Annotated in this window: 48 protein-coding genes (1 of these 48 running past the window's edge); 24 read left to right on the top strand and 24 right to left on the bottom strand. The window is 41.6% G+C overall.

Features of this window, described 5'->3' with window-relative positions:
* The 4 genes from V7L12_RS04875 to V7L12_RS04890 all read right to left on the bottom strand — a co-directional run.
* The coding region (locus V7L12_RS04875) for a hypothetical protein (RefSeq protein WP_335082614.1) at nt 1-674 on the bottom strand (674 nt) is incomplete at its 3' end.
* Between the two features lie 256 nt (nt 675-930).
* Nucleotides 931-1,452, bottom strand: a complete 522-nt coding sequence (locus V7L12_RS04880) for a hypothetical protein (protein WP_335082616.1) — start codon at nt 1,450-1,452, stop codon at nt 931-933.
* A gap of 68 nt (nt 1,453-1,520) precedes the next feature.
* Nucleotides 1,521-1,955 (bottom strand): hypothetical protein, encoded by a 435-nt coding sequence (locus tag V7L12_RS04885; RefSeq protein ID WP_335082618.1) that lies wholly within the window; start codon nt 1,953-1,955, stop codon nt 1,521-1,523.
* Between the two features lie 127 nt (nt 1,956-2,082).
* The gene (locus V7L12_RS04890; RefSeq protein WP_335082619.1) at nt 2,083-2,946 is read right to left on the bottom strand and encodes a DUF2382 domain-containing protein; all 864 of its coding nucleotides are present in this window, start codon (nt 2,944-2,946) and stop codon (nt 2,083-2,085) included.
* A gap of 678 nt (nt 2,947-3,624) precedes the next feature.
* On the opposite strand from V7L12_RS04890, the gene V7L12_RS04895 reads away from it, so the two are divergent.
* From V7L12_RS04895 to V7L12_RS04915, 5 genes are all read left to right on the top strand, one after another.
* The gene (locus V7L12_RS04895; RefSeq protein ID WP_335082620.1) at nt 3,625-4,080 is read left to right on the top strand and encodes a CAAD domain-containing protein; all 456 of its coding nucleotides are present in this window, start codon (nt 3,625-3,627) and stop codon (nt 4,078-4,080) included.
* A gap of 129 nt (nt 4,081-4,209) precedes the next feature.
* Nucleotides 4,210-4,692: a hypothetical protein gene (locus tag V7L12_RS04900; RefSeq protein WP_335082622.1), complete on the top strand. Its 483-nt coding sequence runs from the start codon at nt 4,210-4,212 to the stop codon at nt 4,690-4,692.
* 103 nt (nt 4,693-4,795) lie between these two features.
* Nucleotides 4,796-5,185: a hypothetical protein gene (locus V7L12_RS04905; RefSeq protein WP_335082624.1), complete on the top strand. Its 390-nt coding sequence runs from the start codon at nt 4,796-4,798 to the stop codon at nt 5,183-5,185.
* Between the two features lie 272 nt (nt 5,186-5,457).
* Nucleotides 5,458-6,942 (top strand): helix-turn-helix domain-containing protein, encoded by a 1,485-nt coding sequence (locus V7L12_RS04910; protein ID WP_335082626.1) that lies wholly within the window; start codon nt 5,458-5,460, stop codon nt 6,940-6,942.
* Nucleotides 6,943-7,155: 213 nt separating this feature from the next.
* Nucleotides 7,156-8,775, top strand: a complete 1,620-nt coding sequence (locus tag V7L12_RS04915; protein WP_335082627.1) for an NAD(P)/FAD-dependent oxidoreductase — start codon at nt 7,156-7,158, stop codon at nt 8,773-8,775.
* A gap of 460 nt (nt 8,776-9,235) precedes the next feature.
* On the opposite strand, the gene V7L12_RS04920 is transcribed toward V7L12_RS04915, so the two are convergent.
* Nucleotides 9,236-9,502 (bottom strand): hypothetical protein, encoded by a 267-nt coding sequence (locus V7L12_RS04920; RefSeq protein WP_335082628.1) that lies wholly within the window; start codon nt 9,500-9,502, stop codon nt 9,236-9,238.
* Nucleotides 9,503-9,922: 420 nt separating this feature from the next.
* Between V7L12_RS04920 and V7L12_RS04925 the strand changes: the two genes are divergently transcribed.
* Nucleotides 9,923-10,108: a hypothetical protein gene (locus tag V7L12_RS04925; protein WP_335082630.1), complete on the top strand. Its 186-nt coding sequence runs from the start codon at nt 9,923-9,925 to the stop codon at nt 10,106-10,108.
* Here the strand turns inward: V7L12_RS04925 and V7L12_RS04930 are convergent.
* Nucleotides 10,085-11,209 carry a THUMP domain-containing class I SAM-dependent RNA methyltransferase gene (locus V7L12_RS04930; protein WP_335082632.1) on the bottom strand — a complete coding sequence of 375 codons (1,125 nt, stop codon included), beginning with the start codon at nt 11,207-11,209 and terminating at the stop codon, nt 10,085-10,087. The two genes, V7L12_RS04925 and V7L12_RS04930, sit on opposite strands and share 24 nt — an antisense overlap.
* Nucleotides 11,210-11,563: 354 nt before the next feature.
* Between V7L12_RS04930 and V7L12_RS04935 the strand changes: the two genes are divergently transcribed.
* The gene (locus tag V7L12_RS04935) at nt 11,564-12,961 is read left to right on the top strand and encodes a hypothetical protein (RefSeq protein ID WP_335082634.1); all 1,398 of its coding nucleotides are present in this window, start codon (nt 11,564-11,566) and stop codon (nt 12,959-12,961) included.
* Nucleotides 12,962-13,190: 229 nt separating this feature from the next.
* Here V7L12_RS04935 and V7L12_RS04940 read toward each other — a convergent pair whose 3' ends face one another.
* On the bottom strand, nt 13,191-14,078 hold the full coding sequence (locus V7L12_RS04940; RefSeq protein ID WP_335082636.1) for a UTP--glucose-1-phosphate uridylyltransferase: 888 nt from the start codon (nt 14,076-14,078) through the stop codon (nt 13,191-13,193).
* Between the two features lie 10 nt (nt 14,079-14,088).
* On the bottom strand, nt 14,089-15,270 hold the full coding sequence (gene hemW / locus V7L12_RS04945; protein ID WP_335082638.1) for a radical SAM family heme chaperone HemW: 1,182 nt from the start codon (nt 15,268-15,270) through the stop codon (nt 14,089-14,091).
* Between the two features lie 412 nt (nt 15,271-15,682).
* On the opposite strand from hemW, the gene V7L12_RS04950 reads away from it, so the two are divergent.
* Nucleotides 15,683-16,759, top strand: coding sequence for a PIN/TRAM domain-containing protein (locus tag V7L12_RS04950; RefSeq protein ID WP_335082640.1), 1,077 nt, complete (start codon nt 15,683-15,685; stop codon nt 16,757-16,759).
* 67 nt (nt 16,760-16,826) lie between these two features.
* Here V7L12_RS04950 and V7L12_RS04955 read toward each other — a convergent pair whose 3' ends face one another.
* Nucleotides 16,827-17,024 carry a hypothetical protein gene (locus tag V7L12_RS04955; protein ID WP_335082642.1) on the bottom strand — a complete coding sequence of 66 codons (198 nt, stop codon included), beginning with the start codon at nt 17,022-17,024 and terminating at the stop codon, nt 16,827-16,829.
* Between the two features lie 10 nt (nt 17,025-17,034).
* Nucleotides 17,035-17,520: a hypothetical protein gene (locus tag V7L12_RS04960; RefSeq protein WP_335082644.1), complete on the bottom strand. Its 486-nt coding sequence runs from the start codon at nt 17,518-17,520 to the stop codon at nt 17,035-17,037.
* Nucleotides 17,521-18,231: 711 nt separating this feature from the next.
* On the opposite strand from V7L12_RS04960, the gene V7L12_RS04965 reads away from it, so the two are divergent.
* Entirely contained in the window at nt 18,232-20,178 is a 1,947-nt protein-coding gene (locus V7L12_RS04965) for an amino acid transporter (RefSeq protein ID WP_335082646.1), read from the top strand.
* A 269-nt stretch (nt 20,179-20,447) separates the two neighbouring features.
* On the top strand, nt 20,448-23,690 hold the full coding sequence (locus V7L12_RS04970) for a PAS domain-containing protein (RefSeq protein WP_335082648.1): 3,243 nt from the start codon (nt 20,448-20,450) through the stop codon (nt 23,688-23,690).
* A gap of 132 nt (nt 23,691-23,822) precedes the next feature.
* Here V7L12_RS04970 and recR read toward each other — a convergent pair whose 3' ends face one another.
* Both recR and V7L12_RS04980 read right to left on the bottom strand, forming a co-directional pair.
* Nucleotides 23,823-24,380 carry a recombination mediator RecR gene (gene recR, locus V7L12_RS04975; protein WP_238846177.1) on the bottom strand — a complete coding sequence of 186 codons (558 nt, stop codon included), beginning with the start codon at nt 24,378-24,380 and terminating at the stop codon, nt 23,823-23,825.
* 482 nt (nt 24,381-24,862) lie between these two features.
* The gene (locus V7L12_RS04980) at nt 24,863-25,900 is read right to left on the bottom strand and encodes an aldo/keto reductase (RefSeq protein ID WP_335082649.1); all 1,038 of its coding nucleotides are present in this window, start codon (nt 25,898-25,900) and stop codon (nt 24,863-24,865) included.
* A 493-nt stretch (nt 25,901-26,393) separates the two neighbouring features.
* On the opposite strand from V7L12_RS04980, the gene V7L12_RS04985 reads away from it, so the two are divergent.
* The 4 genes from V7L12_RS04985 to V7L12_RS05000 all read left to right on the top strand — a co-directional run bounded on the left by V7L12_RS04985 (nt 26,394) and on the right by V7L12_RS05000 (nt 30,695).
* On the top strand, nt 26,394-28,286 hold the full coding sequence (locus V7L12_RS04985; RefSeq protein ID WP_335082650.1) for a lipoxygenase family protein: 1,893 nt from the start codon (nt 26,394-26,396) through the stop codon (nt 28,284-28,286).
* A gap of 44 nt (nt 28,287-28,330) precedes the next feature.
* On the top strand, nt 28,331-28,879 hold the full coding sequence (locus V7L12_RS04990) for a hypothetical protein (protein ID WP_335082652.1): 549 nt from the start codon (nt 28,331-28,333) through the stop codon (nt 28,877-28,879).
* Complete coding sequence (locus V7L12_RS04995) at nt 28,845-29,681, top strand: cytochrome P450 (RefSeq protein WP_335082654.1); 837 nt, start codon at nt 28,845-28,847, stop codon at nt 29,679-29,681. The genes V7L12_RS04990 and V7L12_RS04995 overlap by 35 nt, the downstream gene beginning before the upstream one ends.
* A gap of 453 nt (nt 29,682-30,134) precedes the next feature.
* Nucleotides 30,135-30,695 (top strand): hypothetical protein, encoded by a 561-nt coding sequence (locus tag V7L12_RS05000; RefSeq protein WP_335082656.1) that lies wholly within the window; start codon nt 30,135-30,137, stop codon nt 30,693-30,695.
* A 50-nt stretch (nt 30,696-30,745) separates the two neighbouring features.
* On the opposite strand, the gene V7L12_RS05005 is transcribed toward V7L12_RS05000, so the two are convergent.
* Entirely contained in the window at nt 30,746-31,486 is a 741-nt protein-coding gene (locus tag V7L12_RS05005; RefSeq protein ID WP_335082658.1) for a chromophore lyase CpcT/CpeT, read from the bottom strand.
* Between the two features lie 206 nt (nt 31,487-31,692).
* Complete coding sequence (locus V7L12_RS05010; RefSeq protein WP_335082660.1) at nt 31,693-32,190, bottom strand: GNAT family N-acetyltransferase; 498 nt, start codon at nt 32,188-32,190, stop codon at nt 31,693-31,695.
* 268 nt (nt 32,191-32,458) lie between these two features.
* Between V7L12_RS05010 and V7L12_RS05015 the strand changes: the two genes are divergently transcribed.
* On the top strand, nt 32,459-33,478 hold the full coding sequence (locus V7L12_RS05015) for a tRNA-dihydrouridine synthase family protein (RefSeq protein ID WP_335082662.1): 1,020 nt from the start codon (nt 32,459-32,461) through the stop codon (nt 33,476-33,478).
* Nucleotides 33,479-33,735: 257 nt separating this feature from the next.
* Here V7L12_RS05015 and V7L12_RS05020 read toward each other — a convergent pair whose 3' ends face one another.
* Complete coding sequence (locus tag V7L12_RS05020; RefSeq protein ID WP_335082664.1) at nt 33,736-34,539, bottom strand: oxidoreductase; 804 nt, start codon at nt 34,537-34,539, stop codon at nt 33,736-33,738.
* A 287-nt stretch (nt 34,540-34,826) separates the two neighbouring features.
* Nucleotides 34,827-38,135 carry a protein DpdE gene (dpdE, locus tag V7L12_RS05025; protein ID WP_335082666.1) on the bottom strand — a complete coding sequence of 1,103 codons (3,309 nt, stop codon included), beginning with the start codon at nt 38,133-38,135 and terminating at the stop codon, nt 34,827-34,829.
* Between the two features lie 332 nt (nt 38,136-38,467).
* Here dpdE and V7L12_RS05030 point away from each other — a divergent pair, with 332 nt between their 5' ends.
* The 8 genes from V7L12_RS05030 (at nt 38,468) to V7L12_RS05065 (ending at nt 44,343) form a co-directional block, all read left to right on the top strand.
* Nucleotides 38,468-38,749: a hypothetical protein gene (locus V7L12_RS05030; protein ID WP_335082668.1), complete on the top strand. Its 282-nt coding sequence runs from the start codon at nt 38,468-38,470 to the stop codon at nt 38,747-38,749.
* Nucleotides 38,750-38,811: 62 nt separating this feature from the next.
* Nucleotides 38,812-39,066, top strand: a complete 255-nt coding sequence (locus tag V7L12_RS05035) for an RNA-binding S4 domain-containing protein (RefSeq protein WP_322638696.1) — start codon at nt 38,812-38,814, stop codon at nt 39,064-39,066.
* A gap of 47 nt (nt 39,067-39,113) precedes the next feature.
* On the top strand, nt 39,114-39,530 hold the full coding sequence (gene arfB / locus V7L12_RS05040; RefSeq protein WP_335082670.1) for an alternative ribosome rescue aminoacyl-tRNA hydrolase ArfB: 417 nt from the start codon (nt 39,114-39,116) through the stop codon (nt 39,528-39,530).
* A gap of 49 nt (nt 39,531-39,579) precedes the next feature.
* Nucleotides 39,580-39,756, top strand: a complete 177-nt coding sequence (locus tag V7L12_RS05045) for a hypothetical protein (protein ID WP_335082672.1) — start codon at nt 39,580-39,582, stop codon at nt 39,754-39,756.
* Nucleotides 39,757-40,475: 719 nt separating this feature from the next.
* On the top strand, nt 40,476-41,360 hold the full coding sequence (locus V7L12_RS05050) for a lipid kinase (RefSeq protein ID WP_335082674.1): 885 nt from the start codon (nt 40,476-40,478) through the stop codon (nt 41,358-41,360).
* Between the two features lie 124 nt (nt 41,361-41,484).
* On the top strand, nt 41,485-42,090 hold the full coding sequence (locus V7L12_RS05055) for an exopolysaccharide biosynthesis protein (protein WP_335082676.1): 606 nt from the start codon (nt 41,485-41,487) through the stop codon (nt 42,088-42,090).
* Between the two features lie 637 nt (nt 42,091-42,727).
* A complete protein-coding gene (locus V7L12_RS05060) occupies nt 42,728-43,285 on the top strand; it encodes a hypothetical protein (RefSeq protein WP_335082677.1) in 558 nt (185 codons plus the stop codon).
* A gap of 281 nt (nt 43,286-43,566) precedes the next feature.
* A complete protein-coding gene (locus V7L12_RS05065; RefSeq protein ID WP_335082679.1) occupies nt 43,567-44,343 on the top strand; it encodes an SDR family NAD(P)-dependent oxidoreductase in 777 nt (258 codons plus the stop codon).
* Between the two features lie 154 nt (nt 44,344-44,497).
* Here the strand turns inward: V7L12_RS05065 and V7L12_RS05070 are convergent, their stop codons facing one another.
* The 7 genes from V7L12_RS05070 to V7L12_RS05100 all read right to left on the bottom strand — a co-directional run bounded on the left by V7L12_RS05070 (nt 44,498) and on the right by V7L12_RS05100 (nt 52,085).
* Nucleotides 44,498-45,277, bottom strand: a complete 780-nt coding sequence (locus V7L12_RS05070; protein WP_335082680.1) for a photosystem II S4 domain protein — start codon at nt 45,275-45,277, stop codon at nt 44,498-44,500.
* A gap of 204 nt (nt 45,278-45,481) precedes the next feature.
* Nucleotides 45,482-45,991 carry a hypothetical protein gene (locus tag V7L12_RS05075; RefSeq protein WP_334825155.1) on the bottom strand — a complete coding sequence of 170 codons (510 nt, stop codon included), beginning with the start codon at nt 45,989-45,991 and terminating at the stop codon, nt 45,482-45,484.
* Nucleotides 45,992-46,286: 295 nt separating this feature from the next.
* Entirely contained in the window at nt 46,287-46,664 is a 378-nt protein-coding gene (locus tag V7L12_RS05080; protein ID WP_099099288.1) for a hypothetical protein, read from the bottom strand.
* A gap of 423 nt (nt 46,665-47,087) precedes the next feature.
* The gene (locus V7L12_RS05085; RefSeq protein ID WP_335082682.1) at nt 47,088-49,337 is read right to left on the bottom strand and encodes a TolC family protein; all 2,250 of its coding nucleotides are present in this window, start codon (nt 49,335-49,337) and stop codon (nt 47,088-47,090) included.
* A 103-nt stretch (nt 49,338-49,440) separates the two neighbouring features.
* Nucleotides 49,441-51,003 (bottom strand): circadian clock protein KaiC, encoded by a 1,563-nt coding sequence (kaiC, locus tag V7L12_RS05090; RefSeq protein WP_335082684.1) that lies wholly within the window; start codon nt 51,001-51,003, stop codon nt 49,441-49,443.
* 76 nt (nt 51,004-51,079) lie between these two features.
* The gene (kaiB, locus tag V7L12_RS05095) at nt 51,080-51,394 is read right to left on the bottom strand and encodes a circadian clock protein KaiB (protein WP_069069132.1); all 315 of its coding nucleotides are present in this window, start codon (nt 51,392-51,394) and stop codon (nt 51,080-51,082) included.
* Nucleotides 51,395-51,503: 109 nt separating this feature from the next.
* Nucleotides 51,504-52,085 (bottom strand): KaiA family protein, encoded by a 582-nt coding sequence (locus tag V7L12_RS05100; RefSeq protein WP_335082686.1) that lies wholly within the window; start codon nt 52,083-52,085, stop codon nt 51,504-51,506.
* Between the two features lie 659 nt (nt 52,086-52,744).
* Between V7L12_RS05100 and V7L12_RS05105 the strand changes: the two genes are divergently transcribed.
* Nucleotides 52,745-55,981, top strand: coding sequence for a hybrid sensor histidine kinase/response regulator (locus tag V7L12_RS05105; protein ID WP_335082775.1), 3,237 nt, complete (start codon nt 52,745-52,747; stop codon nt 55,979-55,981).
* Nucleotides 55,982-56,040: 59 nt separating this feature from the next.
* On the opposite strand, the gene V7L12_RS05110 is transcribed toward V7L12_RS05105, so the two are convergent.
* Nucleotides 56,041-57,671 carry the 3' portion of an ArnT family glycosyltransferase gene (locus V7L12_RS05110; protein WP_335082688.1) on the bottom strand. Its footprint extends 337 nt past the window's final position, so 1,631 of the gene's 1,968 nt are visible here — the last part of the coding sequence; its start codon lies off the right edge, out of view; it ends in the stop codon at nt 56,041-56,043.

The following is a 57,671-nucleotide window of genomic DNA, read 5'->3' on the forward strand; positions in this document are numbered from 1 at the left end:
ACGGCTGGTTTGACCTCTTGGGCTGCACCCTTTACTGCATTCGCTGTATCTTTTGCTGCATCTTTGAAAGCTGGTTTGACTTCCTCAACTGTCTCTTTAACAGAGTCCGCTACATTTTTAACGGCTGGTTTGACCTCTTGGGCTGCACCCTTTACTGCATTCGCTGTATCTTTTGCTGCATCTTTGAAAGCTGGTTTGACTTCCTCAACTGTCTCCTTAACAGCGTCCGCTACATTTTTAACAGCTGGTTTGACCTCTTGGGCTGCACCCTTAATTGCATCAACTACAGATGGCTTGGTTTCCTCAACTGTCTCCTTAACTGCCTCTACTACATCAACAATGGATGGCTTCACTGCTTGTGCTGTATCTTTGGCTACTTCTGTTACATCTTCTACAGAGTGGTTAACAGTCTCAGCTATACTCTTTGCTGCATCTACTATACCTTCAACAGAATCGTGAACAGCTTCAGATGTACCCTTGCCAGCCAAAGCGCCTGCTACCGCGCCCGCGACAGCACCAAATACACCTCCAACTCGACCACCAACTATACCACCAATCGCTGCACCAGCTATACCAGCACCAATGCCTGATCCTGAAGATTGAGCATCGGTTTGCTCTTGATCGGGGTTGGTATTTTCGTCATACTTATCTGCTTGTTGCTTATTCTGAGTCATGATCATCGTCTCCTTTATATTTGCAGCGTCCAGACAAAGGACTATGTGTATCAAGTGGGAGCAACGCGAAAAAGTGAGAAGCAACAAATAATGTCACTTTAATGTCACTTTAAAAACTTTTTCAAGCTGATAGCATCAGTAAAAACACTAAAAAAACGGTAATTTTGCCCAGTTTCCTATCAATAAACCAATTTTATTGATAGGAAAAATCAAATCTCACAAAATCGCGTTGCTCCCGTATCAAGTTTGGGAATGCTTACTTATGACCACCAAACCATTTAGAGGCGATCGCTCCTAAAGCTGCTCCGACCACTGGATTACTGAGAAACTTAAGAATCGCTGGTTGTTCAGCCATCACTTCGTGGAAGATGTCAGGGTGGCTATGATATGTGAAAGATGCCAGCTTGCTGAGGTCATCTGCACTTATGTGCTTAGGGTTGTGGGTAGAAAGTCCCAAATCTCGCTCTAGATGGCGCTCGTCTAGACCTCTTTGCTTTAAGTGTTTGAAAAATGCCCGTGCAACATCATCCCGTTCGTTAGGCTTAATCTGAGCGATCGCTTTTTGGAGTTCTGGCTCCAGCTGGCTTGGTGGAATGCTGTTATGGTTGAAAGATTGACTAAATAATTGCCGACGTTGATCGTGAGATGAGCGCTGGGCAAAATCGTCAAAATTTTGGTATTCCTGAGTTGGGTCAGATGAAACATCATTTAAAGACTCTGTATTACCGTGAGCCAACTCGTTGAGAATTTCGTGTTTATACTTGTCACTGCTGCTCATTTTAAATGTCTCCTTTTTATACTTACAATCAACTGAATTAACTCAGCTTTTCTCAAAAAAATGAGTCGTTATTTATACTCAATTTGCTGAGATTGCACATCATACTGACCCGTTAAAATCAGTTTTTTGTCTGGTGCATACATCAAAACTTTTAAGTCTTGATTCGGGAAATTTTGGTGAAAACCTTGGAGTAAGGATTTTGCTAATGGTCGCACTTCGGTCGGACGAACTTGAGGCGCAATCACGACACCTAACTTATTGTTATCACGTACATAAGCATCCTGGACAATTCCCTTGGCTGTAGCGACAACCCAGTTCCCAAAATCTTGACCCTGTACACTGTTACCGCGTGACAACAAGGCATAGTCAGCACTATGGATTCCAGACGGTAATAGAGTTGGTTGTTTAGCTTGAACAGTACCACTACAGGCGGCAGTCGTTGTTAGTACTAATACCAAGACTAAAGCTGTTAAAACCCGACGAAACTGTTGAATTATTTTCAATTTAACCACCTCATCTAAACTAATGACTCTTCTGCAATATCAATCTACTGAGAGTATTTTGAGTAGAAGTAGTTAAAAAACCCACTCCTACTAACTCAAATGCAATCACCTTTGTAGTTTAAGTAGGTTAACCCCGGTCAGTTTTATTCTCTATTCGAGTTCCATCAGTGTTAACATCTAATTCTTCGCGGCGAATGGTTTCTTGAGCTTCAACGGTTTCTTTGTCTACAACTTTCTGCACTCTGACTTCTTCGCGCAAAAAAGCTTCCTTTTGGATGTCTGCAACTTCTTCATAGAGGTCTATATGTGCTACCTCGCCCTCGCCAAAGTCAGTCGCTTCAGCAGACACAACTTTGCCTGTGTCTTGAGAAGTCACTCGCTCAATCACCACTCGTTCTTTTTCCACCGGAACAGCAACTCTTACAGTTTCGGTTTCAACATGCTTACTAATCGCTACTTCTCCGCTTTTTCGGCGCTGTTTATTAGCAACTAGCCTTTCTTGGTAAAGTTTGAAAGTTTGGTCTTCGTGAGCGTTGACATCATACAGATCCGCGTCATCTGCGTAGGTGTAGTTGTCAGGACTTGGAGTAGTGCGACCAACTGTCGATGCTAGCGCAGCTGAACTTTCTACAGACGGTGTACGATATCCTCCACGCACCTGTTCTTCATAGTCGTAGTCAAGTGTTGTATGCTCTTGATATTCAGGTAAATTTTCCGCTTGCTCTCTTGTTATACCAACGACATATACACGGTTTGCTGTAGAGTCAATACGCGATTTTCCTACTGGTAGTAAGACTTTCTTGCCAAAAATCCAAAAGCCGATGTCAACAATTAAATAGCGGAATTCTCCTTGGTCGTCTACTACAGCATCATTTACTGTGCCAATCTTCTCATCAGTTCCTTGAACATACACACCCATTCCTTTGATGTCATTGCCTTCAATAGTATTATGGTAGTCTGCATCAAATTCACTTATTTTCTGGAGTGGCATTCTTTTATTCCTTAAAATCTTGCTGTGTCTTTTTTATAAATTACACAATTTAGTTTAGGTAAATCTTCTGTCCGAGGAGTGACTTCAATCATCTTGATATTTCATCAATCGAAGTAATTGAATATAGTTTGATACCCCATAAGTATGACACAAAATAAGAATTTTAGTTAATGTATTACTCTCAACAAATTTGATTACAACTAAATCTTTATAACTTTTGTGACTAGTTTCTAGCATTTCTGTGACTACTTCCTAGCAGTAAGTTTCAAGTCTAAAATTAGCTAAATTGATACATACTATTAAACCTAGCTAGTTTAATATGTTTGTTAATACCTTACACTTAAATCAAATATCCTTACATTCTTAAAGATTTATTGCCTTAAGTTGTAATGCTTGCTCTATCACTCTTGTTGAAGACAGAATTTATTCCAAAAGATTGATGAGAAGTAAGTCTAAAAATGCCTAAATATTATTAAAGTCCTAATAAATTCGCAAACAAATATTTACCTGTGCTGCTAAGGAGCAATAAGGAAAAATAATGGACTTAAGTGTACATCAGCGTGCTATAGGCGTATTTACTCATCATCGGGATGCGGAACAAGCGCTGCATAAGTTGATAAATTGTGGCTAAGTGTAAACTTTAAAACTGCTCTAATTGCAGAAAATCAGGAGATAATTATGGATACAGAATTACAGCAACAGCAGTATGTCGATGCTGCCTCCCAAAACCAGATAGAAGCACTTAAAGGTTCAGAGTCTGGAAACCTGGCAATGTTACCACCCGCCTCGCAAAATGAAGAACAATGGCAAAAAAATGGTAGAGAGATTTCTATATTTTTGGCAAAAATACCTGAGTACATAGGTAGATTCTACCAAGAATACAAACTACCGATTATCAGCTTTGCTTTGCTTGTGATAACGGTTACGGCACTAAGAATTTTTCTAGCGGTACTCAACGCAATAAGTGATATTCCACTAGTTTCTCCATTTCTCCAATTAATTGGACTTGGTTACACAATTTGGTTTACTTCCCGCTATTTGCTCAAAGATTCCACTCGGCAAGAATTTACAGCAGAAACTCGCTTGCTTAAAAAACAAATTTTAGGCACAGAAGAATCACAGACTTTAAGCTAACTAAAGTATAGTGGCGAATAGAGTGTATTTGAACTTTCGGTCAAGTAAAACTCGGCTTTTTACTTGACCATTGTATAGAACTGTAGACTCTTATACCACGTCAGCTAAATTAGCAGGAAAAGAAAATGTATGATCAAGACAAATAGATTAGCTTCGCTGACAACAACAGTATTTCTTTCAACATTGCTAACAGTCCCGCTGCTTAATAGCTGCGGCGGAGGTTCCCGAAATGCTGCGCCACCTCCAATTGACGATAGTATTGGTAGAAATTTAAATAATCGCGCCCCCGTAAATCAACCCCAAGCTAGGAGGGGATTGAGTACAGGGCAGAAAGTGGCAATCTTGGCAGGAGCCGCTGGACTTTTCTACCTCTACAATCAGCGAAAGAATGCCCAAGGAACAGGAGCGCAGGGGAAATACTACCTTTCTAAGAATGGGCGTGTTTACTATCGAGATGCTCAACGTCGTGCTGTCTGGGTAACAGCGCCACAAGAGGGCATTCGTGTTCCACAGGAGGAGGCACAACAATACCGGGACTTTCAAGGATATAATAACAGTCCCACTGGGCGAGACTTAAAGGGTTTGGGTGAAGGTACTGTTCCAACAAATTAATTTTTGTACATGTTATAAATAGATGGCGTTTAACCGTCATTCTATTTTTTAATAGAAACTTTTTTCCATATATCAGGAATCTGCACAAGAAGCCTTTAGTCGGATGTCACCACAAGAGCGGATGCAGTTTGGTCGCTCTCTTCAACAGCAGACGCGCTCTTCAAACTTGAATTTTCCGGATCTAAACCAAGATGGTATAAATCATCGCTTTCAAGACCCAAATTATCTTGCTCAAACGACAGACCGGGTTCATCAGCAACAACCAGATATACTCAGTCAAATTATGAGTGGTACTGCGGGGAGCTTTACAGGTGGTCAACGTGGTAACATTATGAGTAATCCATTAGCTAAGGGAGCGATCGCTGGTATCGCCGCCCTAGCTGTCAAAAAATTGATGCAAAGAGGCAACCAAGGAAATTACGGGCAGTATGGTAATGTCCGCCCAGCTAGCGAAGACCCCTATGGAGATCCAGCTGACAAACAGTACCCCTAGTAACCTCAAGCAGCAAAGCTGCAATTCGTAATTACAATCAGTGAAAGCTTGAACTCATCACTGATAATTCTGGTCAAGTAAAAATCAGTTTTTTTACTTGACCACTTTTTATTATATTGGTATCACCTGGTGTCAAATATCTTGCATTGTTGGTGGTTGTTTAAAGCGACTCAAAGCGGCTGAGAGTTTATTCTAGCAAGGTCAAGTAGAAGAAACTCAGGCTTTATTTTATCATTGTAAGTTATCGACGTGAGCAGTGAATTTGTAAAAAAATGAAACAGTTAGCAAAAACATTATATAGTAAACTTCTGCATCTATTTTACCAGGTAAGAAGAATTACCATTTCCCGTAATCAAAATTCAAAGGAAACTAATGTTGCTCTTGATGAAGAATCTCTGGAAGAATCAACTACTCAATTATCAAAGCAAATTCCTCTTCAAGACAGAGTTAATAAAGATGAGCAAAATTTACTATTAAATTACCAGTATTCAGCAAAACCTCGGCAATTCAAAAAAGCTTCTTTATTTCCTGATAGTAAGACTAATGTTGCTGCCTTGTCACTAGTTTTGTATGGAGTTGCTGAAGTTTTATCTCAAAAAATGAATCTGTCATGGAATCAAGTAAATAATACTTTTAGTTACGAAAAAGAAACTGAAACTGGAAAAGGAAAAATCTTTTATTATGTAACAGATAATTCTGAAACTCCACAACCAGAAACTCTGGCAGAAGAGGCAGCTTTAGTTGTTATAGACCAATTTGATCCAAGAGCCTGTGCTATTCACCTGATTTACTGTGCCTTAGTAGCTAGCCTAGATAAACCTTGGTCAGGCAATTTTGTAATTGATGACAAGCAACTATTTGAATACACAGGGCTTGTTAAACGCAGGGACTTATGCAAGCATGAAAAATTGAGTATTTTGTACGACTTGTTACGACAACCTGCTCAGGTACTAGCTTGTATTGCATGGCCTAAACAGGGGAAAGTAGGAGCTTTTACTGTTGCTGATTTAAAGATTTGGGACATCAGCATAATACGAGATTTTGAAACAGATAAAGCTGGCAATAACAAGCTAGTGGGTTTAAAGGTGATAGGTCAAGCTGGAGTATGGACAAAATACTTCCTCAACAAATCTAAATACCACTACTACACTGGAATTATTACCAAGAAAACCGTACAGAAACTATTTAGTATTGGTAAACAAAATGCTGGCGCGGCTAGAATGCTAGTTTGGCTAACCTTCCAAATCCAACCGGAATTCCAGGATTGTGTAATGGGCAAGACTCTGATGGAGATTGCTTACGGTGCAGACAAAGTGTCAACAGCAGAGCAAGACAGACAGCTTAGACGGCAAATGGCTGATGATTTGGAAACTGATTTGAAAGTTGTCAAAGAAACCGGATGGCAAGCAGAATTGGAAACAGGCCCAGCTTGGTTAACAAGCAGCACAAGCGCTAAAAGACCTATAGGTTACTGGAATCAAATACTCAATTCTAGATGGCGTTTTCATTTACCAGCAGAAGTACAGGAACGCTTGACCCTGGACTCGAATCAGCTAAGTGCAAATATCCAGCCTCTATCAGGTAATGTGATCAGAGAAGGGAGAAAAGCAAAAGGCTGGTCTAGAGCATTTTTCGCTACAACGATGGGGAAAAGCGTTTCCTGGGTTGATGCAGTCGAGACGGGTACACGTCAGGTTTCTCAAAAGGACTTGCCCAAGTTGCTCAATACACTGGAACTACACCTTAACAGGTATTGATTTGAACTAAACTTTTCTTTTTTCTCTGAGGTAATTTTTGCTACGTATTATTACTTATTGCAACTGCGTCGGGAAGGGGGTTAGGTTTTTCGTGGGTTTTTCCATGACGTGAAAAGTCATTGTTTATGTAAGGTTTCGACAGAAAACAGTATTCGTCCTGCCTCCTGCCTCTGTTGTTAATATTTTGATAGACAGTATGAATTTCTCCTCGCTATGTTACGACTAACTGAAGTAAAGCTCCCGCTTGATCATCCTGAAGATGAGATCAAGACTGCCATCATCAAAAAGCTGCAAATAACGGACGAAGATTTGATCAGCTATTCCATCTTCAAGCGTAGCTACGATGCCCGTAAAAAAGGAGAGATCAGCCTTGTTTATATTCTGGATGTAGAAACGACTCAGGAAACTCATTTACTCAAGCGCCTGAAAAAAGATCCCCATGTGATGGCTACGCCAGACATGAGTTATCGCCCAGTGGCACAAGCACCCAGCAATTTGGCAATTCGCCCCATCATCATTGGTACAGGGCCTAGCGGCTTGTTTGCAGGGTTGATGCTCGCGCAAATGGGCTTTTGTCCAATCATTTTAGAACGTGGGAAACAAGTCCGCGATCGCACCGTTGATACCTTTAACTTTTGGAAGAAAAAATCAGACTTCAACCCAGAATCCAATGTCCAGTTTGGCGAAGGTGGTGCGGGTACATTCTCCGATGGCAAACTTTACAGTCAGGTCAAAGATCCTCAGCATTATGGGCGCAAGGTGTTGACCGAACTCGTGAATGCGGGAGCCTCACCGGAAATTCTCTATATCAACAAACCGCACATCGGCACTTTCAAACTGGTCGGAATCGTCCAAAGTATGCGTGCCAAAATCGAATCTCTCGGCGGTGAAATTCGCTTTCAAAGCCGGGTGGAAGATATTAACATCGAAAATGGACAGGTGCGGGGAGTCACCCTCGCTAGTGGGGAATATATCGCCAGCGATTATGTAGTTCTCGCAGTAGGTCATAGCGCCCGCGATACTTTCCAAATGCTATTTAATCGTGGAGTTTACATAGAGCCGAAACCATTTTCCATCGGCTTTCGGATCGAACATCCTCAGTATCTCATTGACCAATGTCGTTTCGGCGCTCAAGCGGGTCATAAGATTTTAGGTGCTGCCGATTATAAACTGGTTCACCACTGCGAAAATGGTCGTTCCGTCTATAGTTTCTGTATGTGTCCGGGGGGCTTGGTGGTTGCAGCCGCATCAGAGCCGGGGCGACTTGTCACCAATGGGATGAGCCAATACTCTCGCAATGAGCGCAATGCCAATAGTGCGATCGTTGTGGGTATTACCCCCGCAGATTATCCGGGAAATGCCTTAGCGGGAATTGACTTCCAACGGCGCTTGGAAGAACGGGCTTTTGAGTTGGGCGGTGGCACTTATGAAGCTCCAGGGCAGTTGGTGGGAGACTTTCTCAACCATCGCCCCTCTACAGCATTGGGCATAGTTAAGCCGTCTTATACACCTGGGGTACATTTGGGTGATTTGAGCCAGAGTTTACCAGATTATGCGATCGCCGCTATCCGTGAAGCACTTCCCGCTTTTGACAAACAAATTAAAGGATTTGCAATGGACGATGCCGTGTTGACTGGGGTAGAAACCCGCACATCATCACCGATTCGGATTAAACGCAAAGAAGATTATCAAAGTTTAAATACAGTCGGTCTTTATCCGGCTGGTGAAGGCGCGGGATACGCAGGGGGGATTCTCTCGGCGGGTATCGATGGTATTAAGGTGGCGGAGGCGGTGGCTTTAAGTATTTTGAGGAATTGCGATCGTAAAATCTGAAATAGTGAATGCGATGCTGACGGCGGTAAACTACGCAGTCTCAGCATCCGATTTTTGGTTGAGAGCGATCGCATAGTATAAAAATCACTGTAATCGCGTGAGTTATTAAGTCGGAAAAATGGAACAGAGATAAAATTAGGTATTTAGTCCGTTAGAGGATGTTTTAAAAGGGTCTTTTGCTCTTATCAGGTGAAATTTAAAACCGATCTAGGTTAGAAACAGCTTTGTCTAACAAGTAAGGATGAAACCTGTTACAGCCCGACAAAATAGGGCAAATCACAAAGCAAGCTTTATTCGTTTACTCAAGTAGCTAGATTGTCAATTTCAAAAAGGCGATCGCGAAATAGCCATGTCAATTCTAATATCAAGCCCCATCTAGATACATTTCGAGGTTGGGCTTTTGTTTTTATGACTGGAATCGATATGCAATCATGTATCAAGCGCGATCGCAGTGCAGAATTTATCCGATTGTTAAAGCTGGTTCTTTACAGAAGTTAAATAGGGCTGACTCAGTTTCTGATTCATCTTCAAATACAGCAGAAATGTACCATTCACAGGGCGAACCATTCGTATATTCAGCCCAAGCAATTGTTGCTGTTTCACCTGATGGAATCCCTGACTCACCCAAGTTAAATGAGGCCCACTCTTGATCATCGATAGATACCCACAACTCTGTAATTGCCAATTCAGTTTTATTGGTAACGGTAAAGGTGAATTGGTCTGACATAACTAGTCTTGCCTTTTAACGATAAATAAATTGCAGATTGTCAGTCACTGATTATACTGCCACTTGTTTCAAAAGTTGTCATACTAACTGCCAGAATATAGACTTACACATAGTTTCAAGTTTGTTTGACTTAATTTAAATTTATTAAAGAGTATTAAAAATATCACCGATTCAGATTGAGTCTATCGAGATAGCCAATGCCATGCAACAGCAGATTTAGGTCGCGGTTCTCACAAACTCCGACAATACAGCACATCCCCAGTGTCACAAAATTTTCAGGCAATGTATTTTTTACTGAGCAAAAGTAATTGAGAGTGATCGCCTTAAACATACTACAAACCGGAAATCGCAAAATCTGATCGATTCTGTCTTAATACAGTTTTGCGTAAAAGCGTAGCATTTTTAATGTAGGGGGATGCATTGACATTGTATCGGGATGCATTGGCATTGCAGAGGGACGCATTGGCATTGTATCGGGATGCATTGGCATTGCAGAGGGAGGCATTAACATTGTATTGGGATGCATTGGCATTGCAACGTATTGCCAAATTTAATTCGCTACAAATTAATGAAATGCTGTACTTAGTACAGTTCATATTTCATTAACTGACAGGGCAGCGTTCCGTTGTACACTGCAATCCGTTGGGATGATTTTAGTCCAATTGATTGAGACAGTTCCTTGTTGCCACTCAGGACAAATGCAGTCCAGCCTTTGAAGCGTTGTTTCAAGACATCGCCTAAAAGTTTATAGAACGCCCCTAAATCACTATCTCGCCCCAGCCGTTCGCCATAAGGTGGATTGCAGAATAAAATCCCACTGTCTGCGGGGGCGACAACATCAGCAAGCTCCATTTGAGAAAACCATACATGGTTATCAACACCGCAGTTTTGAGCATTGTTAATCGCTTGCTCAATTATCTTTTCATCGCGATCGCTTCCCCAAATAGGTGCAGTCAGGGTATCAAGTTGGCTGTCCTTAGCTTCTTGGAGCAGCTTTTCTAAAAGGGACAGATCAAAATCGAGCCAATTTTCAAATCCAAAGCAATCCCGAAACAGCCCTGGTGCGATGTTCAGTGCCTTTAAGCTAGCTTCTAAGGGTAAAGTGCCAGATCCACACAGAGGATCGTAGAACATCTGGTCTGGTTGCCAACCTGAAAGTTGAATCAGGGCAGCTGCTAGAGATTCCTTGAGAGGGGCTGCTCCCACCGCAGGACGGTAGCCTCGGCGATGCAGACTATTTCCAGAACTGTCGAGTTTAACGGTACAAAAGTCACGTTCAATATGAACATTTACCCGCACATCTGGTTCATGAAGCTCTACATTTGAACGCTCACCCAGATTTTCTTGCTGTTGATCAACGATCGCATTTTTGATCTGGAGAGATGTGAAGTGGCTGTGGTTGAGGCGATCGTTTTTGCCCGTGACATTTACCGCCAGCGTCATGTCTGGCGTGAGATAGTTTTGCCAATCGATAGTCTGGATACCACGATAAAGATCCTTGGCATCAAGGCATGTAAACTGATGGATATTCACCAAGATTCGGAACGGCAGCCTAGCCCAGAGGTTGACGCGATAAAGTAGAGTGCGATCGCCCTCAAAGGCTACACCGCAAAACCCCGGCTCCACGGAATGGGCACCCAGTTGCTCTAACTCCTGAGCCGCAAGAGTTTCTAATCCGCGAGCAACCGTTGCAAAATACTGATTCATCCTCTAATCCAAAGCATTATCTTCACTGCTCACCCATTGACGCACTTTAGCTTAACTCATATCTTGTAACATTCTCTCTCGTTAAGTCTGCGATTATAACCTTAGTAGGGTACAACGAATTAAATGAGGAGGCCTCTTGCCTCCTGCCTTTCTTCGGTAACTCAGCACAACAAGCCCCAGACAAACGAAATCAAGCCTGAGTAAGGACACAGCAAATATTTGTTGAAAGAGATTATATTTTCTTCAGTTTTAAGTACTATCTTAAATCAATTAACCCTGCTAATATCAAGCTGAAATACTACTCAGGCACTTTGCAATACAACCCATGAATAAAAATAGTCACAGAGAAAAACTATGAGTTTAGTATCTGATATTGTTCTGCTACAAGATTTAACATCGTCATCTAATGAGGATTTAGTCCAGCTTAAAGCCGTACTTCCGGCGACGGTAAATCGCTTAACCAACCCGACGTTAGCAAGTATCTTTGGTGATGACCTGAAATTTGGTATTGCCTCTTTCAAGGATAAGCCAATTCCGCCTTTTGGGGGTTACGCTGACTATGTATATCAAGCAGAAGCCGCTTTGACAAATAATGTCACAACAGTTAAAGACAAAATCTTTGACTTTGAAGCTTTTGGTGGCAATGATGGGCCCGAATCACAATTAGACGCACTCTTGTACGCAGCTTTAGATAGTAGCGACAGTCTTGGTTACAGAGTCGGTTCATTTCGTGTTGTTATAATAGCTACCGATAGTATTTATCACGTTGCCGGCGATCGTGCAGTAGTTAGTCCAAGTGATACTATTGCCAATAATGGAGATGGTATAGTTGATCCTTATGAAGATTATCCAGAGATCGGACAAGTAAAAACTGCGCTAGAAGCAAATAACATTATTCCAATTTTTCTAACTACAAGTAATGTTGCAGTCGATTACGAGACACTAGTTACCCAGCTTGGTCGAGGTAGTGTACTGACTCTTGGTTCTAAAAGTGAGAATGTTGCTGATGCTGTAAAAGAGGCAATTGCTCGAGCCAGAAATGTGATAAGTACTGATGTTGCTACCACAAATGGAGACGATACCTTTAGTAGGGGGGATTTTTCGCCTGGCGATAAGGTTATTTTTGCTGGGAGCGGTGATGACAGTATTTCGCTTTCTGGTGTTGCTGGTAATCATTACATCGATGGGGGAGCCGATTCTGACATCCTTTTGGGTGGATCTGGTGCGGACAGAATAGATGGGGGTAGTGATGACGACAACCTCAAGGGGAGCGATGGTGATGATATTCTCTTTGGCAGTAGTGGAAAAGATATTCTGACCGGGGGCAAGGGCAACGATTACTTACAGGGAGATAGTGGGGACGATATCTTAAGAGGAGGCGCAGGTTCAGATAAATTTGCATTTGCAACAGGATCAAAGTTTGATATTAGGGAACTCGGAGTTGATATTATTAGTAACTTCAATCCTGAGCAAGACAAGATCCAACTATCTAAATCTACCTTTACCGCTCTAAGTAACTCAGTGTTCCCAACTGAATTAAATTCCGCAGACTTTGCCACAGTGACAAACGATACTTTAGCTGCAAGTAGTAGTGCGGCGATTGTTTATAATAGCGCAAATGGTAGTCTTTTCTATAACCCGAATGGTTCGGCGGATGATTTTGCTGAGATTAATTTTGGGGGTAAATTTGCACAATTGGGTGCTAACTCTTTTCCGGCTCTAACTACCGCTAGTTTTGAGGTAGTTTTTTAAGGAGACAGTAGGAAGGAAGTAGAAATTCTTTACGTCTGATTTTAAGTCCTGCATTTTGTAACTCATCTACCTGAAAACTGCTTTAACAAAAAACAATAGGCTATCACCAAGTTTCAAGATTTTTCAAGTCCTTGCTCATCGCTCTGCTTACTTTAATGGATTACTGTCTGCTTAAGCCATCTTAAAAAGTGAGATCCTCCCAGACAAACGAATTGAACTGAGATTAATCTTATATTTTTCTAAAATCAATCATTGTTTGACGATAAGCATCTGGCAAACCTGTATCAAAACACTTACCTTTAACAAGGTATCCGGTCATTCCCTCTTCCTGACGCAATTTTTCCAGACAGGATGTTAACTGAAATTCACCTCGTTCTCGAAAATTTTGGTTAATATGTTCTGCTAAAAAATCAAAAATTTTCGGCGTTAGTAAATATAAGCCAAATATACCTAAAAAATCATTTTCTGACATTCCCTCTACACGTAAATGCTGTTGTGCATACTCAATAGTCGGTTTTTCATAGAGTTGTGTAATTGACAAAATCGAGTTTAACTCTTGCCAAACTCCTGTTATACACCCAGCTTTATGAATAATTTCTGCTGGCATTGTAGTTAAGCCAACAATGTTTTGATTAACTTGCTCGTAAACATCTAAAACTTGACGCGCACAAGATTTTTCAATATCAGATGCATAAATATGGTCGCCCAACATGAGCAAAAACGGCTCATCTCGCACCCAATCTTTGGCACAAAATACCGCATGACCATAGCCTAGTTGCTCCTCTTGCAATAAAATTGTAATTTTGCTACCTAAATCTTCCAGATATCGACTATATTCTTGATTTTCTGGTGAGAGTTTTTGTAAAAGCTCTTTTTTTGGTGGATTTTTCAATAAATCTGCAAATATTTCTTTGTCATCCGGCTGCACCACAATCCCTACTTCTGCAATTCCAGCACTAATTGCCTCTTCAATAATTGCGAGAATCACAGGTTTTGCCCTACCATCTCGATCAATAATCGGGAAAAGTTCTTTTTTCACAACTTTAGTAGCCGGAAACAAACGAGTACCGAAACCAGCTACCGGAATCACAGCTTTTCTAACTTGATTTTTTTGCATAAGTAGTTCGTCACCCCAATTTCTCAAACAATTCCGCCAACACCACATTAGAAAATAAAAACCCTTGGGGATCAATTAAACGCAACCTTCCCTCTGCAATTTCCACCCAACCTTTCTCAAAATACCCTTGCAAACATCGGCAAATCTCCTCTACCTTCTCTTCCCCAAACGCCTCTACCAACGCCGCCAAACTCAAACCCTCCGCCAAACGCAACCCCAACATTAACGTTTCTAACAATACTTCCTTTGGGGGAGTCACATCACAATCAATTACACCGCCAGCTTGTACCCACTGGTAATACTCCTTAGTTTTACGCGGACGAGTGAAGCGTTTCCCCTCAACATAACTCGCCGCCCCCATACCAAAGCCATAATAAGGGCGGTTTTCCCAGTACACTCGATTATGCCGACACTGATGACCAGGTTGAGCATAATTAGAAATTTCATAATGCTCATAACCTGCACTAGTTAAAACCTGCTGCCCCATCTGATACATTTTGACTGTGGCTTCATCCGTAGGCATTGGAGTATCACCAGGTTTGTAATAACGACCAAAGGCTGTACCTGGTTCGATGGTAAGATCGTAAATGGAAATGTGAGTGGGTGCGATCGCCATCGTTTTTTCTAGGGAATATTGCCATTGATCCAAAGACTGATGCGGCAATCCAGAAATTAAGTCTAAGCTAAATATGGGAATCTCGACTTGGTGGATTAGTTCCACAGCTGCAAAAATATCTTCAACTGAGTGCGATCGCCCCGCCCTTTGCAATAATTCTCCTTGAAAGGCTTGTACACCCAAACTTACCCGGTTCACGCCTGCACTGCGATAGCCTGCTATGTGGGCTAAGTCAAAGGTGGCTGGGTCAATTTCCATAGAAATCTCTGCCCCAGACGCAATCCCAAAATGCTTCTGTAGCTCTGTCAGTACCCGTTGTAGCTGCTCTATTGATAGCAGCGAAGGAGTACCACCACCGAAGAAAATTGTCTTCAGAGGTTGACCAAATGCTGGTGTAATGGCAATTTCTTGACATAGCACCTCAATATATTGGGAGATAGTACCAGATGTTTCGCCTCGCAAGCGATCGCCCACAACAGACACCGGGAAATCACAATAAAAGCACCGCCGTCTGCAAAAGGGAATATGCACATAAGCTGAACTCGCAATTCCAGAAATACTAAATTTTTTACTCATTTTGAGAAAAGTTTTAAGTTAATCCAACTGCGAATTAGAGACAATGAAAATGAGGTAAGAATTCAGGAGTCAGGAGTCAGGAGTCAGCAACCAGAATAATTGTAAAATCAAGCGTAGAATAACTTCTTGATTTTATTAAAATTATTAAGTTTGGGTATCAAAGTCTTCTTAATTCTGACTTGTGGATTCTGGATTCTGAATTCTTACAAAATAAGTAGTTTATTTACAAATTTTTGTCTTTTTACAACAAAACAATGAAAAATATTAAGATAAAACCCTTTGGTTATAATAATTGCAGATATTGTCAGCCTAAACCCTTAGTGTAATGCAATATTGATGAGTTTATCTTACCGATGAAATAAAAAATACTTAACTTTATCGGTGAACACAGTTGCAGGAAAACAAGACAACCATGCTTGACGCCATTATTATTTTCTCATTTATCCTAGCAGCGTCGGGAATAGGGTTCTACAGCATTGAACTACTACCCAATGGGACGCTAGATCAGGTAACGAATCTAGAAGCTTTACGCTTAATTGTTGCCGTCTTTGCCGCTATTATTGGTGGTGCGATCGGGCTGAGTTTCCAGACGACATATCGTCGCCTAGAATCACAAGTCAAAGAAATGCCTTTGGAAGTGATCTTAACTCGTGCCATTGGCTTAGTGATTGGGCTATTACTAGCCAACCTGATGCTAGCCCCACTATTTTTGCTCCCTATCCCGGCGGATTTTGGATTTATTAAGCCACTTGTGGCAGTTGTCGGTAGTATCATCCTCTCCGTCACTGGTATGAATTTGGCAGATACCCACGGACGAGGCTTATTGCGGTTCATTAATCCCAACACCGTCGAATCGATGGTAGTGGAAGGAACGCTAAAACCAGCCAATACCAAAGTTTTAGATACTAGCTGTATTATTGATGGCCGTATTGAAGCCTTACTAGAAACAGGGTTTCTGGAAGGGCAAATTCTCGTACCGCAGTTTGTCTTGCAAGAACTCCAACAAGTAGCGGATGCTAGCAAAGACCAAAAGCGGGTACGGGGAAGGAGAGGACTAGAAATTCTCAACCGCATTAAGGAAGATTATCCCGATCGCATCCTGATTAATGCAGTTGACTATGAAGATATTCCCACAGTGGATGCCAAGTTAGTACGCTTCGCCCAAGAAATTAGCGGCACACTGCTAACCAACGACTACAACTTGTCTAAAGTCGCCAGTGTTCAGAAAGTACCTGTTTTGAATGTGAATGATTTAGTGAATGCCGTCCGTCCCAGTTATTTACCTGGCGACAACCTGGATTTAAAAATTCTCAAGGAAGGCAAAGAACCCAGTCAAGGCATTGGCTACCTAGATGACGGCACAATGGTAGTTGTTGAAGAAGGTAGCAGTTATGTGGGTGGTGAACTGCGAGTAATAGTTACCAGTGCTTTGCAAACTACAGCAGGAAGAATGATTTTTGCCAAACCGCAAGCTTCAGCATTGGCGTGAAACAATGGGATGTTTGTTCAATTCGAGTGACACTTGGTAATCGGTGCAGGTTGACTGCACCGATTATTTATTGATTGGACTCACGAGACTCACTTGCCTGTAAATACTGTAACTGCTCAATTGATAACCCTGTGATTCTGCCGATCTGTTCTAATGGCATACCAGTACTAAATAGATTTCTTGCCACTTCAAATAAAGCTTCAGCCTTACCTTCTTGTAGAATGTTTTGATAAATCGCTGACTCGCGTATAATATCTGACCTCAAAACTCGTTTTTTATTTGTTACAGAAGTATTCCCAGTACGAATAACCTGCTGTCTCAGATTTTACTGGTAAAACTCCAGGTACTTTTAGAGTAACTCTTCTTATTACTACATCTTGGGAATCAATTTCCAATCTATCAAATTCATAAAGAGTTGCAGTATTACAATCAACACCGCTACTTATAATCATTATTTTAATTCCATTACTGTTAGGATATTGAAAATTTACTAATTTATTGTAAGTGTAGATTTGTCCTTCCTGTACGATGGAATCAACATCAATATAGTATTGATTTTTGGATGCACCAGTTAGAACATATACCCAATTTCCAGGATATGATAACTGTTTTTTGTGACCCGAATCTAAAACAGCTTTTACAATCGTTTGGCCGGTAAACTCGTCAATTGCCTCCCTGATGCCATTACGTAGACCTTTGCCTACAGATTTACAACCGACAAGTGTTATGAGAACGACAATTAAAATAAAAGCCTTTTTCATAAATAGACTAGATTATAGTTAATGCTCCTGAATACACGAGCATGAGCGATGCATTAAGCACATCTTGTAGGTTTATAAACTTTGTGACCTCCGAAAGAACACAGATTTTTTGATAACTTTGCTAAACCTTCTTTAAAAAATTAATCTATTTTTTTTGTAAAAGGCTAATACTTTATACGCCAGTAGAAAACACTACTGCTAAAAAAATGCGAATGCTCAGAAGTAAAAAGTCTATCCTTAATTCTAATATTTTCTATCTCTAGCCATTTGGATTTTAAATAGAAAACAGTTTGTTCAATATCATCAACTTGAAAAGCAAGGTGTCTTAAACCACAAGCTTCTGGATTAATAGCCCGTTCTGGAGGAGCGTTTTGTAAATTTTGTATTTATAAATTTAAGACAGATTTGTTAATTGCGTACATACCTTGTTTAGCAGCACCGTTTTTTTAGAACTGATACAGCTTGAAGGTGCTAAGGATACGAAAGCGTTAATCCCCAAATATACGGTTGCGGTATTGATTATTCCTATACCAAAACCTACAACCGATCTTGATATGGTAGACGACTACGAACAGCTACTATATATTTTGTAAATCGGACAGGATGCTTAACATACAATAATAGTGCTATACCTTTGTAGTTAAAAATTTTAATAAACCACGAAGGCTTAAAAAAATCACAAAGCCGACTTTTGCAACACAACCGTATTTGATGGCTAAATCAATTGTTTCAACAAAACGGCTCGGCAGCCAGTTAATCCATTGGTTGCTTGAAGAAAACCGACAAGAGAAAAAAGGGCCTTACCGCAAGGAAGAAGCACATCGCCAGCATTCTTGGTGGCAGGTGATGTGCTTGACTGGTGTAGATTATTTCTCGACCCTTGGCTATCAACCAGGGATTGCAGCACTGGCGGCTGGCGCTCTTTCTCCTATAGCTACCCTGATTCTGGTTTTGCTGACGCTCTTTGGAGCGTTGCCAATCTATCGGCGTATTGCTGCCGAAAGCCCTCATGGTGAAGGGTCGATCGCAATGTTAGAGCGTTTACTTCCCTGGTGGCAAGGCAAATTACTTGTACTGTGCTTACTTGGGTTTGTGGCAACTGACTTTATTATTACCATTACCTTGTCAGCAGCTGATGCCACAGCCCATATCATCGAAAATCCACTGACACCAAATTGGCTTCACAATCAGGCGATCGCAGTTACCTTGATATTAGTTGCATTACTAGGTGCAGTTTTCTTGAGAGGTTTCCGAGAAGCCATTGGGATTGCAGTAGTTTTGGTGGGAGCTTATCTGCTGTTAAACTTCATTGTCGTTGGCGTCGGTGTGTATCAGATATTAACTCACACAGAAGCGATCCCGAACTGGCAAACTGCACTTTTTGCACGCCATTCTAACCCTTTGATGCTAATCGGCATCGCTCTCCTCATCTTCCCCAAACTCGCACTGGGATTATCAGGCTTTGAGACTGGTGTTACCGTTATGCCTCTGGTTAAAGGTAGCAGTAACAGCACTTCTCAGCATTCCAAAGGGCGAATTCGGAATACACGCAAGCTGCTCACCACTGCTGCTCTGATTATGAGCTTCTTTTTGCTTACCACGAGCTTTATAACCACTCTACTGATTCCAACTGCCGAATTTGTATCGGGGGGCAAAGCCAATGGACGGGCCCTTGCTTATTTAGCACATTTGTATTTAGGCAATGCCTTTGGCACAATTTACGATTTAAGTACTATTTCTATTTTGTGGTTTGCAGGTGCATCTGCAATGGCAGGGCTGTTAAATATCGTGCCTCGCTACCTACCACGCTATGGCATGGCACCCAATTGGGCACGAGTAACCCGACCTTTAGTGTTAGTCTACACAGCGATCGCTTTTGTTGTCACAATTATCTTCAAAGCAAGTGTAGAAGCCCAAGGTGGGGCTTACGCAACTGGTGTGCTTGTGTTGATCACCTCAGCCGCCTTTGCTGTAACTTTATCAGCCCACCGTCACAGACAGAAGCGGGCCAAACTCGTTTTTGGCATCATTACACTGTTATTTGTATATACCACCATTGTCAATATCATCGAAAGACCAGAAGGGATTAGGATTGCTGGGTTTTTCATCGGTGCGATCATTTTTACCTCGCTGGTTTCTCGTGTTTGGCGTTCAACGGAACTGCGAGCAGAGCGAATTGAAGTTGACGAACTTGCTAGCCAATTCTTTGCTGAAGATAGCCAGGGAACAATACGACTGATTGCAAATCGGTTGAATACGGGCGATGTCCTAGAGTATTTTATGAAAGAGAAAGAGGTACGTGAAGACAATCATATTCCACCCAACGATCCAATTCTGTTTCTAGAAATTCATGTATCCGATGCTTCAGAATTTGCGGATGTGATCGTAGTAAAAGGGGTGCAAGTTGGTGACTATCGCATCCTCCGGGCTGAAAGTGCAGCAGTACCAAATGCGATCGCAGCTTTACTACTTTACATTCGTGACCAAACAGGTAAGATTCCCCATGCTTACTTCGGCTGGGTTGAGGGAAATCCCATACAATACCTATTGCGTTTTATCTTGTTTGGCGAAGGTGACATTGCTGTAGTTACCCGTGAAGTACTGCGTCGGGCTGAAAAGAATCCCCACATGCGACCTGGTATTCATGTTGGGGGTTGATTCAGGAGTGCTGTTAGCGGAAGCGGGGCGTTTAGCCCGTGCTGAGTAAATTAAAATCACTCAGCACTGTTTCGTTAACAGAATTCTTTTTTCTCCTTGTTCCCTTGTCTCCCCCTCACCTTGTCTTATAAAGATGCGGCAAAAAATAAACCAGTGATAGAAGTAGCGATCGCTGCTTCTGGTTCAAGTTGTCAGAAATTGCCCTAAAATTTATGTAAAGATGAGCCGCTCAATCTGAGATTAACTTTAAAATTATTTAACTTTTTAGAATGCCAGACGCGGAAAAGTTCCAGAACCAGCTGGCTAATCACAAGCTGCTGCATCGGCAAGTTAGTAAAAAGGCAAAATCTTCGCTAGTAGTCAGTGGAGAAGAAGGAATGGTGCTTCAGTTGGCTGATGGCACTATCCAGGCTTGCAATGCCGCTAGCGATCGCATTTTGGGACTGACCGCAGAACAGCTTGTGGGGCAAAATTTGCTCGATCCCAAGTGGCAGTTTATTCATGAAGATGGCTCTCCTTTACTCAGTGAAATTCACCCTGCGATCATTGCCCAAAATACAGGTAAACCTTGCTTAAATGTGGTGTGTGGCTTTTATAAGCCAAATGGTGAGTTAGTCTGGCTATTGTTGTCCTCGCAACCTCTGTTTCAAACTCAAGCAAGTAATCTTTATGCGATCGTGACAACTTTTTCTGATATTACGGAATCTAAGCACGCCCAGTTCGAGGATGACTGTAGTTGTGAACAAGATACTCAACAAGTTGATGCAGATGAATTTCAGACACTGTGGGATAGTCAACGTTTGTTTCAACAAATTGCTGGCACTCTTCCGGGGATAATCTACATTTATGACCTAATTGAGCAGCGAAATTCTTACGTTAATTACGAAATTGCTCAAGGTTGGGGCTACACACCAGCAGAAATCCAGGCAATGGGAAAGGAGTTATTTTCCCAACTTTTACACCCTGAAGATTTGGCTCGACTCTCTAGCTATTTTGAAAAATTTAATTCTGTTCGTCAGGGTGAAGTCCTCAGCTTTGAATACCGAATTCGACACGCCAATGGAGAGTGGCGCTGGTTTTGTAGCTATGACACTGTACACAGTAGAACTGCTGATGGATTGCCGCAATATCTTTTGGGGATCGCTTTTGATATTACAGAGCGACGACACATAGAAATTTCTTTGCGGCAAAGTAATGAAAGGTTTGAGCTAGCAGCGGCGGCGGTTAATTGCCTAATCTATGACTGGGAGATTGGCAGAAATACTGTGGAAAGAACTCAGGGTCTAACCCAGGTTTTTGGCTACACACAACAAGAAACGGAACCTACCTTTCAATGGTGGCAAGAACGCATCCATCCCGATGACCAACAAAGAGTTAATGACCAATTCATGGCTAGTATGGCCAATGGAAACCGTTATCGCATCGAATATCGAGTGCGTCACCAGGATGGCCGCTATTTGTGGGTGGAAGACCAGGGGTTTGCAGTCCGGGATGCAAATGGTCAGGTAGTTAGGGTAGTTGGTGCGAGTACTGATATTACCGAACAGCAAACTGCCCTATGGGAACGTCAAAAAATTGAAACAAATCTGCGCGAGAGTGAAGAACGGATTCGGTTGACCACTAATGCTGCTGAACTAGGTATGTGGTTTTGGAATATCACCACCAACGAGGTGATTTGGACAGACAAATGTAGGCAACTGTTTGGACTGTCCCTAGAAGCCGAAATCAACTTTGAGATTTTCCTCAACTGTGTACATCCAGAAGACCGCCAATGTATTCATGAAGCGATCGCCCGCTCTCTTGAAGAACAGGTTGAGTATGACATTGAATACCGCACCCTTTGGTCTGATGGTAGTATTCATTGGATTGCTGCTAAAGGTCGCGTCTTTTATGATGCCGAAGGTAAGGCAGTACGAATGATGGGTACTACCCAGGATATTACCCAACGCAAACAGGTAGAAAATGATTTGCGCCAGCGTGAAACTCAATTAAGGCGGTTAGTTGATTCCAACATTATTGGCATTATGTTCGCCACTCCTGATTACATTACTGAGGCGAACGAGGCTTTTTTAGAAATGGTGGGTTATACACGAGAGGAACTATTAGCGGGTAAGATACACAGACAACACATCACCCCACCTGAATATCATGCTCTCGATCGGCAGGGGCTAGAGCAACTTTTAACGGTTGGGATATGTACTCCCTTTGAAAAAGAATACATCCGCAAGGATGGTTCCCGCATTCCCATATTAATTGGTGGTGCTTTGGTGGAGCGAGAGCCAGCGTCTTGGATCTGTTTTATTCTTGACCTAACCCCCAGGAAACAATTAGAAAAGGCACTCAGGCAACAAGCTGAGGAACTCAAACAGGCAAATCGGAATAAAGATGAGTTTCTCGCTATTCTCTCCCACGAATTGCGATCGCCTCTCAACCCCATTTTAGGGTGGTCATCGCTACTCAAAAGCCGCAAATTTGACGAAGTGACTACAAATCGTGCTTTGGAAACCATCGAAAGAAATGCTCAATTGCAGATTCAATTAATTGATGAGTTGCTGGATGTCTCCCGAATTATTCGCGGTAAGTTGAACCTGACTTTTGCCACTGTTAACCTGGTAGCTGTAATTGATGCTGCATTAGAAACAGTCCGGTTAATCGCCGAAACCAAATCTATCCAGATTAAACTACAGGTTGACCCCAAGGTTGGTAAAGTGTTAGGCGATTATAATCGCTTACAGCAAGTTGTAGGGAATTTACTCTCGAACGCAGTTAAGTTTACTCCCTCTCGTGGTTCAGTCGAAGTCAGCTTATCATTGAGTGGTGAATTCACTTCCCACTCTGCACTAATTCAAGTTAAAGACACAGGTCAAGGTATTTCCCCTGAATTTCTACCCCAAGTATTTGAATATTTTCGTCAAGCCGATAGCAGCACAACTAGGACATTTGGCGGACTGGGACTGGGATTGGCAATAGTTCGTCACTTAGTAGAGTTGCATGGTGGTACTGTAAGAGCAGCCAGTCCAGGAATTGGACAGGGAGCAGTTTTTACTGTCAGACTGCCCGTAATGAAGGAAAGTGAGGGTGCAGGGGAAGCAGGAGGAGCAGGGGAGGAATTTAACTCATCAGTTCTGCGTGGACTACGGATATTAATTGTCGATGATGATGTTGACACACGGGAGTTTCTGCACTTCTTGCTACAACAGAATGGGGCGTTGATAACTGCCGCAGCATCGGTAAACGAGGCGCTTAAAATTATAGCACAGGCTGTACCTAATTTATTAATCAGTGATTTAGGAATGCCAGAAATGGATGGCTACAGCTTGATTAGGATGCTCAGAGCCATGCCCAAAGAGGAGGGCGGGGAAATTCCGGCGATCGCTCTTACCGCCTATGCTGGAGAAAGCGATCGCGATCGAGTTTTAGCAGCTGGTTTTCAGAAACACATTGCCAAACCAGTACAACCAACTGAATTACTTACCTCAATTGCAGATTTGCTAGGACAAAATCATCGCTAAAACTCTATTTCTTGTCCACGAACTAGTACATGAGGGCGCTACTATTATCCAGGGGCGAAAGTACGTCTTGCGATCGGATGTTATGTACAGTCAATAGTCTAGAAAGTGATTAACCAGCAAAATAAACAAAATTTAATCTAACTCCCGGCGTCCTTCCAACGCCCTCGCCAAAGTAACTTCATCTGCGTACTCCAAATCGCCACCTACAGGTAAACCAAAAGCAATCCGCGTCACCTTAGTAAATGGTTTCAATAGCTGACCGATATACAGGGTTGTTGTCTCCCCTTCTACACTCGGACTAATTGCGAGAATTACTTCTTGAGGTTTTTGCTGACTCACCCGGCGCTGCAAAGCTAGTATAGTCAACTGATCTGGCCCAATTCCATCAATTGGCGAAATCACCCCGCCCAAAACGTGATATTTGCCTTTGTATTCGCGGGTTTTTTCCAGCGCAATCACATCGCGAGGATCTGCAACAACACAGATAGTATTATTGTCACGGTTGGCATTGCGGCAAATTTCACAAACAGGTTCAGCAGATAAGTGAAAGCAAACAGAACACAAGCCTATCTGTTTTTTTGCCTCAATTAAAGCTTGTGCCAAAGCTTCTACTTCTGCTTCTGGTCGCTTCAAAATATGCAAAGCCAGTCGCTGGGCACTTTTGGGGCCAACTCCCGGTAGGCGTTGCAATTGTTCAATTAACCGTGCTAAAGGGCGTGCGTAAACCGTTGTCTTGTCTCCAAAATGTTTTCACTTTAACTATGATGACATTTTTTCAGTACTTCCGTCAGGCGCAACACTTCCAACTCACGAGCGCTTAGTACAGCATTTCATTAATTTGTAGCGAATTAAAGAAAGGCAATACCTTGCAATGCCAATGCATCCCAATAGAATGTTAATGTGTCCCTCTGCAATGCCAATGCATCCCGATACAATGCCAATGCGTGCCCCTACAATGCCAATGCGTCCCAATACAATGTTAATGCGTCTCGATACAATGCCAATGCATCCCTCTGCATTAAAAACGCTACGTTTTTACGCAAAATTGTACTTAGTTCTCGACTTTGCAGCCGCTCTGCCAGTTTTGTGTCCACAGCAAAATATACGGTTGTTTGCTGTGAACTGCCCAAATCGCTTTTATCCTTAATTTTCAAACACGCCCTAGCTAAAACTTATCCTAACCACTCAGGATTTTTGGCTGTACCATCAAATTGGTTAGTGGTTTTAAACAGTTCATACTGACCTTTGAGAGCAGCTTGGCGAGTCCGATTCAGTAATGCTTTAACTTGTTCTTGGCTCATGGGTGTAAAAGTACGTACTGCCTCGAAAGCCTGGTCTAAGATGGGCATACTTTCAATGCCTGTAATCACTGTTGAAGTTGGCAGATTCATTGCATAATGCAGACATTCAATCGGTTTGACCACATTGCTTTTGAGAATGTTTTGATCGCCCATTGATTTCATCCCCAGTACAGCAATTCCGTCTTCAACCAGTCTGGGTAAAACTTGCCTCTCAAAACTGCGGAAATGGGCATCCATAACATTTAACGGCATCTGCACTGCATCAAAACGGAAGTTGTTTTGATTGGCAACTTCCAACATTCTCAGATGTACTAAAGGGTCTTTGTGTCCAGTAAAGCCTATGTAGCGAATCTTGCCAGCTTTTTGTGCTTCCACAACTGCTTCCATCGCACCACCAGGGGCAAAAATCCGGTCTGGGTCTTCCATACGAATAACTTCATGATGCTGCAACAAATCAATCCGGTCTGTTTGCAAACGTTTTAAAGATTCATCAATTTGTTTAGCAGCAGCCGCCTTTGTGCGACCGTCAATTTTAGTCATCAGAAAAGCTTTTTGACGATAACCATTTTGCAGAGCTTTACCCATGCGAATTTCGCTACCTCCATTATGGTAATCCCAGCAATTGTCCATAAAATTAATCCCGCGATCGAGAGCAGTATGGATTAGCCTAATACCCTCTTGTTCGTCTTTTGGTCTACCAATATGATGACCACCTAGACCAATTACAGATATTTGTTCTTTGGTGCGTCCTAGTTGCCTGTAGAGCATTTCACCTTTTTTAGTCTGGAGTGGGGTAGGCTGATTTTGCGCTAAAACCTGTTTAGTTAAACCTTGTAAAGCAAATACCCCGGCTCCACCTAAACTAGAAGCAGAAACTACCTTCAGTAAATTTCGTCTGCTAATATCCACAAATTTATCCTTTTACCACAGTATAAGAACTTGCCTTCATAGCTTTGCATAGAGCAAAATTCGCTGCTTCTAACTGTTGAAGGATAAAAGCAGTGAGGTAGAGATAGATTTTTGATAGAGGGAAGGTAAGAGAAAAATATTCCATTGCTGTGTAAGCAGAGGAAACATTAAAGACATCGGCAGCAGAGGAAGAATCTGATAGTCGTATTCCTGAATTGTTTCAGTGGTTCAAATGTCAACTCAAACACAACACCTTAGTGCAAAAGTCTTCTTTGAGAATTGTTTCTAAATCTTGGCTAATATTATTTGTATTGCTAAATATTCCTTGCAAAATTTATAAACATTTAGTGCGTGGTTCAGGAGTTGATAAAATCCAGAAAATTTCTGGAGAAAAATCGGAATTTTAAACTTGATTGCGATAATACGTTTAGGTAACTCAAACCTGTTTATTCTAAACTATTAAAGTTCCCTGTACTAAACATGAGTAGAGTCAATGACTGCTTCATCACCAGAAAATTCAATCAGCTCATCAAGTACTCATACTTTAGATATAGCTAGGCAAGAGTATCAATATAACTACATCCATATTCCATCTATTGCCATGCTAGATCGGCTTTCTATTGCCGAAGAGTTCACCACTAACTGGTATTTTTTATTAGCCCAGCAGTTACGAGTTGTGTTTATCAATACCTTGATTGTTAATAGAGGCAATCAAGGTTCTAAATCGATTCGTGATGATGTCGCAAAGTTTATTTTAGAAGCCTTGCTCAAGGGGGCACTACCAGTTAGAATCAGCATTCTGGCAAGAATCTTGCAAATTATCCCTCAGTTTTTGCTCAATGGCATATCTAAGGATCTTAGAGAACTCGACGATCTTTTTTATTCTATTTTGAAAGAAAACGGACTTGTGATCCTCAGAGATGCTCTAAATAGGATAATTAACCTTCTATACGAAGGACAGCCTACAGGACATGCAACCAGTCTCAAGGACTACGAAAATTTGTTTCCAGTGATTGGTGTACCAGCGATCGCTAAAACTTACCAAGAAGATGAAGTATTTGCCTACATAAGAGTCGCTGGCTACAATCCCGTGATGATCGAGCGAGTAACGACTCTAGGCGATCGCTTCCCAGTCACAGACGAACATTACCAAGGAGTAATGGGAACTGACGATTCATTAGCAGCAGCCGGACTTGAAGGCAGGCTTTACTTAGCTGACTATAAAATTTTAGATGGTGCAATCAACGGTACATTCCCACACGAGCAAAAATATCTCTATGCTCCCCTAGCACTATTTGCCTTACCCAAAGGCTCAGACCCCACCCGTCAATTGCGTCCGATAGCCATTCAATGCGGTCAAACCCCAGGCCCAGATTATCCGATTGTTACCCCTAACTCCGGTAAATACTCTTGGCTTTTTGCCAAAACAGTAGTCCAAATAGCAGATGCCAACTTTCACGAAGCTGTTACTCACCTAGCAAGAACTCACTTGTTAATTGGTGTATTTGCGATCGCCACCGCTCGACAACTGCCACTCACCCATCCTTTAAGAATTCTACTACACCCGCATTTTGACAGCACTTTAGCAATTAACGATGCCGCTCAACGTATTCTCATAGCTCCAGGCGGTGGTGTCGATAGATTACTCTCAGCATCAATTGACAACTCTCGCGTTTTAGCAGTGCTAGGATTACAAAGCTATGGTTTTAACAGCGCCATCTTACCTAAGCAATTCCAACAGCGCGGTGTAGACGATCCTAACCTATTGCCTATTTATCCTTACCGGGATGATGCACTACTAGTCTGGGATGCCATTCATCAATGGGTTTGGGACTACCTAAACCTTTACTACACCACGGATGAAGACATTCAAAAAGACACAGCCCTGCAAACATGGGCAGCAGAAATCTCAGCTTACGATGGTGGTCGCATCCCTGATTTTGGCGAAGATGGGAGCATCAAAACCCGCAATTATCTAATTGATGCCACAACGCTGATTATTTTCACTGCCAGTGCTCAACACGCTGTGGTTAACTTTCCGCAAAAATATCTTATGGGCTACGCCGCAGCCATACCATTGGCAGGTTATTTACCAGCCTCAACTCTCAAAAGAGAAGTTACTGAGCAAGACTACTTGAATTTGCTCCCTCCCTTAGATCAGGCACAACGGCAATACAACATACTCAGCTTGTTGGGGTCTGTGTACTATAACAAGCTGGGCGAGTATCAGCAAGGATACTTTACAGACCAAAAAGTAAAACCATTGTTACAAGCATTCCAGAGTAATCTTCAGCAGGTAGAAGACACCATCAAGCAACGTAATTTGCACCGTCCAGCCTATGAATATCTACTTCCTTCTAAAATTCCTCAGAGCATCAATATCTGAATTAGAGACAAATGACAAGTGACAAATGACTCAAAATAAATACCATGACACTTAAAGATAAAGTCCTCAAAGGTCACGATCGCCAGCTTTGGCTTGCACCTATACTAGCTAAAGTAGGTTATGACACTGCGATCGGCAAGTTTATACGCTTGATTTTTTATTACATGGATGCATCAATCATGCTCAACGCATGGCGAGACTTTCTCTACATCCGTAAGGATAATATTGGAGACAAGTATTTTGCAGTAGACCAAGCAATTATGCATTCCTCTCACTCCCAGGTAAGAGAACTAATGCAAACCCAACCACAACTGCGAGGAAATGATTTAGGCATCATCAGAATATTAGCTCCTAGCTACTTGCTGGATAATCCTCTGAGCTTGGGAACAAATGGTAACGAACACACAGGACTACGTACTGTAATCTTACAAGCCTTACCAGAACCGTCTCAAAAAATAGACTTTTTAGGGAATCTAGTTGAGCAAAGCTTGTTAGAAGCTGCTAAACAAGGCAAATTACACATCGGCAACGATTTGCCAAAGATCAATCCTGTCGATTTTGCATCAACTGGTTTTTCAGATATCTTTATCTGAGGAAGAAATCACAGCATCCGATAGTTACATTAAAGGTTTGGCTCTTGCATCCTTACCTAATTTTATCAGCAAGTATCTGCTGGCAATATTAACAGCGCCAAAAATTCGGCATCGTCAATATTTAACTAAGCGATATAAACAATCAGCTTTATGGGCATCTTACTTTGAAACAGGCGCTCAGTATCAGTTGAACGAACACCAAATCGCTAATACCCTTTTCGATATGATTCATATCGCTGGTACTGCCGGCACGAGTGCGCTTTTAGGATCAGTTATTGGTGTTCTCTGCTTGGATAATACTCTCAGAAATGATGTAGTGTCAGAAGTGAATGCAGTCTGGAATGGCAAGAAAACTTTAGACTCAGACGCTCTAGAAAAGTTAACACTTCTCAATCAAGTGATTTTGGAAACGGCTCGTCTCTATCCACCTGTGCGATTTGTTAGCCAACTCACCACTGAAGCGGGTGAAGTTGAGATTGGAAAACAAAAATGTCCATTCCAAAAAGGTACTCGCTTGCTTGGCTCTATTCTTACAGCTAATCGGGATGCCAATAGATACCAAAATCCAAACGATTTTGACCTAACACGGAATTTTTCAGATATATTATCTTGGAATGGCGAAGAGCATGAACGAGCCTGTCCTGGTAAATCCTTATCAATTGGCTTTATCAAAATTTTCTGTTTACATCTGTTCCACAACTATCAATGGGACTCAATTACAGAAGTCAAGTGGGATTTTGAAAAAGTGACTGCCGTTACTCCTAATAATTTAGTACTACAAGGTTTTACTCAACGACTGTGAGTAAGGGACTTCCAATTAAAAAAACATCCCATTGTAGGGGCGCACACAAGTCCTTCTGACCCCCTCTAACTCCCCCTTGTCAAGGGGGATAACCGGATATTTCTCCCCAAGGCATCGGGGAGATTAAGGGGAGTAAATCTAGGGTTTAGGCTTCATTACCAAGATGTGTGTACACCATAGCTCCCAAAATTAGCAGAGGGGAGCAAATTCTCCAGTTCCCCTTCTCCCAATATGGGAGAAGGGGTTAGGGGATGAGGGCAACCCTAGAACCCTTTCTCTTACCTAACTTCTAGCTTAAGTTAACACTAATGACAGCTATGCGCCTCTACAAATGTACAAAATTATGAGTTGATTTTACTCTTTTTCTAGTGCAAAATTACTCATCTTTTCTCTTACTCAGTTCTTGAAAAATTTAGATAGTCTTTTAGCCGAAAGGAAGTAATTACAAATTATATGGCTGAATTAATTGAGAAAAAGCAACTTAATAATATTGCTACCTGGATGATTCCAGTCAAAGAAACAAACTTACCATCTGTCCTTAAAGGTGTGTTTTTTATGGATGGTAATCCACTCCCAGATACTTGCATTACTATGTACAACTTAGAATGGGATATACAAAATATAACTTTGCTTTTACCAGTCTTTGCACCGTTACAATGGACTTTTCATAACTCGATTGCGGGTTGGATATTACTACGTTTAGTTCAATGGTTAAAAGTAACTTACAAAATTCAGTTTGAAGATGAAACTTTGCAACAAGCTCAAATCATACCTGTTTTCCTGGGAATACCAATTTCAACATTGATTGTAAGTTGTACAATGTCTCAAGACAAAAATTCTCTCAATGGAGATATTTGGCACAGAAAGAACGTCTGGTTCGGCGGACTTTCTCGGGCTGGTGAGTATACTCTCCGTAGGGTTGTTGATAAAAATGGTTGTTATACTCCTGCTTTTAACGATATGCTTACCAGAGTCCAAAATGAATGTTTAGTGATTGGACATCACTCAAATTGATCCGGCTCAAGTTAGTCAGCTAAAGCTTAGAGCCTTGTCGCCCCCCATCGCTAACTTGAAACAGAGGTTTGATTCTTTTTTGATTTCTGTTTTCGCCGATCTGAAATTGCATTTTTTGTACTCCAAATTCCCAAAGCCAGCAATCCAAATGTGACAGAGGGTTCTGGAACAGAATTAACTCGACGGAATTCGATGGGTGTGGCCACAAGTAAATTACCTTTTTTGTCAAAAATTTTGTCTAAGGAGTCGATGCTACTCTGCTCAATAGTTACATCGGAAACCACTTTGAAGCCATTAATTGTTATACAGCCATTGGGAGCGTTATTCCCAATGTAGCTGTTCGGCTCCCAAAATAATTGCAGATTACAGGTGTTCTTCTCAACATTGTTAATACTAAGCTGTCGCCGAGACTGAGAATGATTGCACAACCCGCGTACAGTATTTTCATTTACAAAGCTGCTAATACTTAGATTCACAGCCGAATTTTCTTCATTAAAAGAATAAAGACGTAGCCGCTCAAAACCTGGGCTTTCTTGCTCTAGATAAACGTTCTGTGTGTCAGCCAGAGGATTAGTATCATCCAGTTGCACACTACAATTTGACATAGTAATTAATGGCACAGAGGGGCTATTAGCAATCTGTTGGGCATTATCAAAAAAACCAGTGAACCACTGTGCTACTTCCTGAACCTGTGTCTTAATTGGTGGCGCACTGGTATCAGCACGGCTTTGTTGAAGAAATGAAAATGTTGTGACTAAGAATGTCAAAATTGATACTTTTAGTAAATGCATACAGGTTTGGACTCCAACAAGAGCAGATTACAGACTTATGGATAAATAATTTACACTATCAAGCCCCATCTTCTGTCATGAAATAAATTTCTTGGCTGTTGGCTAATAATCCTCTTGTGTCACTTTCCAGATTAAGCCAATAGTAAATAACTTAAATTATCCAGATTAGCCACTCAGTTTCATCTCAAAGAGAACCTATCAAGTAGTTAGCTATTATACGCGAATATCAAAAATTCAGTGCCTTCATAGATGAACTCTGCCATCTTGCACATACCCATCTTTTGATGTGCCTGAAGTGATGCTTTGTTGTTTGCCTTGATGAACAGTATTCCTTCCCGGTCTGGTAGAAAATCTTTCAACTTAGCAAACATTAGCGCAGCAATACCTTGCCCACGCATAGTTTCATCAACACAGATGGGGCCATATAAGTAAGCATCTTTTGTACCAGGATAGGCTTGTAACATCACCGTTATAATTGGTAAATTAGCAGTTGTCTTTGACCAACTGAGTAAGAATCCTACAACTTGACCATCTTTACGGGCTACAACGCTCGGCATTTTAGATATGGTCATCATTACAGCCTCTGGCTCAAGATGACCTAACAACATACCACCATGTTCTGCGTCATTGGCTTGGGCCAACTTGACGATTTCAGTAACATCCTTGGGGCTGGCACGGTCAATCACTACATTATTGAGACACATACCTGGTTGATATAAATAGGAGAAAGACTTGGAGCAAAAGAATTTTCTTTTAGAAGAATAACAGAGAAGAACGCTTTGGGGAACGCATTGCAGAGACAACTAAACATGGGTTTAAGTAGCTTTTGACACTTGTATTCGGTTATAGCAGCCTTGTATCTGACAAAAAATTCAAAGAGTCAAAGTTGCACCAAAGCAGCGATCGCTTGGAACAGGTAGTACACTGCTACTATGCCAAAACTTCCAGAGTGCGATCGCTGTCTTCATCTTTATGGCCCAGGTATCGCTCCCCCAATCGTTCTATCCACACCTACCCCTCACTGCTCTTGCGCCCATGCAGGATGTGACAAACCTCTGGTTTATGAAGGTCATTGCCCACTACGGTAGCCCTGACTACTTCTTCACCGAATATTTCCGCGTCAATGATACCTCACGGCTCAATCGTAGCATTCTGGCAGCAATCACCGAAAACGACACAGGTCGCCCCGTTTTTGCTCAAATGATTGGCGAAAGCATTCCAGACTTAGTAAGAACAGCAAAGGAACTCTGCAACTATAATATCGCTGGAGTTGACTTGAATATGGGCTGTCCAGCACCTAGAATCTATCGCAAAAATGTTGGAGGTGGATTGCTGCTCTTACCGGAAAAAGTGGATCGGATTTTGGCAGAACTGCGGCAAGCAGTCAACGATCGACCTTTGACCGTCAAGATGCGTGTAGGCTTTGAAAATACAGATAATTTTTACAAAATTCTAGATATAATCAATCGCCACAGCATTGATTTGCTGAGTTTACATGGTCGCACAGTAAAAGATATGTACCACGGGGCAGTGAAATATGATTTGATCGCTGAAGCAGTCAGACGAGTCCATTGTCCAGTGCTTGCTAATGGCAATATCAACTCGGCGACAACTGCTGTTGAAGTGCTTTCTCAAACGGGTGCGGCGGGTGTGATGGTGGGACGCTGGGCAATCGGGAATCCTTGGCTTTTTAATCAAATTCGGCAAGCTTTGCGTTTCGAGCCGATCGCGCCTGTTCCTTTAGCGGAGGTACGCAACTATATTGATCGTTTATGGCAAACTCCCACAGCAGCAACTATGCCAGAGCGATCGCGCGTAGGCTACATGAAAATGTTCCTCAACTACATTGCCTTGAGTGTTGACACTGAAGGTGATTTTTTGCGGCTGATGCGACAGACTTCTACTGAGGCAGAATTGTTTAACCTCTGCGATCGCGTTCTCCTTACTGATTTGACAAAAACTTTAGCCCTAGCACCCTCCTTGAGCGTGTAATAGGCTAAAAACTTATCATTTAGACCGCAGGGGCAGGGGGAAAGAGGCTTTTGCGATTTTTGCACAGATGCGGTAATCATAAGTGATTAACCAAACTTGATGCAATACAGTTCGGTTAAGGTTTTTTGATGAAAATTCTAGTTCACAAAGACGCGATAAATCGCCGTCAAGACGAAAGACTGATTATTGTAGAGACAGCGATTCATCACGTCTCTTGCCTTAACCGAACATTGCGGTGTTGTAGATTTGGCTGTGATTTATGGTAAATTCAACCGCTTGCGCGCACCAAATCGAAATAAGTTATCTGGCAATATTGCTTTTAAGCGAGGCAACCATTGTGCCTCATTGCCAACACGATACCGTAATCGTGGCAACCGACTACGAGCAGCAAATAGAATCGTCTGTGCAACTTTTTCAGGATCGTCGCCTTGTGCAATTGCTTGACTAACAGTTGAGCGAATCACATCGCGTACATTGTCGTAATCAGCATAATTCAATGTGGGTGACAACATAGCCTGGTTGAAGTTGGTCTTAAAGTAACCAGGCTCAATTAAAGATACTTTAATATTGAAGGGGTCTAGTTCCACACTCAATGCTTCGCTATAACCTTCGAGGGCAAACTTACTTGCGCTATAAAAACCTTGACCTGGTGCGCCAATCAATCCCGCCACTGAACTGATATTAATAATATGCCCACTACGCTGCTGTCTCATAACTGGCAAAACAGCATTGCTAACCCGGACAACACCCCAAAAGTTGGTTTCAAAAACCTCCTTGGCTTGTTCTAAAGAAGTTTCCTCAATCATGCTGGCATGAATTTGTCCAGCATTGTTAATCAGTAAATCAATGTGATTAGTCCGTGTGAGCAACTGTTTGATACAGGATTGTACTGAAGACTCAGAGGTAACATCGAGTGTCAACATTTCCACATCTTGTAAAGTTGGATGTTCCTTGCGACTAGTACCGAAGACCCAGTAACCTTCTTGAGCAAGCTTTTGAGCAGTTAGCTGCCCAAATCCAGATGATGCTCCTGTTACTAGCACGACCTTTTTATCAGTCATCGGTTCTCCTTTTGTTTGTAAATTCTTTGGTACTGCGATGGACTACACCCTGCCTCATAGAGCGATCGCGTTTTTTCTAAACCTTATTCGTTCATTATTCATTCTCAATAAAAACATAATTTTAGCAGTCCTGCACTTTGTACCTCATCTACTTGAGAACTGCTGTATATGTTTTTATAGCAATTTCATCAGTAACACCAGAACAAAAATATCCCCGACTTCTTTAAAAAGTCGGGGATCTCAAGCTCTCAATTAGGATTACCAAAGCTATTTAATCGCACACAATATCACTCAAATTGCACAAGCGATCGCCCCGATACCACAATAAAACCCACAGAATCAAGCCTCAGAAGCGGCTGGCGAATTCCCTCTAGAATGGCTGCATTTAAAGCAGTTTCTATCTTCAATTCTTCAGCTAATGTATTATCCCAACTTTGCTGATTTAAACGTAGACCTAATTGTTCTACTCTATTGGCTAATTTCTTTTCGGCGACTTTAGCACAATTTTGACATAAATCAATAAAATCGGGACGATTGGAAAGTAATTCTGAAGAAGTGTTACGCATTTCATAGCAAAAATTTTGCCATTTACTAGGATCAACAAAATCGTCAATAATTCCTAAGCGCTCTTTTGCTAGATTGTAATCTCGTCCTTGATTATTGTTTTTATCTTTATATGGACGTTGCAGAATACTTAAAAGAGCTTTATCCTCAACAGCCCGGATTGGCTCCTTGCGACCATCAACATAGATAGTTTCTATAATTGGTGGAAATAGAGCATCAACACGTCGCTGCAAGTTTTTGAATTGAGAATTATCTAGTTTGTTATCGAGTAAAACTTGTTTGGCAATTCTTAAATTTGCCTCGACTACATAATTGCACTGGAAACCGAACCATTCCTTCCCTTCTTTCGCGTCCCAAGATGCATCAGTGCGCCATAGAGCAAAGGCTTCACCTCGATCATCCCAGTTGATATAGTTCAAGAGGGCTTCGACAAATCCTTCGCCAACTCGAAAGAGTTTAACACCAGCATTCTGGTTTGCCACCCTGCGATTATAAGTACCAAATTGGTCTAGGGAACTCTCAGCAAAACGGTTTTGTAACTCATTTATCGGAACCAAGGTTCGCGTTGTCGGTTGATAACGTCGCATCTCTGATGAATCGGGGTTATTGAGTCCTCTGAATCCCAGCGCGTCACAAATCCAGCCTTCAATTGCTCGCCTAATTTCTAGATGACGAGCATCGTAATTATCTAAGTCTTGAAAATACTCGGTAGCAATTTCATCGTTTGCATCAATTTCATCTAGAGCATTTTGTTCGCTAATTTTGGCTATTTCCGCTTCAATTTGCTCTTGAATTGGTGAAACCATCTCTAACAATCCAGCCGCACCTGATTTAAACAAAACTGTTTCTAATTCTGCAAGTTTTTCATCGACATAAAACTGGAGACTGGCAATTGATTGCTGGAAAATACCAAACCCATCTTTTAATACTTTATACCAAGCATTGTGAGGGCTATCTTCCAAGTAGGGGCCAATCAAGGCACTAGATTGGATACCAATTTTGCTACCAATGCGGTCAAGTCTGCCAATTCTCTGTTCTAATTGATTAGGCGACCAAGGAAGGTCAAAATGAATTAACCAATCGGCAAACTGGAGGTTACGTCCTTCTTCTCCAGAGCGATCGCATACTAAAATAAAGCAGTTTGGGTTATTCTTGAACCTATTTAAGCCTTCCTCAACTTTATCTGGTGATTCTCCAAATTGATGGCTAGCTATTGTCTCTGCACCAAAGGTATCAGATAAATATCGGACAATTTCGCCACAAGTTTGCACAAAACTGGTAAATACAATAAATTTGGGCAGAATATCGCCAGTAATTGGTCTTTGAATTCTCTGCTGTATTCTGGTGATGAATTCCTTTTGATTCTTCCGAACGTTTGCGGGAATTTTGAAATAAGTACCTAGCTGATTCAGCAACACTGTTTTCAAATTTTCCGTCCGTTGTCCGTCCTCTTGAGGTTGACGAACAATTTTTAGTAAGGATTGGAGAATCTCTTCTTCCCCTGAGAATTTGGGGGTTGTAGTTAATAGGCGAACATCATCTTCTTTAAATTCCTGGATGAGTTTAGGATGAGGTTTCGCAGTTAAACGCGCCGTAATTACTTGTTCTAAAATGCCTAACCAAGTACCAGCAGCGAGAAATAACAGCAGAAAAACTCGCTGATATTGCTTTTGAGCAGGAGCAACACTCCGCCATTGATTCAGGAGTTCGTGGATATCAAGCGATCGCTCGTCTAAATCATACTCTTCTTTTGGCGTAAAGTTGCGGTCAAATATCACGTCTTCCACCGCAGCGCGACGGTTGCGAAGCATTCGCCGGTGTAGTCGATAGATATCGCTGACATGGACGCGAATCGCTTGGACGATTTGCTCTTGCTTGGTAGAATTTGCTTGTAAATTTTCTAAATCATCCGCCAGCTTCAGTAAATACTTATCCTCTGCAAACAAGTTTCGCAATTGCTGCAAGTTGCTTTTGAGAACAAGAGGTTCTGCACCTTCTTTAAAAGAAAGCAGAAGTTTACCAATTTGCTGACGACTTTCAACTTTGGTGCGGAAACCTGCTAAATCGCCAAGTTTATAGGTTGTTGGGTCGAGTAAGTGCAACATGGCCAGAAAATCCTGCTCGTGATTGAGAACAGGAGTGGCAGATAATAAAAGTAAGCGATCGCTTTTATGAGCCAGTTCTTTGCAAGTCTGAAAACGCTGGCGTACTGTTGCATCCTTAGAGGTTGCCATTGCTGCGATGTGATGGGCTTCATCTAAAATTAAGCAGCCTATCTTTGCTTTCAGGTTGATTTTATGGATATCTTCAACCGCCAGCACCGCTACCCGTTTGCCAAAATGGGAGATGTAAAACTTATTTTCTAACTCAGTCCGCCATTGTTTGAGCAAATATTGCGGAACTATCACCACCGCACCTTTTTTCGGTTCATCGAGAAGAAATTGACGGAGAATCGCACCCGCTTCGATGGTTTTTCCCAGTCCCACCTCGTCTGCTAACAAGTAGCGTTGAATTGGGTCTTCCAGTACCCGCCGCACTACTTCAACTTGGTGAGGATAAAGATTAATATTTGCCGAAATCAGTCCCGTCATCCCGCGACTCACAGCGCGTTGCTGAGTCAAGGATTTCACGAAAGCCAATCTTTTGTCATGGAAGTAGGGCGTTTCGTGACCCTTCATCGCCAGAGTTTGGATGGGGTCTGTATTTGGTAGATTACAACGAACGTAAATGTCTTCAATAGAAGCGATCGCACTTTTCTTATCTGGTAAATCAATTTGATACATTTCTGTATCTTCATCCCAGATAAAAACTCTGCCAACTATCCATTTCTCCTGAGTTTGGGACTTAATATAGCATCTAGCTTGGGGTTCCAGCTTGATTTGAGAGAGCGAACTTAAAGGTAAAGTTTTTTGGAGACGTTGGCCTATAGAGCAGAAATACTCAACGTTTGCATTGGTATCAGATATTTCCGTAACTTTTCCGATACCCAAAGAGTTGTTCTGGGACTGTACCAATAAACCAAGCTTAATCATAGATCCAGTCCCCTGAGCACACTAAAAGAACCTTCCAGACTAGTTTTTAGCCCATATCTGGCAGTTTTGTCGATCAATATTATAGATAATAAACTGGTATTACAGTTTTTGTGAGAGCGATATCTACGACGGGCTATTGGGCGTCGCTCCACCACAGCCAATTAATAAAATTAGCAATTTTCAGGTAAATACACCACACAGTAGAGGTACAGCATTGCTGTGCTTACATAACATATACGGTTCAATTAAATGAAAACTGCTGTAAATTCACATTTCTCAGTAAAGTTTTACGTAAAGCGTAACGTTATTAAATGTAGAGCGGCGCATTGGCATTGTCAGCCAACACAATAGCATTGTTTGCTGACACAATAGCATTGTTTGCCAACACATTGGCATTGTTTGCCGACACAATGGCATTGTTCGCCGACGCATTGGCATTGTTCGCCGACGCATTGGCATTGTTCGCCGACGCATTGGCATTGTTTGCCGACACAATGCCATTGTTTGCCAACGCATTGGCATTGTTTGCCGACACAATGCCATTGCAGGGTATTGCCAAATTAAATTTGCTACGAATTAATGAAATGCTGTACTTAGCTGATTATGTAGTGTAACAGATTTACGCTTTGGCTTGAGAAGGCCACGATACAATTAAGATTGTGTACATTTATTTACTATGAAGAAAATTAGAGACAACACAATTAAGTTAAATCAATTTTTAAAGTTGATGGGTATAGTGCCAACTGGAGGTCAAGCCAAGCTGATGATTCAAGGTGGCGATGTCCAAGTAAACGGTATGCTAGAAACTCGACGAGGACGGCGACTAGTACCAGGCGATAAAGTGACAATCCAAGGACAGACTTTAGAAGTAAATTTGAACAACAATGAAGACCCAGATGTAATGATAGATTTAACCGAACAAACCGAGTAAAGAAAGTTTATCCCAAATTTACAAGTTTCTCTTTTTCCTTGTGAGTAATGCTGCAAATTTCCAACAAAGTTATTATCCCACAGACTGAGATTGAAATTACTGCGATTCGCTCCCAAGGAGCGGGAGGTCAAAATGTGAATAAGGTTTCTACCGCGATCCACTTGCGCTTTGATATTGCGGCTTCATCATTACCCGATTATTATAAACAACAGCTTTTAAAGCTCAACGATCGACGCATTAACCAAGAAGGAGTAGTTGTAATTAAAGCTCAGGAACACCGAAGCCAAGAGAACAACCGCGAGTCAGCATTGAAACGACTTCAAGAACTCATTCAAAGCGCAGTTGTCGTGACGATAAAACGCAAACCCACTAAACCAACTCGCAGTTCTCAAAGAAAGCGCCTTGACCACAAAAGTAAGCGCGGACAGGTTAAATCTAACAGAGGGCAGGTGACAGATTGTTGATTCATCTGTTATGTGTAGAAAACACACGTATTATTAAATGTGAAAAAAGATGAATAAGACATTACTAAAGATTTTGATGTTTGCGCTTTTAATCTTGTTTATCATCTCTCCCTTTGCGGCCCTTGCAAGTTTAATGCTTGTAGTATTAGTTTCGGCATTTTTCTTTTTACTAGGTGACGTGTTTCAAGCAATTATTAGTGGCGACACTGACCCGAATAAGTCATAAAAGCACAATTCCAAATGCAGATAGGGATTTACCCAAAAAAGCCGCATCCAAGGTGCGATCGCTTTAGCAAAGACAATTTTCAATCTGTCACACCAGGAGTTGACAGATATAATTACTTTTTCGACCAAAAATTAAACAATTGTAATAACGATTTCCTAAAAGGAAAGAGACTTTAAATCTTACTCCTCAACGCTAGTAGAGGAGCCAATCCGTTGCAGAAGTTCCCCCCGTTAAGCAACGAACTAGCGCTGTATTGGATTCAACACAGAAGCGCTATATATAGCGTTTTTCAAGTAAATGACTTACACAGGTAGGGGCACAACATTGTTGTGCCCTTACAATAATCTGTACCTCACCTTGGCGTAGCCTCTCGTAGAGAAGTTGCAATTTGCTGTATATATATCTATTTTAATGAAAAATATCCCTTGTATTTGGCATAATAATATTTGAACAATTCCCTATTTTATAAACAAAAATACCTAAAGTTCATTAATCTGGAGAGTAATAATTATATTTTCTGAATCTCAACACACTGAGGGCTAGAAGAGATAAACTAAAAAAAAAGAAAAATTAAAAATTAGTAATCACAATATAATAAATGTTAAGAAAATGAATTGTTGATAACTTTGATAACAGCGTAAACACTTTTTTATAGTCAACATCAAGCAGAATACATAGATGCGGATAATTGGACATATCAACAACAAAAGGTACCACCCATGAGTTCCCGCGCACTGCTGTTAGTAAATCGTCATGCTCGCCAAGGGCAAAAGGGTCTGTCACAAGCGATTCAATATCTGAAAACACTTGGTTTTGATTTAATTGAAGAGTCTACAGAAGATCCCCAACATCTTGCTGAAGTTATACTTCGCTATAAGCATCAAGTTGACTTGGTAATTATTGGCGGAGGAGATGGTACTTTAAATGCCGCAGTAGATGCTTTAATTGAGACTCAGTTACCTTTGGGAATCTTACCTCTAGGAACTGCCAACGATCTAGCGAGAACTTTGGGAATCCCAAATTCTCTCAACGAAGCTTGCAAAATTATTGCAGATGGACATTTACACCGCATCGACTTGGGTTGTGTAAATGATAAGCACTTTTTTAACGTTGCAAGTATGGGATTGAGTGTAAAAATTACCCAACGACTTACCAAAGAAGTCAAGCGCCGTTGGGGAGTATTTGCTTATGCTGCCACTGCATTGCAAGTGATTTTGGAAGCCAGACCTTTTACAGCAGAGATTGCGATCAACGGTGAATTAATTCGCGTCAAAACAGTGCAAATTGCTGTCGGTAACGGCCGCTATTACGGTGGTGGTATGGCAGTGGCTGACGATGCCACAATAGACGATCAAAGGCTAGACCTTTATAGCTTGGAGATTGAACACTGGTGGCAGGCTATATTACTACTACCCGCAATGCGACAAGGGCGACATATACATTGGCAGAGTGTACGCTCCCATCAAGGTCAAGAAATAGAGGTACATACTCGCAAACCGCGCCCTATCAATACAGATGGTGAAATCACTACCTACACACCTGCTCATTTTCGGGTTATACCTAAAGCTATAGCTGTTTTAGTACCCCTGGAAAGCAGGAGTTAGGAGTCATTCAATTTTAGATTTTCCTTCAATCCAAGATTCAAAATCTAAAATTGGCAAAGTTTAGAAGTTATTCTTCCTCATCTCCTTTTACCACAAAGTGGAAACTCGCATCAACTCACGCTAAATGCATCTGAGATTTTCTCAAGATATAAAGTCCCTGCTGCAACGCCTAGCTGAACAACCTCTGACTCTAGGTGATATTTTGACAGAAACCTCAGAACGGGGCTTTAGTTTGGTAATTACATTATTAGTTTTGCCTTTTTTACTTCCTATGCCACCGGGATTAACTGGCCCATTTGGTGGTGCTTGTTTACTGTTGTCAGTGCAAATGCTTTTAGGAAGGCGATCGCCTTGGCTACCGAAAAGAATCGCTAACTACAAATTTCCTCGTTCCTTCGCCCAGTTACTTTTGCAAAACTTGGGACGGCTTACCAAAGTTTTCCAGAAAATCGCCCGTCCCCGATTAGCAAAAATAGCTCATAATCCTTTAGTTTGGCGAATTAATGGGTTTTGTATCTCTTTATTAACAGTATTACTAATATTACCAATCCCGTTTACAAATCCTATCCCGACTATCGGTATTTTACTTTTGACTGTTGCCACTATCGAATCTGACGGTTTATTAATTTGCATCAGCTACGGTATTACAGCCCTAATTACCTTGCTGTTTGGATTTATTGGTTATGCAGTGTGGTTAGCTCCCAGTTTGCTGCCATCGATATTTAAATAATAAAAGCCCTCAGCCAAAAGCTGAAGGCTGTAATTTTTTAGGGTGCATCTACCATTTATTAATCCGCTTTATTTATTGCCATATCCGGGAAAATTATACTTTTGAACAAATTTATTTTGTTCCTGAATAAAAAAGTATTAGCAATAAAAAAGCCTTCAACTAAAAGCTGAGGGCTATAATTTAATTAAGGTGCATCTACCATTTATTAATCCGCTTTATTTATTGCCATATCCGGGAAAATTAGACTTTTAAGCAAATTTATTTGATTCCCAAATAAAAAAGTATCAGCAATAAAAAAAAGCCCTCAACTAAAAGCTGAAGGCTGTGATTTAATTAAGGTGCATCTACTATTTATATATCCGCTTTAGTTATTGCTGCATCAGGAAGAATTGAAAAAAAATGGATAGCTGTGGAATTGATTTCGTTAGCTACAACGGTAGTACTAGCCTGAATGAGGATCACCTACGGTATTTGACTAGGTAATCATTGACCAACTTCACATTAATTTTACAATTATCCCCATTTTACTCTGAATACACAAAGTTTCTGTTAATATCTCTGATTCAATATCCGTAATAGTACGAATTTAGTTTATTAGTTGGGTATATGACTATGAAAGTTAGACACACCCAACTTGATGAAGCGATCGCAATTTATATTAGCCCTTGCTAGTCTTAGTATTGTCGGGGGAAGCTTTTTTCTGAGAACAACTTTTAGCAATACTAGTGAGCCTAAAATCATAACTGATACATCACGCTATAAAGAAATACGTAATCAACTATGGTCTGATAATGACCAAATAAAACATTTTCCTAATGAGATTCCCCCTGATGCTAAAGACGTTCGTATTGCTTACTCTCCCAAAGTTTTGCAAGGAAGTAGTTTTTTTCAAATTAGGTTAAAAGAGCCACCAAAAAAGATAGAAAAATTACTTTCACAATACAGAAATAGTGCCAAGCACAAATATAGAGGTGGTAACACAAACGACCATATAAACCAACCTAATGGTGTGCCGACAACTTTCTTCTACACTAGTGACTTTCCTACAGAATCTTTTCCAGCTACTTATGAAATATTGGTATTAAATACAGATGACAAAGGTAGACCTGGTTTCAAGTGGAATCATGGAGATAGCTACGGCGTCGCTATTAATAGTTCCACCTCAGAAATTATCTATTGGTCTGAAAAATGGTAATTAGCAATTCAAAATGAATTTGAATCGCCATGAGAAAAATCATTATTTGTGACATTGGACTTAATAAACTTCTTACATGAATCAAAAGCCCTCATACTAAATCCCTCTCCCAATCTTGGGAAAAGGGGTTGAGGGATGTAGCAATATACCATAGACAAATTTTGCATTTGTGCAAGAGTCTGCTGCTTTTACCCTTTTGGATATATCACTTTGGGTAGTTAAAACTTATAGTCAGCATAGCTAAGATTTATAAGCGCTTAAAAACTATCTGAATATGTAGAATGCCAACTGCTTTAATTACTGGTGCCTCTAGTGGTATTGGTAAAGCCTTTGCTCAAGAACTAGCTGCACGCAAGACAAATCTTGTACTCGTTGCTCGTTCTGAAGACAAACTAAGCCAATTAGCTAAACAACTACAAGAACAACACAACATTCAAGTAGACGTTATAGTAAAAGACCTCACAGAACCTAATGCAGCTGCTAGTGTATTTGAGATTACAAAAGCAAAGGAATTAACTATTGACTTATTAATCAACAATGCTGGTTTTGGTTCTTATGGTGATTTTGCTGAAGTGGATGGAGAAAAACAAGTTAAAATCGTACAATTAAACATTTTGGCATTGGTAGATTTAACCCACCAATTTCTACCATTGATGCGGCAACGTCGTTCTGGAAGTATTATTAACGTATCCTCTATTACCGCATTTCAACCAATACCATACCTTTCTGTTTATGCTGCCAGTAAAGCTTTTATTCTCAGCTTTAGTGAAGCGTTATGGGCAGAAAATCATCAGTATGGTGTGCGTATTTTAGTTACTTGTCCAGGGCCAATAGAAACAAACTTTTTTGCAGAAGCTAATTTTCCTCCAGCGCTGGCAGGCAGTGCAGATAAAGTCTATTCTTCCGAAAAAGTGGTTTTGGAATCTTTAGAGGCTTTAGAAAAAGGCTATCCAACTGTTATTAGCTCTGATAGTACCACTCAAATTAGAAGCAAATTATCTCGGCTTGTACCGCGCAAACTTTTACTGAATATGTTAGCAAAACGCTTTAAAGCCTAAGTATTAAGTATATATTTAGGAGTTAGAAGTAGAGACGCGATTAATCGCGTCTGTACAAGAGTTAAGAAATTAGGAGTTGGGAGTTTGGAGTTTAGGGGTTTGGAGTTTGAGGTTAAATAAACAGGTGAATTTTAAACTCTTAACTCTTAACTTATTACATATACCTTGTTAATTGAACTCGGTAACGCTCTTTTTTTGTAACGGCTATTTCCCCAACTTCTAAACGCCCTTTAGAGCGAATAGCGATTAAGTCGCCTGATTTGAGTTGAGAACTAGCTTGGGTAACTTCCTTCCAATTGACACGGACATCACCAGCATCGATAAAATCAACCATTTTGCTGCGGGACATACCAAAACCAGCAGATGCGATCGCATCTAATCTTAAAGAAGCCTCCACAGTCGTTAATTCTTTTTTCTTGGGTTCCCGAACCTTTAATTCAGCTACCTCAATCTGCTGAGTTTTCACAGGAACCGATCGCACCTGTTTCAGACTCATTGACAAAAATTCCACCAACTCTGGTGCAACAATCGCCTGCGCCCCTCGTTCTCCTAAGACAATCACATCTCCCGTTTTTTCACGAACAATTCCCGTCCCCAACATTGCGCCTAAAAAGTCGCGGTGAGAGGCGGTATCAAACAGGAAATTACCAGCAATTTCCACGCCTACAAGGCTGACTTGAGATTGATCTAACGGAAGTTCTGAACGAGCGATCGCTACTCTTTGGCGTTCAGCTTGCGGATATCCACCCCACGCCACCAATTGCACTTCTGTTAATCGGTTAAACACCCGTTGAATTTCTGCCAATTCTGGGGGAGATAGAAAATCTGTCAAAACCACTTCCCAAGTTTTGATCGCTTGCTCTGCTTGATCGATTACACGAGCTACACTATCTCGATTTTCAACACCTTTTAAAAGTTCTTCTCGTGGCAACATTCTTAAAAATTATGAGTTATCAATTGAGAATTAATCTGCTATAACTATCTTGATTCTAGCTTTAATTCCCATTTCTACAGTTCCCGTGAGATTAGTTAGCCTTTATACTTGGGATTTGTTTGCGATCACAGCGGCTTATGCCATCTCCAAAGAACAGGAAAGTAACTCAAGCCGCTGTCTCATGATGTGTAAACTATGATTTATTCAATACACAGTATTTGTGTCGGCATAACCTTGGATATTTTCTGGATCAAACTGACGTAATATTTTGGTTGCTTGGCGAGTAAGAGTTTCAGAACCTTGAACGGCGACTAAATATTTACCTGCATCTAAGCGGTTGCGATAAGGTAAAGCATCACCACCACCTATAAGTAAACCGACTCCGCCACCGACAAACACACCACCCATCGCACCACTAGCAGCACCCAGCAGTCCGCCAACAATGTGATTGCCAACTTCACCTGCCCAGGCAAAAGTATCTAAACCAGTAATGAGGCTGAATGTAAAACCTGCAAAAAAGCCAAATGGTATCAGCCAGGTTGCCATCTGTTTTGCTTGCTTTTTAGCCTGCTCTTTGGGGTCAATTAAGCCAAACTCATCAGCCGTTTTATACCCCCTCCCCAAAATAGTGCTGTTAATGCCTTCTTTTTCTAAAGCTAAGTAAGCAGCTTCGGCTTGAATCCGGTCTGGTAATACGGCAACAAGGTAATTCATTGATTTTACAATTTGTCTAATAGAAGTTTTGCCTTAATTAACAGCGTATCAGTCCTGGTCGATTGAACCTCGCATGACTAGAAGTCACATACCTGAATTACTCCAAGACTTACATCGGAGTTAGGAGGCTCACATCTTGCACCAAAGCACTAGAAGGACTACACAAACGCAGTGAAAGTTTTCCCAGAGGGTACTCTGTCTGCGCGGACTAAGGTCAAATTAAGGGTTTTGAAGCCGCTTTGCGTCTATGTTCGGGTAGCCGCGATTTTAATCTCACGATTAAAATGCAGGCCGATCATTTTAGCAAATCTAGTGGCTCACAAAAATTGTTTACGCCTTGCTTGAGGACATATAGCAAAACTGGCGTTGCCAAAATCTTAGGAAATGTTGGCGTTGTTTTGAGATGTTCCATCATCTTCTGAAGAGAAGTATTAAGTAAATCTTCTCGATATTCTTGTTCGCAAATGACCACACGCCATTTTCTCGCCAAGGCATCTAACCACTCGGAATTTGCTCTTTCTGGTTGTTGTCCTGCTCGGATAGCTAGCGTCATCGCTGCATCTTCCAAATCTCCATCACAGTCTTCAATTAAATCCAGCGCTTCCATATCGCTAGGATCGTCTGCCAATTGAGAGCGAAACTGTGCAATTTCTTGAGATGTTACTTTAGTCATGAGTCTTTGACAAGGCAAGCGATCGAACACTCAGTTATGTTAGTCCAAATTTGACTATAGCGCTTCTCTGTTAAGTCCAATACAGACCTCACAAAAACAACTCCTTCACTACTACCTTTCCCTAACCCTCTTTTAAGAGGAGCGGAAAAACTTTTGTTACTGGAAGAAGGGGAGTAAAATTCTCAGCCTAGAATAGTAGTCTATTATCGATAGACTCTTATCTTTTAGCGATCGCTAAAGGATTTCTAAAAAATCACAATTTACAATACTGCCTTTTGGACTAAAAAGCCTCATTTATCCAGTAAATACACTGGATAAATGAGGCTTTTAGCTAGCTTTTTATCAGAAACGCTACTGGACTGTGTAATGCCCTGATAAACACAACAGCAGTCAAAAGTATTGATTCAGTTGAGTTTCAGCTAATTAGCGGAATGCTCTGAGGGTAACAGACCGTTGTAACTGAGCTAAAGCGCGGTTGTAATCCAAAATTGCTGTGACTCGATTACCTTCAGCTTGTGTGAGGTCATTTTCAGAGTTAATGACATCAGTTTGAGTACCTACACCAGCTTGGAATCGCAAACGTGCTAAACGTAGAGCTTCCCTGGCTTGTTCTAAAGCGGTATTAGCGGTTTGAACATTCTCCAAACTAGATTGCTGGGTAGAATAGGCTTGTTCTACCTGAAAGCGAATTTGGTTGCGCTGTTCAGCAAATTGAGTTTCTGCGATCGCAATATTAGCTTTCTGCTGATCTGCTCTTGCTTTTGCTGCTCCTCCATCAAACAAATTTAGGGTTGCCCTGACTCCGAATGAATAACCATCAGTAACACTGACATTATCATCGAACTGATCTAGCAGATCGTAACTGGCGACCAAACTAACTTGAGGGCCTAGTTCTGCAAGAGCTTGTTTACGCTGTTGCTCATTAGTATTGCGTTGTGCCAACTGCTGTTGCAGTTCTGGACGATTTTGATAAGCCAACACAATACTTTGTTCTAGGGTTGGGTTCCAAAGACCAGCTAATTGTACAGGGTCAGCCGCACTGATATTTATTGCTTGCGGCAAACTTATCCGAGTTGCTAATTGACGACGGGAAATTGACTGCTGGGATCTAGCATTAGTTAAATTTTGTTGGGCATTTGCTAAATTCACCTGCGATCGCAACACATCGAACCGCGTACCAACCCCAGCTCGCTCTAAAGCTTCTGCATCACGCAAACTAGCTTCGGAGTTTTGCACAGCCGACTGGGCAATCCGTACTTGTTCATCCGCTTGTTGCAGATTGTAGTAGTCAGTGGCAACATTCAGACGGATTGTCTCAAACTGAGTTTCTACAGCCAACTCATAGAAACGTACCTGTTCTTCAGCCGCTCTGATGCTAGCTTGCACTCTCCCAGAACTATAAAGGTTATATGAAAGTTGTGCTTGACCAGAAAAAGATGTACTAGGTTGATCTTGGTTAGATAATAAGCCATTTCGCCCACTTAATTCGTCCTGAAGCTGACTACTAGCAGACTGACTACGAGTCAGATCCGTGCTAACTCCCAGAGTGGGCAATAAAGCAGCTTGCGCCTCGCGTAGAGTTGCTTTATTGCGTTCTAGCTCCAATAAGGACACCTGTAGATCGTGATTGTTACGCTGTGCTAGCTCCAGAGCCTGTGCCAAAGTAATCGGCTGATTTCCCTGAAGTTGCACTTCCTCCGGTTTGGTGGGAAATTGCAGAGGATTTGAGTTAGGAATCAGGTTCTCTGGAATTTGTACCCGCCCTGACGGCACTGGAGTTACGGTTGTTGGTACATTAGCAGGTTGCACCGAACCCCCTGGTGCAGGAGTTACGGTTCCTGGCGCAGTGAGAGTTGGCGTCGAACCTCCTGGCGCAGGAGTTACGGTTGTTGGTACATTAGCAGGTTGCACCGAACCCCCTGGCGCAGTGAGAGTTGGCGTCGAATCTGTCGGAATCGTGGTATTACTCTGAGCCAAGCGACCAATAGCATTTTGTTGTAAGCAGGTGCTTGAGGTTAATAGCAAATCAGCCAAGGAGTCAGTTTTGCTTTTGCTCAACTCCTGTGGACACCTCTGCGCTGACAACAGTTTTGCTGCACCTGCACCTGTGGCTGAAGTTTGTAAAAATGTTTGCAACTGAGTAACAGTATTTATCTTTTGAACCACTGGCTGCTGTGCAGAAGACAGGGACAAAATTCCTTTTTGGACAGAAGGGGGTTTTGAAGTGTAGTTGGGAACTACTATCTTCTTTAATTTCTGCTCATAAGCGCTTGAATTACTCTGTTTTTGGTTCTTTTGAGCTTGGGAAGGATTAGAGGTAGGTGTCAAACTGAAAAATCTACCTTTATCTTTCTTAAGTAGTTGTTTTATTGGCACAACAGTATTTTCAGCCGTAAATACGGGAATACTGTTATCATTTAAAGGTTTCAGACTAAGTTTAGTAAAACCCAAAGCAGGTACTAGGGTTGGAACACTAACATTTGCACTGTTAGGCAGTTGCCTATTCATGGTATCCACAACCAAGCCTTGACCATAAGTAGAAGTCAAAACACTAGGAGAAGATGCCAGTTGTATCCCAGTTAGTTTCGCAGTACCAGCCCAAGCAGGCTGAGTTGTTAAAACCGCTGCCGTTACACCAGGTAAGAAGCTATAAAATAATTGCTGTCCTTTCACCGCATCCCTCACACGAAAATCAATCTAGCGGCAGAAAACCTTTCTTCACCACAGAATATAGCACGATACTAAACTTAGGAAAGAATATACTACGATACTAAATTTAGGGTTCGGAACTCTGTTTGTCTTCAAAACGTCTAACAATGCGAGAAAGTTCCGCCTTTTCATCGATACTAACGCGAGTAGGAGCACCGCTGATAATCCGTTCGTAGTTTCGGAAAGAATCTTTAATTTCGGGCCCGTCAGCAGTAATATTATACTCACGAATGCCCTTATCATGCCAAGACCCGCGCATTTTGAATACGTTAATTGCCCGCGACATTTCTCCGCGAATTTCTACGTACTGTAACATCAGAATTGTATCGGTAATCGTGGAAATATGAGAGTCAGTAATCGAATGCGCTCCCATAAATTGGTCGGTTGTGTTGGTAAAGAAACCAGTAATTTCTTCTTGTTTAGCATAACCTGTCACACCAATTACAAACTGCCGAAATGCATTATTCGTAACTCCTCTAGCTAGTGCTGATAGAGAATCAATGGCAATCCGAGCGGGTTTGAAAATAGCAATTTCTGATTTAATAATTTGTAAGTGGTCTTCTAAACCAGTTGATTCAGGATAGGTACAGATTATTTTGAGTAAACCTTGATGTTCTAATTCTTCAAAATCAATTCCCCAAGAGGAAGCATTACGAGATAGTTGGGCGCGTGATTCTTCATAAGCAAATAATATCGCCTGTTCTCCATTGAGGCAGCCATCTTGAATAAATTTACTTACTAACAGGGTTTTGCCAGTACCTGTGGCTCCTGTTGCCAAAATAATTGAATCTTTAAAGAAACCACCACCGCACATTTCATCTAAAGTTTTGACACCAGAAGATACTCTGACATTAGAAGAACGTTGAGTCAAGCGCATTGCTCCAAGTGGAAAGATGTTAACTCCTTCATTAGTGATCGTGAAGGGATACTCGCCTTTCATGTGAGTTGTGCCGCGCAACTTGAGAATTTCAATTGTGCGGCGGCGGCGTTCTCCTTCTAAAGCGTTGCGAACAATTACTACATTATCGGAAACAAATTCTTCCACTCCAAAAGAGGCAACAGGCCCATACTCTTCACTACGTTCAGTGGTAATTAGAGTGGTGACACTTAGTAGTTTGAGACGTGCTACTAAGCGAAAAATTTCGCGTCGCACTACTCCCATCGCTTCATACTGCTGAAATACTGCTGTTATTGAGTCGATTGAAACTCGTTTAGCTTTGTATTTGCGGATGGCATATTGCAAACGCTCAATCAGTGCAGAAAGGTCAAAATTTCCAACGATATCTTGACCTTCTGGATCGGGAGATGCGTCAAGAATAAACAACTTGCCTTCTTCAATTAAGCGGGGCAAGTTCCAACCAAAAACATGAGCATTTTTAATAATATCACTCGGTGATTCCTCAAAGGTAACAAATACTCCTGCTTCATCAAAATAGGTGATACCGTTATAGAGAAACTGAAGAGAGAATAAAGTTTTGCCTGTGCCGGATGTGCCGCTGATCAAGGTAGTTCTACCAATTGGTAAACCACCATGACTAATATCGTCAAACCCTTCGATCATCGTCCGAATTTTTTCTATACCCCCAATTTTCGGTGGTTGCTTTGGTTCTAGTTGCTCGTTTTCACTCATTGCTTGATAACAAAAGGGGATTCAAACCTGTTTTTTTATGACTAAAGTTTGGACTCAATTTTTTATAATTAAAAATTTACTCTTCAAAATCTTCTTCACTCAGTTCTTCATAGAGCAAATCCAATCCAATCAACACTCTTTCTCTATCTGAAAGATCCCCAATAATTTTGCGAACGGGTGGAGGCAAAATTTTAGATAATGTTGGCGTTGCCAATATTTTATCTTCTTCCGCCAGTTGCGGACTTTTCAATACATCGATCACTTTTAAAGCATAAACACCTTCAAACTCCTGCTCTAAAATATCTTTGAGTGTTTTTAATGCCCGGACTGAATTTGGAGTATTTCCGGCTACGTAAAGCTTAAGAACGTAGGTTTTTCTGGCTTTAATCATATACTTAATAGCTAGTCATGAGCATAAAAATAACAAGAGGTGTTCGCGCATTGGGAGTAACTAACAGCAGTAGCTTATTCCAATTTTAATATAAAGCGATAAACTTAATTTATTTAGAAATCGAACTTCTATAAACTTCGCACAAGTGAGCCAAGACATCGATCAACGTTAGGCGGTAATCAAGTAACGTTTCATTGCTCCTACCTTCTAATTTTAGCTGGTTAGAAAATTCTTCAATTATCTCCATGTGAATTTCGATTATTTGGGGCACAGGAATATTAGCATAAAATATAGTATTGATAAATTTATCAATTTTATCTTTGAGTGTTTTGTCTGTAGTAAAATAATCTATAAGAATCAGGCTATAATCTAATTTAAGCTGTCTTAATAATCCTTGTCTTTCTGCCGGAGTCATCTCCTGAAAATGCTGTTGACTTTTTTGCATCTGACTGGCAAATACATGAATGTACTTGCTAGTGTATGCCTTCCTTGGATTTAGTGGCAGCCAATTTGGTAAGTAGTTGATTTTTCCAGAGGTCGTTGCAGCAACAGGTAAGTAGCAAAATTGGGTAATAATTCCGTCCATCAATTTCCCTACCCACGTACTCAAACCTTTTAGGTTGGCTAAGTCAACTGGATTATTTAAGCATTTGTTAACATTAGATTGCAGAATCAATATCGGTAATAACATCTATTGTTGAATATATCTCCTTGATCGCCCTGACCAATAAACGCGGGCTGATAACTTTGGGTAACGCTTGTAGGGGATACTGAGTGTGCAGTCAACTGGTGATTTAACCCCAAAATAACGCTCTATGTGAGCAGATAGTGCTACGCACTTAACAATCTAGTGCAGCAATTAACTGGTAGAACTTAGTAGGTCTTTGATCATGAGGTATCCGTCAGCATAGCAAGACACAATAATTAACTCATGATTTACATATCTCTGTATATAAATAGATATATTTTTTTATTTTGCTCCTTGATAAGATACTTAAACGAACTTAAAGGATTGTCGCATTCCAAATCATTATAATTCCTCAAGGTTCTAAAGCGAATCTTTGGGGCCATAATTGTTTTAGCCGTCGCTATCGATGAGGAGTTTAAATACCAGTAAGACACTGGGGAGGCTAGTTGCTAGAAATGAGAAACGTCGCCTCTTGGAAAAATGCACTCGTTCGCAATTCCCGTGTCCGTAAGGGGAAATCCCGTTGTTTTAATGGCGTTGAAATAACCAGAGTTGCTTATTATATGAGTCTTCTTAGAGGATATGACTTCAGGCGAAAAGACCATCAACTGGCAGATGGAAGTGCTGGAGGGTTCCACGGGAAGAATGACCCCCAAATCCCTATGTTAATGCTAGATTACCCGCTTTATGACTTTCAGGCAACCGTACCGAGCTGCCTCCAAACAAGTTCTCTGGCAGTAGTGTTGGAGATTTTTGAGCAAGAGCAGTGCGATCGCTTGGTAGTAGTGAATCAACAGCAATGCCCCATCGGATTGCTGTATTCTGCCCGTTTAATCCCAAAATTATTAGCACAAAGTGACGATAAAAATCTAAATTTACAACAATCGCTCTCTACCTGGGGTCAAGGTCTAATTGAGCCAATACAGACAATATCAGCTTCTGAGCGTGTAGAGCGATTAAGCTTGCGCTGGTGCGATTCACAAGTCGAAAAATCCCAAAACTTAGATTGGGCGCTGATTGACTCTGAGGGTCGATATTTGGGGCTGCTAGATAGTTCACGCCTGTTGCGATCGCTGGCTCAAGAACGTATGGCTGGCTTACAAAGGTCTAGCGAGCATCGCCATGAGTATGATGGTGAACCAAATGAATCCAATTTGTTAAAACACCAGCCACTGGTACACTTGCTAGAAAGACTGCCTTGGCCTTTGATGTTGCAAACGGGTACTGGTGAGGTGGTAGCGCGAAATCCCGCCTGGTGGCAGCAATTAGGAACCTTGAAAGATCCAGAAGGGGTTAGGCAACAGGTGGAGGCAATACTTGTCCCTAAACGCTCCGAAATAGCAGAATATGCCACCCAACCAGCAATCAAAGTTCATCCCAATGGTAGGGAAAATGAGCATAGTGGTGAAGAAGAACTGACTCAGCAAGCAGCATCAGGTAATGCTGCATACAGCCGATGCTATTTGGATAGTCAGGTGGGTACTTGTACCTGCGTTGTCGAAGTGCAAAATGGTCAAGAGCAAATCTGGCAGTTTGCCAAAATTCCCTTAGATAGTCCTGAGTTTAAAGTTATGAGTGCCGAAGAGGAGATTGCACTCAGCACTGATTTGTGGTTGATTTTAGCTACTGATGTCACTGAACAGCAGCAACTTTGTAAAGAACTAGCAGCGAAGAATGCCGATTTAATTCAACTAAATCGGTTAAAAGACGAGTTTTTAGCTTGTATTAGTCATGAACTCAAAACTCCCCTAACTGCCGTTTTAGGATTATCGCGCTTGCTAGTAGATCAGCACTTGGGAGAACTTAACGAGCGTCAAGCCCGTTATGCGGGACTGATTCATCAAAGCGGACGCCACCTGATGAGTGTGGTGAATGACATTTTAGATTTGACCCGGATGGAGACGGGACAAATGGATTTGACGCTGACTCCGGTGAAAATTCGGGCTGTGTGCGATCGCGCCCTATCGGAAGCCAAAGCTATCCACACTCAAACCACCAAAGCGACATCTGTCTCGCCACCTGCAAATGCCCGTTCATCTGCTCCCCAATTCTGTCTTTCCATTGAACTAGGCTTAGATCAGATGGTGGCAGATGAGTTGCGCTTACGCCAGATGCTAGTACACCTACTTTCCAACGCCTTTAAATTCACCGAAATATCTGGCGAAATTGGGCTGCGGGTAAGTCGTTGGGAAGGATGGATTGCCTTTACAGTTTGGGATACAGGTATTGGCATTCCTGAACACCAGCAACACTTAATCTTTCAAAAATTCCAACAACTAGAAAATCCCCTCACTCGCCAATTTGAAGGCACTGGTTTAGGGCTAGTATTAACTCGCGCCTTGGCTCGCCTCCACGGAGGAGATGTCAGCTTCTTATCCCGTGAAGGTAAAGGTAGCCAGTTTACACTACTTCTGCCGCCCAGTCCTCCGAAAACAGGCTTTTCGGAACCAGATATGGGAATCAGAGAAGACGAGGAGACACAATACCAACCGACACGGGAAAATCTCGCCGCCGCTCGTCAGCATCCTAGTACGCCCACACAGCATCATCTTACGAGTTCGCAACGATTGGTTTTGGTAGTCGAGGCAGTAGCCCGATATATTGAAGACTTGACCGAACAACTCAAAGGTTTAGGATATCGGGTAGTGATTGCGCGATCGGGGACAGAAGCAGTCGAAAAAGCGCGGCGCTTGCAACCAATAGCGATATTTTTAAATCCGTTGCTACCTTTGCTATCAGGTTGGGATGTACTGACTTTACTAAAATCTGACACCGCAACCCGTCATATATCTGTAATTGTGACAGCGACGGCAGCCGAAAAGGAGCAAGCATTTGCTAACCGAGCCGATGGTTTCTTAAGTTTGCCAGTAGAGCATCAGGTCTTAGCACCAGTTCTAGAAAAATTATGTACTGCACAAGTAATACCGCAGATAGGGTTAAATAATAGTGAAATTATCCCAACTAAAACCCCACTGCGAATTCTCAGGTTGGTGAATCCCCAGTTAGAATCCGTCAATCCCCACCCCTCACTTCGAGAACATCGGGTGATTGAAGTGGATGACCTAGATCAGGCAGAACTTTTGGCGCGGGTATGGCAGTTTGATGTGATTTTGTTAGATGTCGAAAGTACCACCGCCCAAATTTATTTGCAACAACTAATTGGACATCCACGTTTAGCAGCTATACCACTGGTTACTTGTGATGTTGCAACTACCTTAATCGCTTCTAAAATACCAGGGCTATCTGTATTTCCTTACTTAACACCATTTGCTAAAGACAACAGCAGTCGCACTGAGAAAACAGATGCTTTACTATCAGTACTAGAAATTGCTTCTGGTATTTGCTGTCCTGCTAACGTCTTGGTAGTGGATTTGACAATGCTACGGGATTTCCCCCAGGTAAGACGTAAGTCAGCTAAGGGTTATCGGACAGAAAAAAATTGCTCAATTAGTAGTGAAACTGCTGAACGGGGATCTGAATGGTTCCAAGCTTTAATTCAATACCTCCAAACAGCAGGCTTCAAAGCAGCGATGAGTCCTTGTTGGGCAGAAGTGTTGCAACAGATTCGCCATGAAAGCGTTGATTTACTGCTAATTTGTTTAGGAGAAACCTCTATCCACAAAGATGTGCTCAAAGCACTGAAAACATTGGGAGATTCACCTTTAAAGTTGCCACCAATTTTGGTATTAAATCAGCGATTAAATCGCTCAGAAACCAGTTTCCATGATCAGGTAGCTGATCAGGAAATCGACAAAAAGAAGAAGAATGGTTTGGAATCTATAGAAACTGTTGTTAGTGCGATCGCTACCCAAATATTACCGCGATCGATATCAATGGAAGACCTCTTAAACCAGATCAATCAAGCTTTAGCTGTCAACGGTTACAATCACAAATGTTAATGAGGTCATTGGTCATTAGTTATTCATCAAAGGACAAATGACTAATGACTAATGACAATTTATGATATGTCGATTTTTTGATTTTTCATTTTCTTAAAAGGAACTCGAACCAAGTTATAAGCACCCTTGGTCGATAAATTCTTGTAATCATCTGGCTGTAAGTCCATTTGTAAAAACTTTTTCTGTTCGGTCAACAGCAGCACTGAGGAAGGTTTTAGTCCTTTAGCAGCCTGGTTTTTAATATGCTCTACAGCCTCTTTGGGAAACTTTAAATAATTTACGTGGATGTGGCTGTAAAATACCACACTAGGCTTTTTGAAGCCAAGCATGATCAATTCTTCGTTTGGTTGTTTTGCTTCTAGAATGACCGCAGACAATTCCCTTAAGGGTAATTGACGTTCTCGATCGATAAAGAACGAAGCAGGCGTTAAGACAAAAATTATAAACGCCACAAACCCGATTAAATTAATACTGATAATGTAGTTCCAGCGGCGACTCAATAATAAACCTGCAACCAAAACAGCACAAACTAGCCAAATTATACCCGCTATTACTGGTAAACCAGATTGCTCAATTAGTTCGTGGAAGTTACTTATCGCTGGATCGGTACCTAATATATGGGTTATGTTGAGCAGTGCTGTTGCCAGAACTGATAAAAATACTACATTCACCCAACCACTCATTCGCAGCAAAGACGCGGAGATGGACGGAGTGGGAGAGGCGGAAACAGGACTTGTTTGCCGTGTCTTTGAATCTGAAAAAAGGTCGCTCCACAACAAGGCTACCAAAATTGCTGCTGCTGGCATTAAAGGCAATACGTAGCTAGGGAGTTTAGTAACGGCAATGCTAAAAAAGGCAAAGATGCTAGCAAACCAGAACCAGGAAAATAAACTAAATTGCTGAAAACGTTCAAGGGATCGCCAATGCGATCGCTGCCAAAACTTTAGTCTGATTATAGAAGCTGGTAAATACACTGAGTATGGTGCAAAACCCAACAGCACGACTAAAAAGTAAAAATACCAAGGTGCTGAGTGACCATTAACTACTTCTGTAAAGCGTTCCAGGTTGTGATAACCAAAAAAGGAGTTAATGTAATTCCAGCCATTGCGCCAAATTACTAAGGCATACCAGGGCACTGACAAAGCGAGAATTATCAGTATACCTACAAGAAGGTGCATTTCCCGCAACACTTCTCGCATTTTACCCACGTAAAGCAAAAAGGCGGCAACAATTAGCCCCGGCAAAACAATTCCCACTGGTCCTTTGGTCAAAATTGCGCCAGCAATCAGCACATAAAAAGCTAAATACCACTTATTAGGAAATGGAGAGGTTGCTTCGCTTTGGGATTGGTGATTAGGGGTTAGGGATTGGGAAAATTCCTCCTCACTCCTCAGTCCACTGCCTTCTGTTCCCAGTTTCCCAGTCCCCAGTCCCCAGTCCCCAGTCCCTCCCTTCCCTGCATACCCTAGAAAGAAACATAACAAAGCCGATGCCATGCATCCGGTGAGCAGCATATCAGAGACACCCGTTCTCGCCCAAATAATAGTTTCGGGATTGAGTGCCATGAGCGCTGCTGCTATAAAAGATGTTAAGTAGCGACGAGTAGGACGTGAAACTTGCTCTAATTCGTCTTGTTTAGCCAGATACCACTGGATGGTGTAAAAAGCTAAACAAACTAAGCCGAATGCTG

The organism is Nostoc sp., from assembly GCF_036918245.1.
Lineage (GTDB): Bacteria > Cyanobacteriota > Cyanobacteriia > Cyanobacteriales > Nostocaceae > Nostoc.

Bases quoted from the DNA above. Each gene is read 5' to 3' on its own strand.
- V7L12_RS04930 (WP_335082632.1), bottom strand. From the start codon at position 11,209: ATGAATCAGTATTTTGCAACGGTTGCTCGCGGATTAGAAACTCTTGCG.
- V7L12_RS05065 (WP_335082679.1), top strand. From the start codon at position 43,567: ATGCCAACTGCTTTAATTACTGGTGCCTCTAGTGGTATTGGTAAAGCC.
- V7L12_RS05015 (WP_335082662.1), top strand. From the start codon at position 32,459: ATGGCCCAGGTATCGCTCCCCCAATCGTTCTATCCACACCTACCCCTC.
- V7L12_RS04940 (WP_335082636.1), bottom strand. From the start codon at position 14,078: ATGCAAAAAAATCAAGTTAGAAAAGCTGTGATTCCGGTAGCTGGTTTC.
- V7L12_RS04910 (WP_335082626.1), top strand. From the start codon at position 5,458: ATGAAACAGTTAGCAAAAACATTATATAGTAAACTTCTGCATCTATTT.
- V7L12_RS05055 (WP_335082676.1), top strand. From the start codon at position 41,485: ATGCATCTGAGATTTTCTCAAGATATAAAGTCCCTGCTGCAACGCCTA.
- V7L12_RS05075 (WP_334825155.1), bottom strand. From the start codon at position 45,991: ATGAATTACCTTGTTGCCGTATTACCAGACCGGATTCAAGCCGAAGCT.
- V7L12_RS04960 (WP_335082644.1), bottom strand. From the start codon at position 17,520: ATGAAAAAGGCTTTTATTTTAATTGTCGTTCTCATAACACTTGTCGGT.
- V7L12_RS05010 (WP_335082660.1), bottom strand. From the start codon at position 32,190: ATGTGTCTCAATAATGTAGTGATTGACCGTGCCAGCCCCAAGGATGTT.
- V7L12_RS05005 (WP_335082658.1), bottom strand. From the start codon at position 31,486: ATGCATTTACTAAAAGTATCAATTTTGACATTCTTAGTCACAACATTT.
- V7L12_RS05020 (WP_335082664.1), bottom strand. From the start codon at position 34,539: ATGACTGATAAAAAGGTCGTGCTAGTAACAGGAGCATCATCTGGATTT.
- V7L12_RS05000 (WP_335082656.1), top strand. From the start codon at position 30,135: ATGGCTGAATTAATTGAGAAAAAGCAACTTAATAATATTGCTACCTGG.
- V7L12_RS05100 (WP_335082686.1), bottom strand. From the start codon at position 52,085: ATGTTATTACCGATATTGATTCTGCAATCTAATGTTAACAAATGCTTA.
- V7L12_RS04950 (WP_335082640.1), top strand. From the start codon at position 15,683: ATGCTTGACGCCATTATTATTTTCTCATTTATCCTAGCAGCGTCGGGA.
- V7L12_RS04895 (WP_335082620.1), top strand. From the start codon at position 3,625: ATGGATACAGAATTACAGCAACAGCAGTATGTCGATGCTGCCTCCCAA.
- V7L12_RS04890 (WP_335082619.1), bottom strand. From the start codon at position 2,946: ATGCCACTCCAGAAAATAAGTGAATTTGATGCAGACTACCATAATACT.
- V7L12_RS04920 (WP_335082628.1), bottom strand. From the start codon at position 9,502: ATGTCAGACCAATTCACCTTTACCGTTACCAATAAAACTGAATTGGCA.
- V7L12_RS04915 (WP_335082627.1), top strand. From the start codon at position 7,156: ATGTTACGACTAACTGAAGTAAAGCTCCCGCTTGATCATCCTGAAGAT.
- V7L12_RS05070 (WP_335082680.1), bottom strand. From the start codon at position 45,277: ATGTTGCCACGAGAAGAACTTTTAAAAGGTGTTGAAAATCGAGATAGT.
- V7L12_RS04905 (WP_335082624.1), top strand. From the start codon at position 4,796: ATGTCACCACAAGAGCGGATGCAGTTTGGTCGCTCTCTTCAACAGCAG.
- arfB (WP_335082670.1), top strand. From the start codon at position 39,114: ATGCTGCAAATTTCCAACAAAGTTATTATCCCACAGACTGAGATTGAA.
- V7L12_RS04880 (WP_335082616.1), bottom strand. From the start codon at position 1,452: ATGAGCAGCAGTGACAAGTATAAACACGAAATTCTCAACGAGTTGGCT.
- hemW (WP_335082638.1), bottom strand. From the start codon at position 15,270: ATGAGTAAAAAATTTAGTATTTCTGGAATTGCGAGTTCAGCTTATGTG.
- V7L12_RS04965 (WP_335082646.1), top strand. From the start codon at position 18,232: ATGGCTAAATCAATTGTTTCAACAAAACGGCTCGGCAGCCAGTTAATC.
- V7L12_RS04990 (WP_335082652.1), top strand. From the start codon at position 28,331: ATGACACTTAAAGATAAAGTCCTCAAAGGTCACGATCGCCAGCTTTGG.
- V7L12_RS04970 (WP_335082648.1), top strand. From the start codon at position 20,448: ATGCCAGACGCGGAAAAGTTCCAGAACCAGCTGGCTAATCACAAGCTG.
- kaiC (WP_335082684.1), bottom strand. From the start codon at position 51,003: ATGAGTGAAAACGAGCAACTAGAACCAAAGCAACCACCGAAAATTGGG.
- V7L12_RS05105 (WP_335082775.1), top strand. From the start codon at position 52,745: ATGTTAATGCTAGATTACCCGCTTTATGACTTTCAGGCAACCGTACCG.
- V7L12_RS05080 (WP_099099288.1), bottom strand. From the start codon at position 46,664: ATGACTAAAGTAACATCTCAAGAAATTGCACAGTTTCGCTCTCAATTG.
- V7L12_RS04985 (WP_335082650.1), top strand. From the start codon at position 26,394: ATGACTGCTTCATCACCAGAAAATTCAATCAGCTCATCAAGTACTCAT.
- V7L12_RS05060 (WP_335082677.1), top strand. From the start codon at position 42,728: ATGAAGCGATCGCAATTTATATTAGCCCTTGCTAGTCTTAGTATTGTC.
- V7L12_RS04935 (WP_335082634.1), top strand. From the start codon at position 11,564: ATGAGTTTAGTATCTGATATTGTTCTGCTACAAGATTTAACATCGTCA.
- V7L12_RS05035 (WP_322638696.1), top strand. From the start codon at position 38,812: ATGAAGAAAATTAGAGACAACACAATTAAGTTAAATCAATTTTTAAAG.
- V7L12_RS05045 (WP_335082672.1), top strand. From the start codon at position 39,580: ATGAATAAGACATTACTAAAGATTTTGATGTTTGCGCTTTTAATCTTG.
- dpdE (WP_335082666.1), bottom strand. From the start codon at position 38,135: ATGATTAAGCTTGGTTTATTGGTACAGTCCCAGAACAACTCTTTGGGT.
- kaiB (WP_069069132.1), bottom strand. From the start codon at position 51,394: ATGATTAAAGCCAGAAAAACCTACGTTCTTAAGCTTTACGTAGCCGGA.
- V7L12_RS05050 (WP_335082674.1), top strand. From the start codon at position 40,476: ATGAGTTCCCGCGCACTGCTGTTAGTAAATCGTCATGCTCGCCAAGGG.
- V7L12_RS04900 (WP_335082622.1), top strand. From the start codon at position 4,210: ATGATCAAGACAAATAGATTAGCTTCGCTGACAACAACAGTATTTCTT.